Origin of the sequence: Halomonas sp. AOP13-D3-9 (genome assembly GCF_052379125.1) — a bacterium.
Lineage (GTDB): Bacteria > Pseudomonadota > Gammaproteobacteria > Pseudomonadales > Halomonadaceae > Vreelandella.
In genome coordinates, this window is sequence record NZ_JBQSYH010000010.1 from 111,479 (window position 1) to 166,688 (window position 55,210).

Annotated in this window: 59 protein-coding genes and 2 tRNA genes (2 of these 61 cut by a window edge); 29 read left to right on the plus strand and 32 right to left on the minus strand. The window is 54.8% G+C overall.

Annotated elements, in window-relative coordinates:
* Positions 1-914 carry the 3' portion of a M18 family aminopeptidase gene (locus ACT3UM_RS12710; RefSeq protein WP_498899285.1) on the plus strand. It extends 406 nt beyond the left edge of the window, so only the last 914 of its 1,320 coding nucleotides appear in the window; its start codon lies beyond the left edge, outside the window; it ends in the stop codon at positions 912-914.
* A gap of 103 nt (positions 915-1,017) precedes the next feature.
* On the opposite strand, the gene ACT3UM_RS12715 is transcribed toward ACT3UM_RS12710, so the two are convergent.
* The 10 genes from ACT3UM_RS12715 to ACT3UM_RS12760 all read right to left on the minus strand — a co-directional run bounded on the left by ACT3UM_RS12715 (position 1,018) and on the right by ACT3UM_RS12760 (position 9,873).
* Positions 1,018-1,094, minus strand: a tRNA-Met gene (locus tag ACT3UM_RS12715).
* Positions 1,095-1,168: 74 nt separating this feature from the next.
* Complete coding sequence (gene mltF, locus ACT3UM_RS12720; protein WP_498899287.1) at positions 1,169-2,551, minus strand: membrane-bound lytic murein transglycosylase MltF; 1,383 nt, start codon at positions 2,549-2,551, stop codon at positions 1,169-1,171.
* A 122-nt stretch (positions 2,552-2,673) separates the two neighbouring features.
* Positions 2,674-3,765 carry a redox-regulated ATPase YchF gene (gene ychF / locus ACT3UM_RS12725; protein WP_498899288.1) on the minus strand — a complete coding sequence of 364 codons (1,092 nt, stop codon included), beginning with the start codon at positions 3,763-3,765 and terminating at the stop codon, positions 2,674-2,676.
* A 103-nt stretch (positions 3,766-3,868) separates the two neighbouring features.
* On the minus strand, positions 3,869-4,456 hold the full coding sequence (gene pth / locus ACT3UM_RS12730; protein WP_498899290.1) for an aminoacyl-tRNA hydrolase: 588 nt from the start codon (positions 4,454-4,456) through the stop codon (positions 3,869-3,871).
* 173 nt (positions 4,457-4,629) lie between these two features.
* Positions 4,630-5,271, minus strand: a complete 642-nt coding sequence (locus ACT3UM_RS12735) for a 50S ribosomal protein L25/general stress protein Ctc (RefSeq protein ID WP_498899292.1) — start codon at positions 5,269-5,271, stop codon at positions 4,630-4,632.
* 96 nt (positions 5,272-5,367) lie between these two features.
* A complete protein-coding gene (locus ACT3UM_RS12740) occupies positions 5,368-6,309 on the minus strand; it encodes a ribose-phosphate pyrophosphokinase (RefSeq protein ID WP_009287569.1) in 942 nt (313 codons plus the stop codon).
* Positions 6,310-6,367: 58 nt separating this feature from the next.
* Positions 6,368-6,442, minus strand: a tRNA-Gln gene (locus ACT3UM_RS12745).
* A gap of 93 nt (positions 6,443-6,535) precedes the next feature.
* The gene (ispE, locus tag ACT3UM_RS12750) at positions 6,536-7,390 is read right to left on the minus strand and encodes a 4-(cytidine 5'-diphospho)-2-C-methyl-D-erythritol kinase (RefSeq protein WP_498899294.1); all 855 of its coding nucleotides are present in this window, start codon (positions 7,388-7,390) and stop codon (positions 6,536-6,538) included.
* A gap of 14 nt (positions 7,391-7,404) precedes the next feature.
* A complete protein-coding gene (gene lolB, locus ACT3UM_RS12755; protein ID WP_498899296.1) occupies positions 7,405-8,049 on the minus strand; it encodes a lipoprotein insertase outer membrane protein LolB in 645 nt (214 codons plus the stop codon).
* Positions 8,050-8,109: 60 nt separating this feature from the next.
* Positions 8,110-9,873, minus strand: a complete 1,764-nt coding sequence (locus ACT3UM_RS12760; protein ID WP_498899298.1) for a tetratricopeptide repeat protein — start codon at positions 9,871-9,873, stop codon at positions 8,110-8,112.
* 344 nt (positions 9,874-10,217) lie between these two features.
* Here ACT3UM_RS12760 and hemA point away from each other — a divergent pair, with 344 nt between their 5' ends.
* Genes hemA through ACT3UM_RS12785 form a run of 5 tightly spaced genes read left to right on the plus strand, consistent with a single transcriptional unit; the run spans position 10,218 to position 14,758 of the window.
* A complete protein-coding gene (gene hemA, locus ACT3UM_RS12765) occupies positions 10,218-11,531 on the plus strand; it encodes a glutamyl-tRNA reductase (RefSeq protein ID WP_498899300.1) in 1,314 nt (437 codons plus the stop codon).
* A complete protein-coding gene (prfA, locus tag ACT3UM_RS12770; protein ID WP_498899302.1) occupies positions 11,528-12,616 on the plus strand; it encodes a peptide chain release factor 1 in 1,089 nt (362 codons plus the stop codon). The genes hemA and prfA overlap by 4 nt, the downstream gene beginning before the upstream one ends.
* On the plus strand, positions 12,616-13,464 hold the full coding sequence (prmC, locus tag ACT3UM_RS12775; protein ID WP_498899304.1) for a peptide chain release factor N(5)-glutamine methyltransferase: 849 nt from the start codon (positions 12,616-12,618) through the stop codon (positions 13,462-13,464). Before prfA ends, prmC begins: the two co-directional genes overlap by 1 nt.
* A 33-nt stretch (positions 13,465-13,497) precedes the next feature.
* Complete coding sequence (locus ACT3UM_RS12780; protein WP_035584519.1) at positions 13,498-13,998, plus strand: Lrp/AsnC ligand binding domain-containing protein; 501 nt, start codon at positions 13,498-13,500, stop codon at positions 13,996-13,998.
* Positions 13,999-14,002: 4 nt separating this feature from the next.
* Positions 14,003-14,758, plus strand: a complete 756-nt coding sequence (locus tag ACT3UM_RS12785; RefSeq protein WP_498899306.1) for a HesA/MoeB/ThiF family protein — start codon at positions 14,003-14,005, stop codon at positions 14,756-14,758.
* A 4-nt stretch (positions 14,759-14,762) separates the two neighbouring features.
* Here ACT3UM_RS12785 and ACT3UM_RS12790 read toward each other — a convergent pair whose 3' ends face one another.
* Entirely contained in the window at positions 14,763-15,359 is a 597-nt protein-coding gene (locus ACT3UM_RS12790) for a bactofilin family protein (protein WP_498899308.1), read from the minus strand.
* Between the two features lie 195 nt (positions 15,360-15,554).
* On the opposite strand from ACT3UM_RS12790, the gene ACT3UM_RS12795 reads away from it, so the two are divergent.
* Positions 15,555-16,121, plus strand: a complete 567-nt coding sequence (locus tag ACT3UM_RS12795; RefSeq protein WP_498899310.1) for a bactofilin family protein — start codon at positions 15,555-15,557, stop codon at positions 16,119-16,121.
* A gap of 128 nt (positions 16,122-16,249) precedes the next feature.
* Complete coding sequence (locus tag ACT3UM_RS12800) at positions 16,250-17,929, plus strand: methyl-accepting chemotaxis protein (protein ID WP_498899312.1); 1,680 nt, start codon at positions 16,250-16,252, stop codon at positions 17,927-17,929.
* An 88-nt stretch (positions 17,930-18,017) separates the two neighbouring features.
* Here the strand turns inward: ACT3UM_RS12800 and ACT3UM_RS12805 are convergent, their stop codons facing one another.
* Positions 18,018-18,785 (minus strand): class I SAM-dependent methyltransferase, encoded by a 768-nt coding sequence (locus ACT3UM_RS12805; protein ID WP_498899314.1) that lies wholly within the window; start codon positions 18,783-18,785, stop codon positions 18,018-18,020.
* 310 nt (positions 18,786-19,095) lie between these two features.
* On the opposite strand from ACT3UM_RS12805, the gene nfsA reads away from it, so the two are divergent.
* From nfsA to ACT3UM_RS12820, 3 genes are all read left to right on the plus strand, one after another.
* The gene (gene nfsA / locus ACT3UM_RS12810) at positions 19,096-19,827 is read left to right on the plus strand and encodes an oxygen-insensitive NADPH nitroreductase (RefSeq protein ID WP_498899316.1); all 732 of its coding nucleotides are present in this window, start codon (positions 19,096-19,098) and stop codon (positions 19,825-19,827) included.
* Positions 19,828-19,953: 126 nt separating this feature from the next.
* Positions 19,954-20,919: a zinc-binding metallopeptidase family protein gene (locus tag ACT3UM_RS12815; RefSeq protein WP_498899318.1), complete on the plus strand. Its 966-nt coding sequence runs from the start codon at positions 19,954-19,956 to the stop codon at positions 20,917-20,919.
* Positions 20,920-21,230: 311 nt separating this feature from the next.
* Complete coding sequence (locus ACT3UM_RS12820; RefSeq protein ID WP_498899320.1) at positions 21,231-21,719, plus strand: hypothetical protein; 489 nt, start codon at positions 21,231-21,233, stop codon at positions 21,717-21,719.
* A 33-nt stretch (positions 21,720-21,752) separates the two neighbouring features.
* Here the strand turns inward: ACT3UM_RS12820 and ACT3UM_RS12825 are convergent, their stop codons facing one another.
* From ACT3UM_RS12825 to ACT3UM_RS12840, 4 genes are read right to left on the minus strand one after another with little or no spacing between them, the layout of a single operon-like run.
* Positions 21,753-22,553 (minus strand): PEP-CTERM/exosortase system-associated acyltransferase, encoded by an 801-nt coding sequence (locus ACT3UM_RS12825; RefSeq protein ID WP_498899322.1) that lies wholly within the window; start codon positions 22,551-22,553, stop codon positions 21,753-21,755.
* Between the two features lie 31 nt (positions 22,554-22,584).
* Positions 22,585-25,428, minus strand: a complete 2,844-nt coding sequence (locus ACT3UM_RS12830) for a bifunctional diguanylate cyclase/phosphodiesterase (RefSeq protein ID WP_498899324.1) — start codon at positions 25,426-25,428, stop codon at positions 22,585-22,587.
* Positions 25,429-25,462: 34 nt separating this feature from the next.
* Entirely contained in the window at positions 25,463-26,683 is a 1,221-nt protein-coding gene (locus ACT3UM_RS12835) for a hypothetical protein (protein WP_498899326.1), read from the minus strand.
* Positions 26,652-27,125 carry a hypothetical protein gene (locus tag ACT3UM_RS12840; protein ID WP_498899328.1) on the minus strand — a complete coding sequence of 158 codons (474 nt, stop codon included), beginning with the start codon at positions 27,123-27,125 and terminating at the stop codon, positions 26,652-26,654. The genes ACT3UM_RS12835 and ACT3UM_RS12840 overlap by 32 nt, the downstream gene beginning before the upstream one ends.
* Positions 27,126-27,478: 353 nt before the next feature.
* Between ACT3UM_RS12840 and ACT3UM_RS12845 the strand changes: the two genes are divergently transcribed.
* Positions 27,479-28,372: a dihydrodipicolinate synthase family protein gene (locus ACT3UM_RS12845; protein WP_498899330.1), complete on the plus strand. Its 894-nt coding sequence runs from the start codon at positions 27,479-27,481 to the stop codon at positions 28,370-28,372.
* Positions 28,373-28,431: 59 nt separating this feature from the next.
* Here the strand turns inward: ACT3UM_RS12845 and ACT3UM_RS12850 are convergent, their stop codons facing one another.
* On the minus strand, positions 28,432-29,367 hold the full coding sequence (locus tag ACT3UM_RS12850; protein WP_498899332.1) for a glycerophosphodiester phosphodiesterase family protein: 936 nt from the start codon (positions 29,365-29,367) through the stop codon (positions 28,432-28,434).
* Between the two features lie 160 nt (positions 29,368-29,527).
* Positions 29,528-30,085 carry a P-loop NTPase family protein gene (locus ACT3UM_RS12855; RefSeq protein ID WP_498899334.1) on the minus strand — a complete coding sequence of 186 codons (558 nt, stop codon included), beginning with the start codon at positions 30,083-30,085 and terminating at the stop codon, positions 29,528-29,530.
* 154 nt (positions 30,086-30,239) lie between these two features.
* On the opposite strand from ACT3UM_RS12855, the gene ACT3UM_RS12860 reads away from it, so the two are divergent.
* Together ACT3UM_RS12860 and ACT3UM_RS12865 are read left to right on the plus strand one after the other, a co-directional pair.
* The gene (locus ACT3UM_RS12860) at positions 30,240-30,929 is read left to right on the plus strand and encodes a VIT1/CCC1 transporter family protein (protein WP_498899335.1); all 690 of its coding nucleotides are present in this window, start codon (positions 30,240-30,242) and stop codon (positions 30,927-30,929) included.
* 95 nt (positions 30,930-31,024) lie between these two features.
* Entirely contained in the window at positions 31,025-31,654 is a 630-nt protein-coding gene (locus tag ACT3UM_RS12865) for an SDR family oxidoreductase (RefSeq protein WP_498899337.1), read from the plus strand.
* 27 nt (positions 31,655-31,681) lie between these two features.
* On the opposite strand, the gene ACT3UM_RS12870 is transcribed toward ACT3UM_RS12865, so the two are convergent.
* Positions 31,682-32,665 (minus strand): aldo/keto reductase, encoded by a 984-nt coding sequence (locus ACT3UM_RS12870; RefSeq protein ID WP_498899339.1) that lies wholly within the window; start codon positions 32,663-32,665, stop codon positions 31,682-31,684.
* 62 nt (positions 32,666-32,727) lie between these two features.
* On the opposite strand from ACT3UM_RS12870, the gene ACT3UM_RS12875 reads away from it, so the two are divergent.
* Positions 32,728-33,672, plus strand: a complete 945-nt coding sequence (locus tag ACT3UM_RS12875) for a LysR family transcriptional regulator (RefSeq protein ID WP_498899341.1) — start codon at positions 32,728-32,730, stop codon at positions 33,670-33,672.
* Between the two features lie 137 nt (positions 33,673-33,809).
* On the opposite strand, the gene ACT3UM_RS12880 is transcribed toward ACT3UM_RS12875, so the two are convergent.
* Positions 33,810-34,814 (minus strand): LysR family transcriptional regulator, encoded by a 1,005-nt coding sequence (locus ACT3UM_RS12880; RefSeq protein ID WP_498899343.1) that lies wholly within the window; start codon positions 34,812-34,814, stop codon positions 33,810-33,812.
* Between the two features lie 106 nt (positions 34,815-34,920).
* Between ACT3UM_RS12880 and trpB the strand changes: the two genes are divergently transcribed.
* The 6 genes from trpB (at position 34,921) to ACT3UM_RS12910 (ending at position 39,320) form a co-directional block, all read left to right on the plus strand.
* Positions 34,921-36,150, plus strand: coding sequence for a tryptophan synthase subunit beta (gene trpB, locus ACT3UM_RS12885; protein WP_498899345.1), 1,230 nt, complete (start codon positions 34,921-34,923; stop codon positions 36,148-36,150).
* 20 nt (positions 36,151-36,170) lie between these two features.
* Positions 36,171-37,010 carry a tryptophan synthase subunit alpha gene (gene trpA / locus ACT3UM_RS12890; RefSeq protein WP_498899347.1) on the plus strand — a complete coding sequence of 280 codons (840 nt, stop codon included), beginning with the start codon at positions 36,171-36,173 and terminating at the stop codon, positions 37,008-37,010.
* 157 nt (positions 37,011-37,167) lie between these two features.
* Positions 37,168-37,788: a LysE family translocator gene (locus tag ACT3UM_RS12895; RefSeq protein ID WP_498899348.1), complete on the plus strand. Its 621-nt coding sequence runs from the start codon at positions 37,168-37,170 to the stop codon at positions 37,786-37,788.
* 120 nt (positions 37,789-37,908) lie between these two features.
* Positions 37,909-38,133, plus strand: coding sequence for an addiction module protein (locus ACT3UM_RS12900; RefSeq protein ID WP_498899350.1), 225 nt, complete (start codon positions 37,909-37,911; stop codon positions 38,131-38,133).
* Positions 38,130-38,420 carry a type II toxin-antitoxin system RelE/ParE family toxin gene (locus ACT3UM_RS12905; protein ID WP_498899352.1) on the plus strand — a complete coding sequence of 97 codons (291 nt, stop codon included), beginning with the start codon at positions 38,130-38,132 and terminating at the stop codon, positions 38,418-38,420. Before ACT3UM_RS12900 ends, ACT3UM_RS12905 begins: the two co-directional genes overlap by 4 nt.
* A 108-nt stretch (positions 38,421-38,528) precedes the next feature.
* Positions 38,529-39,320, plus strand: coding sequence for a carbon-nitrogen hydrolase family protein (locus tag ACT3UM_RS12910; RefSeq protein ID WP_498899354.1), 792 nt, complete (start codon positions 38,529-38,531; stop codon positions 39,318-39,320).
* Positions 39,321-39,330: 10 nt separating this feature from the next.
* Here ACT3UM_RS12910 and ACT3UM_RS12915 read toward each other — a convergent pair whose 3' ends face one another.
* From ACT3UM_RS12915 to ACT3UM_RS12925, 3 genes are read right to left on the minus strand one after another with little or no spacing between them, the layout of a single operon-like run.
* Complete coding sequence (locus ACT3UM_RS12915; RefSeq protein WP_144810803.1) at positions 39,331-39,678, minus strand: antibiotic biosynthesis monooxygenase family protein; 348 nt, start codon at positions 39,676-39,678, stop codon at positions 39,331-39,333.
* A complete protein-coding gene (locus tag ACT3UM_RS12920) occupies positions 39,675-39,935 on the minus strand; it encodes an NIPSNAP family protein (RefSeq protein WP_498899466.1) in 261 nt (86 codons plus the stop codon). The genes ACT3UM_RS12915 and ACT3UM_RS12920 overlap by 4 nt, the downstream gene beginning before the upstream one ends.
* Entirely contained in the window at positions 39,860-40,021 is a 162-nt protein-coding gene (locus ACT3UM_RS12925; protein ID WP_498899357.1) for a hypothetical protein, read from the minus strand. Before ACT3UM_RS12925 ends, ACT3UM_RS12920 begins: the two co-directional genes overlap by 76 nt.
* 74 nt (positions 40,022-40,095) lie before the next feature.
* Here ACT3UM_RS12925 and ACT3UM_RS12930 point away from each other — a divergent pair, with 74 nt between their 5' ends.
* Complete coding sequence (locus ACT3UM_RS12930) at positions 40,096-40,821, plus strand: ArsR/SmtB family transcription factor (protein ID WP_498899359.1); 726 nt, start codon at positions 40,096-40,098, stop codon at positions 40,819-40,821.
* A gap of 24 nt (positions 40,822-40,845) precedes the next feature.
* Positions 40,846-41,166, plus strand: a complete 321-nt coding sequence (locus ACT3UM_RS12935) for a hypothetical protein (RefSeq protein WP_498899361.1) — start codon at positions 40,846-40,848, stop codon at positions 41,164-41,166.
* On the opposite strand, the gene ACT3UM_RS12940 is transcribed toward ACT3UM_RS12935, so the two are convergent.
* The 8 genes from ACT3UM_RS12940 to ACT3UM_RS12975 form a co-directional block, all read right to left on the minus strand.
* Positions 41,150-41,785: a LysE family translocator gene (locus ACT3UM_RS12940; RefSeq protein WP_498899363.1), complete on the minus strand. Its 636-nt coding sequence runs from the start codon at positions 41,783-41,785 to the stop codon at positions 41,150-41,152. The two genes, ACT3UM_RS12935 and ACT3UM_RS12940, sit on opposite strands and share 17 nt — an antisense overlap.
* A gap of 29 nt (positions 41,786-41,814) precedes the next feature.
* Positions 41,815-42,645 (minus strand): helix-turn-helix transcriptional regulator, encoded by an 831-nt coding sequence (locus ACT3UM_RS12945; protein WP_498899365.1) that lies wholly within the window; start codon positions 42,643-42,645, stop codon positions 41,815-41,817.
* Positions 42,646-42,748: 103 nt separating this feature from the next.
* Positions 42,749-43,537 carry an ABC transporter permease gene (locus ACT3UM_RS12950; protein WP_498899367.1) on the minus strand — a complete coding sequence of 263 codons (789 nt, stop codon included), beginning with the start codon at positions 43,535-43,537 and terminating at the stop codon, positions 42,749-42,751.
* Positions 43,534-44,433: an ABC transporter permease gene (locus ACT3UM_RS12955; RefSeq protein ID WP_498899369.1), complete on the minus strand. Its 900-nt coding sequence runs from the start codon at positions 44,431-44,433 to the stop codon at positions 43,534-43,536. The genes ACT3UM_RS12950 and ACT3UM_RS12955 overlap by 4 nt, the downstream gene beginning before the upstream one ends.
* Positions 44,434-44,502: 69 nt before the next feature.
* Positions 44,503-45,558 (minus strand): ABC transporter substrate-binding protein, encoded by a 1,056-nt coding sequence (locus ACT3UM_RS12960; protein ID WP_498899371.1) that lies wholly within the window; start codon positions 45,556-45,558, stop codon positions 44,503-44,505.
* Positions 45,559-45,597: 39 nt separating this feature from the next.
* Positions 45,598-46,905, minus strand: a complete 1,308-nt coding sequence (locus ACT3UM_RS12965; RefSeq protein WP_498899373.1) for an NAD(P)/FAD-dependent oxidoreductase — start codon at positions 46,903-46,905, stop codon at positions 45,598-45,600.
* Position 46,906: 1 nt separating this feature from the next.
* Entirely contained in the window at positions 46,907-47,605 is a 699-nt protein-coding gene (locus ACT3UM_RS12970; protein WP_498899375.1) for an HAD-IA family hydrolase, read from the minus strand.
* Between the two features lie 39 nt (positions 47,606-47,644).
* Positions 47,645-48,754 (minus strand): ABC transporter ATP-binding protein, encoded by a 1,110-nt coding sequence (locus tag ACT3UM_RS12975; RefSeq protein ID WP_498899377.1) that lies wholly within the window; start codon positions 48,752-48,754, stop codon positions 47,645-47,647.
* Between the two features lie 110 nt (positions 48,755-48,864).
* Here ACT3UM_RS12975 and ACT3UM_RS12980 point away from each other — a divergent pair, with 110 nt between their 5' ends.
* The gene (locus ACT3UM_RS12980) at positions 48,865-49,821 is read left to right on the plus strand and encodes a LysR family transcriptional regulator (RefSeq protein ID WP_498899379.1); all 957 of its coding nucleotides are present in this window, start codon (positions 48,865-48,867) and stop codon (positions 49,819-49,821) included.
* A gap of 82 nt (positions 49,822-49,903) precedes the next feature.
* Here the strand turns inward: ACT3UM_RS12980 and ACT3UM_RS12985 are convergent, their stop codons facing one another.
* Positions 49,904-50,737 carry an oxidoreductase gene (locus tag ACT3UM_RS12985; RefSeq protein ID WP_498899381.1) on the minus strand — a complete coding sequence of 278 codons (834 nt, stop codon included), beginning with the start codon at positions 50,735-50,737 and terminating at the stop codon, positions 49,904-49,906.
* A 158-nt stretch (positions 50,738-50,895) separates the two neighbouring features.
* Between ACT3UM_RS12985 and ACT3UM_RS12990 the strand changes: the two genes are divergently transcribed.
* From ACT3UM_RS12990 to ACT3UM_RS13010, 5 genes are all read left to right on the plus strand, one after another.
* A complete protein-coding gene (locus tag ACT3UM_RS12990; RefSeq protein WP_498899468.1) occupies positions 50,896-51,807 on the plus strand; it encodes an AraC family transcriptional regulator in 912 nt (303 codons plus the stop codon).
* 249 nt (positions 51,808-52,056) lie between these two features.
* Positions 52,057-52,491: an arsenic resistance N-acetyltransferase ArsN2 gene (gene arsN2, locus ACT3UM_RS12995; RefSeq protein ID WP_498899383.1), complete on the plus strand. Its 435-nt coding sequence runs from the start codon at positions 52,057-52,059 to the stop codon at positions 52,489-52,491.
* Between the two features lie 76 nt (positions 52,492-52,567).
* Positions 52,568-53,038: a nucleotidyltransferase gene (locus ACT3UM_RS13000; protein WP_498899385.1), complete on the plus strand. Its 471-nt coding sequence runs from the start codon at positions 52,568-52,570 to the stop codon at positions 53,036-53,038.
* A gap of 56 nt (positions 53,039-53,094) precedes the next feature.
* Complete coding sequence (locus tag ACT3UM_RS13005; protein WP_498899387.1) at positions 53,095-53,526, plus strand: GNAT family N-acetyltransferase; 432 nt, start codon at positions 53,095-53,097, stop codon at positions 53,524-53,526.
* 232 nt (positions 53,527-53,758) lie between these two features.
* A protein-coding gene (locus tag ACT3UM_RS13010; protein WP_498899389.1) for a methyl-accepting chemotaxis protein crosses the window boundary here: on the plus strand, positions 53,759-55,210 show its 5' portion. The gene runs 225 nt beyond the window's last position; the window shows 1,452 of its 1,677 coding nt (coding positions 1-1,452); it begins with the start codon at positions 53,759-53,761; its stop codon lies off the right edge, out of view.

Sequence of the window (55,210 nt, forward strand, 5' to 3'; positions counted from 1 at the left end):
ATGGTCGTTTGGAAAGCGTATTGCTGAATGTCGATCGGGCAATTGCCATGGTGCCGAGCCTGGCGATTCACCTGGATCGTGATGTCAACGCAGGTCGGCCGATTAACCCGCAGACGCAAATGGCGCCAGTGTTGATGCAGAGCGATACGGCTACGCTAGGCGAGCTGGTGGCGCAATGGTTAGAAGAGCAGCACGGCTTGCGTGCAGTGGAAGTAGTGGACTTTGAATTAGGTTTTTACGATGTTCAGCCGCCGTCTCTGGTCGGTGTTAAGCAAGAGCTGGTGGCCAGCGCCCGGTTGGATAACCTGCTCTCCTGCTTTATCGGTTTAGAAGCGCTGTTGGCTTGCGACGGTAGCCAAGGCGCATTGCTGGTCGCTAATGACCATGAGGAAGTCGGCAGTGCCAGCGCTTGTGGTGCCCAAGGCCCTTTCTTAGCGGATGTGCTGAAGCGCATAAATGCCCAAGTTGGGGGCAGTGGGAGCGGAAAAGGAAATGAAGAATCGCTCATTCAGCTGATTCAATCGTCGTTGATGATCTCTTGCGATAATGCCCACGCGCTGCATCCTAACTTTCTCGATAAGCACGATGAGCACCACGGTCCGGCAATTAACGGCGGCCCGGTGATCAAGGTAAATGCGAGCCAGCGCTACGCTACTAATAGTGCCACCGGAGCGCTGTTTCGCGATATTTGTCGTGAGGCGAATGTACCGGTGCAGTCGTTTGTTACCCGGGCGGATATGGGCTGTGGAAGCACGATTGGCCCGATTACCGCCACTGAATTGGGGGTGCCCACTATTGATGTCGGCGTGCCTCAATGGGCGATGCATTCGATTCGGGAAACCGCGGGCAGTCAAGATGTTGAGTATCTAACCCGCGCGCTAACGCTCTTTTTGAACCGCGCAACACTGGGTTGACGGGGCGCTATCAATAAAGCACTCAGCTAATAAAAGCCGCACCAAAACAAAAAGCCCGCTGATAAAACAATCAGCGGGCTTTTCAGTACTGCTTAAAATCGTTTGGTGGCTACGCCCTGATTTGAACAGGGGACCCCATCATTATGAGTGATGTGCTCTAACCAGCTGAGCTACGTAGCCTTTCAACGGGGGCGAATATTACTCAGCAAGACGCCGCCCGTCAAGCATTTATTGTGCCAGGAGGCGGGCGGTCGTCAGTCATCCTCTAGCGGTAACCACATGATCGCTGCACTGATCACATCCTGATAGTTGCGAATTCGCTGGACATAGTGCACCGGTTCATAGCCCCGCGCATAGCCATAGCGAGTCTGCGGGTAATAGCGCTTATCCGCCTTGAGGGGCAGTACTTCTTTCATGTCCGCCCAAGAGTCTGGGTTCTTGCCTAAATCGCGGGCCAGCTGTCGGGCGTCAAGCACATGGCCGCGGCCAATGTTGTAACTTGCCAAAGCCAGGTAGGTGCGATCCGGCTCGGGGAGAGTGTCCGGTAGGCGCTGATGACGGTCAGCGAGATAGCGTGCGCCAGCGTCGATGGCTTCGGCGGGGTTCAAGCGATTATCGACGCCGAGGGATTTAGCGGTACTCTGGGTTAGCATCATGATGCCGCGCACCCCCGTTGGGGAGACGGCCTGGGGATCCCAGTGCGACTCCTGGTAAGCCAGGGCGGCGAGTAGGTCAGCAGGTATTCCGGTTTCTTGCTCGGCCGCTAGGAAAAGATCAAGGAAGTTCGGCAGGCGCTCGTCGATGCGTCGGTTGAGCGCGCGTAGGTCGACGAAATCGAACTCGCTGACGTAGGCATAGTAACGCTGCTGTACTTCCGCGGTGTTTTCTTGGCCCTCGCGGCTCGCCATCCATTGAGTGGCCATTTCGGCGAGTGCCTGTTGGTCGGGTGGAAGATACCAGCCCAGCCGGTCACCGCTGGTGAGGTTCATGGCGACCTCCAGGTGCGGAAAGTGGCGCCGCACTAGCCGTACAATATTGGAGTCGGCCAGGGTACAGTCGATGCGTTTTTCGGCCACTGCGGTCAGCAGTATCTCGGTGGTACGAGGATCTTCTTCGAAGGCAATGCCGGTGTACTGGTTGACCAAGCTTTGGAGCTTTTCAGCGTAGCTGGAATCCGCCGTGACACGAATTTCGACTCCGGCCATTTCCTCTACCTGGCGTGGCAGGGGGCGCATGTCGCGGTGACACACCAATTGCTCGACGATATCGGTGTGGGTGGGGCCCTGGATAAAGTGCTCATCGCGGGAGGGAAGGTGGGTCAAGCCAGCGGCGGCGAGCTGTACATGGCCCTCTTTCAGGGCTTGAAGCACCTCGGTCGTTGATTCCAGCAACGTCCACTCAACCTGCCAGTCGTTAGCGGCGGCGAACGACTCGACTAAGTCGTGCTCAGGCCCGGCGGATGCGCCATCCCTATCAAGGTAGTAGGTGGTGGCGCTGTTCCGGGTGGCTACCTTGAGTGTTCCGCCAGGTTCCGGCGGCTCAAGCTGTGTCGCGGGTGGAGGTGCACTCGGTTCGCAGCCCAGTAGTATGAGCAGCGGTGAGGTAATGATCAGTAGGCGGGGACAAGAGAAAGGCATGCTTGAACCCTAGCAAGCTTTCTTATCGCCAGGAAGGTGGCGATTCAACGGTGTGTATGCGCATAGGCGGGGAAACACTGTGGCTGCCCGTATGAAGAGGGCAGCCAGCATGTAATGCTTAATTACACATTAAAACGGAAGTGCACCACATCGCCATCTTTGACAATGTACTCTTTGCCTTCAAGGCGCCACTTGCCGGCATCTTTAGCGCCCTGTTCACCGCCTAGCGAGACAAAGTCGTCGTAGGCGACCACTTCGGCGCGGATAAAGCCTTTTTGAAAGTCGGTGTGAATCACGCCAGCGGCTTCTGGGGCTGTAGCGCCCTCCTTCACTGTCCAGGCGCGGACTTCTTTAACTCCGGCTGTGAAGTAGGTTTGCAAACCCAATAATGAGTAGCCCGCGCGAATCACGCGGTCAAGGCCCGGCTCATCCATGCCCATCTCGCTTAAAAACATCGAGCGCTCTTCGTCATCCAGCTCGGCGATTTCCGCTTCCAGCTGGTTGCAGACGGGCACCACCAACGCGCCTTCTTCAGCGGCGATTTCATTGACAATATCCAGGTAGGGATTGTTCTCGAAACCGTCTTCATTGACGTTGGCAATATACATGGTCGGTTTCAGGGTCAAAAAACCGAAGCTTTTCACCTGGCGTTGCTCATCTTCGCTTAACCCAAAGCTGCGTAGCGGCAAGCCTTCCGCCACGTGGGGCTGGATACGATCCAGAATGGCCTTGGTGGCTATCGCGTCTTTGTCGCCGCCTTTTACTGAACGAACCAAGCGCTGGCTGGCTTTTTCGACAGTATCCAGATCGGCCAGTGCCAACTCTAGATTGATCGTTTCGATATCGGCGCGGGGGTCGACCTGGTTGGCTACGTGGATGACGTTGTCGTTATCAAAGCAGCGCACCACATGGGCAATTGCCTGGGTTTCGCGAATATTGGCCAGGAATTTATTGCCCAGACCTTCACCTTTGGAGGCCCCGGCAACCAAGCCAGCAATATCGACAAACTCCATAGTGGTCGGTAGTACTTTTTGCGGCTTGACGATTTCGGAGAGCTTATCAAGGCGTGGATCCGGCATCGGCACGATACCCACGTTCGGCTCAATGGTGCAGAAGGGGAAGTTTTCTGCATCGATGCCTGACTTGGTCAGTGCATTGAATAGTGTGGACTTGCCGACGTTCGGCAGACCGACGATGCCGCAATTGAAACCCATAAAATGTTCCTGAGAATAAGGTGGTAGGGCGTGAAATAACCGCCATTCTACGAGATGTGCTTGCCGTCAGCTACCAGCGTCACTAGCCAGTTATCGACGAACGCTATTCTGGCTTAAGGCTATGTAACTGGTTCATCGCTTTGGCCCAGTCGCCTGCTAGTGCTAATGGTAGCGTGGCGACGCACTCATCCAGGGCGCGAACGATGGCTTCGTGTTCGCTCTTGCCGGGCCGTCCCAGTACATAATTAGTCACCTGGCGTGCCTCTCCGGGGTGGCCAATGCCGATTCGTAGGCGGTGAAACTGTTTTTGATCGCCGAGTGCGCTAATTATATCGCGCAGACCGTTGTGGCCGCCGTGTCCGCCGCCGGTTTTATAGCGTGCCTGGCCGGGTGGCAGGTCGAGCTCGTCGTGGGCGACCAGCAGGTTTTCAGGGGCAAGCTTGAAGAACTGGTTTAAGGCTGCCACTGCGGCGCCGCTACGATTCATAAAGGTGGCGGGGTTGAGCAGGTGTAGCTCATGGTCGCCCAGGCGCACCTTTGCGTAGTGGCCAAAAAATTTCTTTTCCGGGCGCAGCTCTGCATGGGCGCTCTGCGCAATTGCCTCTACCAGCCAAAAACCGGCGTTATGACGCGTGGCGCTATACTCCGCACCTGGGTTACCTAAGCCAATAATGGCTGTTACCTGGCTCATCTCCCCACCTCATACAAAATATCCAGAAGACCAGCATGATCTGGACAACATAGTTGACGCTGCTCCAGCAACGGCCCTAAAAAAAATCAAGCGCCGAGGCGCTTGATTCTAACATCATCTTCGCATCACAAGGGCCATGCAGGCATGGCCCTATAGAATGCTTAACGGGGTGTTTACTCAGCGCTGGTGTCTTCTTCGCCTTCGCTTTCACCGTCTTCATCTTCTTCAGCACGCACTTTTACTTTAGTGACGCTGAGAACCGCATTATCGTGCTCTTCACCGTGGGACAGGTCAACTGAGGTGACGCCGGCCGGCAGGGTAAGGTCAGATAAGTGCAGCGTAGTGCCGAGTTCTAGTGCACTGATATCGACTTCCAGATAGTCAGGCAGGTCTTTCGGCAAGCAGCTGATGGCAACTTCGTTGGCCAGTACGTGCAGTTCACCACCTTGGTCTTTGATACCGACGCACGTTTCTTCGCCCGTCACATGCAGCGGCACGTTGATGGTGATTTCGTGAGTGGCATCGACGCGCATAAAGTCGGCGTGGGTCAGCAGCGGCTTGAAGGGGTGACGCTGCAGATCACGAACAACCACTTGCTCTTCTTTACCTTCAATCATCAGTTTGATGACTGAGGAGAAGAAGGACTCGTCTTCAATCGCTTTGTAGAAAGCGGTTTTTTCTACAGAGATAGACTGCGCGCCTTTCTCACCACCGTATACAACGGCCGGCACTTGCTGGTTCGCACGACGCAGGCGGCGGCTCGCACCTTTCCCCAGGTCGTTACGAACGCTGGCTTTCAGGATAAAATCAGACATGGAATTGCCTCTTAGTTAAAGTAAGGAATACGCTGCCGACCGCGACCAGACGACAGCGCTTCCGTGGCCCCAAAAGGGGGCTGTATCGTCAGGCGGTTAGTGGAACATCGCGCTGACAGATTCTTCATTGCTGACCCGGCGAATCGCTTCCGCGATCAGGCCCGCAACGCTCAACTGGCGAATTTTGCCGCTACGACGAGCAACGTCAGATAGCGGGATGGTGTCGGTCACCACCACTTCATCCAGTACGGAGTTGGTAATATTATCGACCGCTGGGCCGGACAAAATCGGGTGTGTCGCATAGGCCACTACGCGTTTGGCGCCGTGGTCTTTAAGCGCTTCACCGGCCTTGCACAGCGTGCCTGCGGTATCGATCATATCGTCGACCACAACACAGGTGCGGCCTTCAATCTCGCCGATGATATGCATCACCTGGGCCTGGTTAGCCTGGGGTCGACGCTTATCGATAATTGCGAGATCGGCATTCAGCTGTTTGGCAATAGCGCGGGCACGTACAACGCCGCCAACGTCAGGGGAAACGACGACAAGGTCGCTGTAATTCTGACGTTCGATATCATCCAGCAGGATGGGCGAGCCGTAGACGTTGTCAACCGGGACATCAAAGAAGCCTTGGATCTGATCAGCGTGTAGATCCATGGTCATCACGCGGTCAACGCCTGCTTTAACCATCATGTCCGCCACTACTTTGGCAGATATTGGCACCCGTGCGGAGCGCACACGGCGATCCTGGCGGGCATAGCCAAAGTAGGGCAGTACCGCTGTGATGCGAGTAGCCGAGGCACGACGCAGGGCGTCGACCATCAGAATCAACTCCATCAGATTATCGTTGGTCGGTGCACAGGTGGATTGCAGGATAAAGACATCCTTACCGCGCACGTTCTCATTGATCTCGACTGCGATTTCGCCGTCGCTGAATTGACCCACCGTCGCGTTACCCATACGGCTGTCTAAGCTCTCGGCAATTTTTTGAGCGAGTGCGGGATTAGCATTCCCGGCGAAAACCATCAATTTTGACACGCGCAGCCACCTTTGCAGTGTTGGGAATCAGGGGTAAAAACGCAGGCCATTGTCAGGTTGGCTGGGGTACCAGGATTCGAACCTGGGAATGCCGCTACCAAAAAGCGGTGCCTTACCACTTGGCGATACCCCAGCAATAACCTAACGCGCTGACCGGGCGCTTTTAACTGCCCAGAGCGGGACTGTAAATAGCCCAGAGCGGGACTGTAAACTGCCCAGAGCGGGATTATAAACAGCCCAGAGCATCATGTAGGGGGGAGGTATTGAGTCCGCGTGCTACCCATGTCGGCCAGCGTTGACCCGCTAATTGCGCGGTTGCTTGCGCCGCTTGCTGTGTTTCGAAAGCAGCAAACAGACAAGCCCCCGTGCCGGTCAACCGACTGGGTGCGTGCTGCTCGAGCCAGTGAAGGGCTTCCGCCACTGGCGGATAGCGTTCCTTTACGACGGCCTCACAGTCATTGCGCCACTCCGGCGCTCCCCCCTGCAGTGCGCGCGCCATAGTAATGGGGCGGCTGTCACGTGTCAATTGCGGGTCTTGGAACACCGCAGGTGTAGAGACGCTAATACCAGGATGAATAATCACAAACCATGGCGTATCCAGTGTTACCGCCGTGAGCTGCTCGCCAACCCCTTCGGCCCAGGCGCTATGGCCGTGAACAAACACCGGCACATCGGCCCCAAGCTCTAGCCCCAGATGGGCTAATTCGTCAAGCGGTAGATGGAGCTGCCAAAGGTGGTTAAGCCCCACTAATGTGGTGGCGGCGTTGGAGCTACCGCCACCCAAGCCACCTCCCATAGGCAGCTGCTTTTCAATCGTAAGTGAAGCCCCTAGTGGGGTGCCGCTATGGTGTTGCAATAATTGTGCTGCACGCACGACCAAATTGTCATCATGGCTAACGCCGCTCACCTCGCTGGTTAGCAGAATCTCCCCGTCATCGCGGGGGGTGAGCGTCAGGTGGTCGCAGAAATCGATAAACTGAAATAGCGTTTGCAGCGAGTGGTAGCCGTCTGAACGACGGCCCACAATATGCAGCATGCGGTTAAGCTTGGCCGGTGCGGGAAGCGTCAATGGGGCGTTCATTTAAACGATGACCCTTACTCGCTTGCTTGCCACTGATTAACCACCAGCGTAATGCGAACGTCGTCGTAGTTCATGATCATGCGGCGTGGTAGCCATAGATCATCGACTTTTTCCCAGTCGCGATAGTCAATTTCCCAACCGTCTTGTTCCAGGTGGCTGGGAAAGCCCAATTCATCAGTTTCTAGCTGGTAGCTACCGTGCTCGCCAGGCAGGCCGCGCACCCAATCGGGCATGGCGCTGACGGGCAGAGCCCAGCCAAGCTGCTCTTCCATTAGCGCTTCTGGCGTTTCTGCTTCAAAACGGCCATCGCTATTGGAGAGCGAGAAACGCCCTTCGCGGCCCTCCAGTACGTTGCGTCCGCCGCCAAACGGCCCGCTGATCAGCATGCGGAAATAGTAGGGGGTCTGATTCCAGTCTAGGTTGGCGCTGACGTTCTCTTGGGGTGTTCTCAACCCGGCTTTGCCGACCAGCGTCCAGGTATCGAATGCCTCTACCTCAGCCTGCTGGCGTTCCCACTGGCCCGCTTGACGACCACTTTCATCCATGGGGCCTTGGGAGGCACACCCTGCGAGTAAGAGTAGCGCGAAACCGGCAAGCCAGAGGCGCGAAGAGTGTCGTGTTAGTGGCCAGCGGCGGGAAGGGGACATCAGTGTCAACATTAACAGGCTCCATGTTAGGTAGTTACGGCGCAATGCGTTTAAAGAGTGTGGTTCGCAGAGTTAGGGTGTCTCTGGCGGCGTTAGTTCAGGGTAGCGTTCAAGTAGCTCGTCGATCAGCGGATGTGGGCGCGTTCGCTGCATGATTTGCTGGATCAGCTGGCGCGCCTCGTCATCACGCCCCAACGCTTTCAGCACTTCGGCGAGATGCGCGGCAACTTCCTGATCGGGTAGCTGTGAGTAAGCACTTTCAAGCCAGGGTAACGCTTCTTCAGGCTGTCCCATTCGGAAGTAAACCCAGCCCATGCTGTCAAGTACGGCGGGATTGTCTGGGTCGGCCTCGTAAGCGCGCTCAATCAGCTCAAAGGCTTCTTGTAAACGTCCTGGCAAGTTAAGGTCGGCCAATGTGTAGCCCAGCGCATTGAGCGCTTCAGCATTATTAGGTTCAGTGCTCAATATCTGGCGTAAATCCTGCTCCATTCCTGCAATATCGCCCGCTTCCCAGTGCCGCATGGCGCGCATATAAAGTAGCGATGCGTCATCAGGGGTACGGCTAATTTCACGGTCTAATAACGCATTAGCGTCCGCAGGCTGATTGATGTCGTCCAGCAATTGAACTTCGAGCATCACCAATTCGGTAAAGTAATTATCAAAGCGCATCCGCTCAATGCGCAGGAAGGCGCGAGCATCCAGCAGGCGGTCTTCCTCAATCAGCATTCGCGCCGCCGCCGCGCGAGCGGGCAAAAATTCTCTGCCCTCGCGGACTTGGCGAAAATAAAGCAGCGCATTATCGGTATCGCCTTGCACTTGAGTGATGGCACCAAGTAGGTAATAGGCTAAATCCGGTACCTCGGGTTGGCCGATTAGCGGCTGCAGCAAGCGTTGTGCTGGCTCGGGGTGGCCTTCTTCAAGATAGAGTTGGGCTAGCGATAAGCGCAGATCCTGATTGCCGCCGTGGCTTGCGAGTAGTGCATCGGTTTGAGTTTCAGCGGCACTAATATTGTTAAGGCGAATTTCCGCCTGGGCTAGCAGCAGGATAAAACGTACATCGTCAGGCGCGAGCTCTAGGCCTTGTTGGGCCGCATGCTGGGCGGTTGAGTAATCCTCAACCTCCAGTGCCAAGCGCGCTTTCACCAGCCATAACGCAGCGGATTCGGGATCGAGTAACTCGACTTGATCAAGTCGTCGCTGGGCAAGCGTGGTATCGCCCAGAGTGGCCTCGATCAAGGCGGTGCCCAGCAGCACATCGCTGTGGTGCGGCAGTTGGTCAGCATTGGGACGGGCTAAATGCTTGCGCAGCTGCTGAGCGATTAACGTTAGTGGCGCCTCTTCAGCCACGGCGATCTCGGCAAAGGCGGTGACATCGCCGTGGCCGCCAGCTTCAACAATATCGAGGCGCTGCTCAAGGCTGTCGAGCCAATCACCGCGCTGTAGTGAAAAAGCCGCCAGCAGGCGATTGGGCGCTTCTGCCTGGGGAGCAAGCTCTCGCCAGCGAAGTGCGGAAGCCTCTATCAGTGAGGCCTCATTGCCAAAGCGGGCCGCGAAGGTGGCGCGCTCGGCAAGCGCTGGCTCGCGGTAGCGCTTCGCCGCTTCCAGGTAGCCCTGGCTTGCGTAGCGATAGTCACCGCGCTGGCCAGCAAGCTCGGCGCCGAGTAGCGTGCTTAACCCAGCGGCATCCAGTCCACGGGTGATCGGCGGTGCATTGCGCATCGGGTCATCGGACCAGGTGCCGAGGGGGCCGTCCTGTGGGCTAGGCGTGGATTGGCAGCCGCTTAGCAGCAGAGCAGCAGAGGCGGCCACGGGTAGCAGCGCCGAATGCCGGAGCATAGCGCCCACTAGTGGGAAGCCCGAACAGTTAAAACCCTTGAATACAGGGCCTGATAATGTAAAGCGAGGTCGCATGCGTCTCTCGATTAAGTGGCCGAATGCCCAGCATAGCGGCTTGCCTGCCTGCGGCAAAGTGGTGTGGGCCAGATGATAGCCTGCTGTGATAGAATGTTCCTCCTTGAAAAGGTGGTCAGCAAACTTTATGCCTACTTACGACAGCTTATTGTGGGCTGTGCTGAAACCACACCAAAGACTTGTTTTAGCAAGCCCTAATTGACGGTGTAGCCACTTATCATAACGGTGGTTGCCGAAAAGTCCGACACACTAGCGAAGACGCATAACGCATGACGCTTCTTGCCCTGGGAATAAATCATCGTACCGCCAGCGTGGCCGTGCGTGAGCAGGTAGCTTTTACGCCAACGCAGCTTGAAACTGCGCTGGCTGAATTGCGCAACCTGCCACAAATCAGTGAAGCGGCGGTGCTGTCTACCTGCAACCGCACGGAGCTTTATTGTGTCACGGATGCGGCTGGCGAGCAGGCGGTACTCAACTGGCTCGGACGCTTTCATAACTTACGCGTCGATGAGCTGACGCGCTGTGCCTACCATTATTTAGACAACGATGCGGCGCGTCATTTAATGCGCGTGGCCGTTGGTTTGGACTCTATGGTACTGGGCGAGCCGCAGATTTTGGGCCAGTTGAAGGATGCCTATCAGCAGGCGCGCCAGTCCAAGGGCCTGGGCGGTGAGCTTGAGCGCCTGTTCCAGCACACCTTTGCGGTGGCCAAGCAAGTGCGTACTGAAACAGGGATCGGTAAAAACCCTGTGTCAGTGGCCTACGCTGCCGTTAGCATGGCCAGCCGAATTTTTGATGATTTCAGTCGCTCCCGGGCGCTGCTCATTGGTGCCGGCGAAACCATCGAACTGGTCGCTCGGCATTTGCACGAAGCGGGCGTTAGCCAACTGACCGTCGCCAACCGCACCCGTGAACGTGCCGAGCTGGTGGCAGGCCCCTTAGGGGGAACAGCGATCACCCTGCAAGAAATCCCCGATGCGCTTGAATATGCCGATATCGTCATCTCCTCAACGGCTGCACCGCTACCTATTTTAGGTAAAGGTATGGTCGAGCGCGCACTCAAAAAACGCCGCCACCGGCCAGTATTTATGGTTGATATTGCGGTGCCTCGGGATATTGAGCCGGAAGTGGGCGAGTTGGCGGATGTGTTTCTCTATACCGTGGACGACTTGGAGGAGGTCATCCAGGAAAATCGTCGTCACCGTCAGGTTGCCGCCGATCAAGCCGAATCGCTGATTGAGCACGGGGTGGGCAGTTGGCAGCACGAACGTCGTATCCGTAACGGCGGTGAGCTGATTCGTGACTACCGACAACATGGCGAAGCGTTGCGCGATCTCTCCCGCGATCAGGCTTTGGAGCGGCTGGCGCGGGGTGAAGACCCGGCTAAAGTGATTGAGCGCTTGGCGCACCAGTTGACCAATCGTTTGCTTCACCAGCCCACTCAGGCCATACGCGATGCGGCTTCAGAGGAGCACCATGACTTGCTGAATGCTGCACCGCGCCTGCTGTTGCCCACCAAGCCAGCCTTTGAAACCACGCCCGCGCCCACGGCTAACCGCCAGAAGGATGATACGCCCGCATGAAAGAGACCTTGCGCCAACGCTTAGACAGCTTTACCGAACGCTTTGAAGAGCTGGCGATGCTGCTGTCGGATCCTGAAGTAATCAATAACCAGCAACGCTTTCGCGACTACTCACGGGAGTATGCCGAGTTAGAAGAGCTGGTGGCGGCCTGGCAGCGCTATCGTGATATTGAAACCAATATGCACGAAGCCGAGCAGCTTAGCCGCGATAGCGACGCGGATATGCGCGAATTGGCGGAAATGGAGCTAAGCGAAGGACGGGAACGGTTAGCCGAGCTGGATATTGAGCTGAAGCGCCTGCTGGTGCCGAAAGACCCTGACGATGGCCGCGGGGTGTTTCTGGAAGTGCGTGCCGGTACCGGCGGCGACGAGGCGGCTATTTTTGCCGGCGACCTGTTTCGCATGTACTCGCGCTATGCCGAAAAACGCGGTTGGCGGGTCGAGGTGGTGAGCGCCAGCCATGGCGAGCAGGGCGGCTACAAAGAAATTATTTCCCGCGTCAAAGGCGATGGTGTTTACGCCCAGCTAAAGTTTGAATCCGGCGCCCACCGCGTGCAGCGTGTACCGGCGACCGAATCCCAGGGCCGCATTCACACCTCCGCCTGCACCGTGGCGGTGATGCCTGAAGTCGAAGATGTAGGCGACATCGATATCAATTCCTCGGACCTGCGCGTTGATACCTACCGTTCCAGTGGCGCTGGCGGTCAGCACGTGAATACCACAGATTCTGCCATCCGCATTACCCACCTGCCCACTGGCGTGGTGGTGGAGTGCCAGGAGGAGCGCAGCCAGCATAAAAACCGTGCCAAGGCGATGTCGCTGCTTGCCGCGAAGCTGAAGCGTAACGCCGTCGATAGTCAGCGCCAGACGCAAGCGGACGCACGCCGTTCGCTGGTGGGCTCGGGGGATCGCAGTGAGCGCATCCGCACCTATAACTTCCCCCAGGGGCGGATTACCGATCACCGCATCAATTTAACCCTTTATAAGCTTAACGAGGTGGTTAGCGGCGAGCAGTTGGATGACGTGATTAGCCCGCTGATTCACGAGTATCAAGCGGAACAGCTCTCAGCTCTTCAGGACGTTTAATGACCCTTGATGCGCTGTTACAACAGGCTGCCCAACGGTTGCTCGCAGCGGGTTCCTGCTCGCCGCGTGTTGACGCTGAAGTGCTGCTTTGCCATGTGCTTGGGCGCGACCGCACCTGGCTATACACCTGGGGCGATAAGGCATGCCCCTTATGGGAGCAGGCCCGTTTTGATGCGCTAATCGCTGCCCGTGCCCAAGGCACGCCGGTCGCCTACCTTACCGGGGAGCGCGAGTTTTGGGGACTACGCTTAGCGACTTCTCCCGACACCTTGATCCCCCGGCCCGATACCGAAATCCTCGTTGAGCGTGCGCTTGGCTGTGTGGCCCAGCCCACAGGCCGAATGCTCGACCTTGGCACGGGTACTGGCGCGATTGCCCTGGCGTTTGCCAGCGAGCAGCCCGATTGGCAAGTCGTTGGTGTAGATTTGCGCTTTGAAGCGGTGGCATTGGCCACCCGTAATGCGCAGGCGCTGGCGATCACCAATGCCCAGTTTTTGCAAAGCGATTGGTTCGGCGCTCTGGAAGCGTTTGAAGAGGCAGATAAGCGTTTCGATATTGTCGTCAGTAACCCGCCTTATATTGCCGCCAATGACCCCCATTTAAGCGCAGGCGATGTGCGTTTTGAACCTCGCTCAGCGCTGGTTGCTGACGCCGAAGGCATGGCCGATCTGTTGCACCTGGTGCACGCTGCGCAGCACTATTTAACCGCATCAGGCTGGTTGTTGCTTGAGCACGGCTACAACCAAGCTGATAAGGTGCGCAGTGCGCTTAAAAGCGCTGGCTATCAAAGCGTTGAAAGTATTCGTGACCTGGGGGGGCATGAACGGGTTACCCTGGGGCACCTTTAATAACTGCCTGATTCATCAGTATTGGATCCTGCCATGAAACCAAAAAATAGAACGCTGGACCGTATCGACCTCAAAATCCTGCGCTGCTTGCAGGAAAATGCGCGTATTTCTTACGTCGATTTAGCCTCCGAAGTGGGCTTATCCACAACCCCTTGCCTTGAGCGCGTTAAGCGCTTGGAGAAAGCAGGGATTATTCGTGGCTACCAAGCCATTCTTGATCCACGCGCTTTGAAAGCCAACTTGTTAGTGTTTGTCGAGATCAGCTTAGAGACACAGTCGCCTGCGGTCTTTGATGAGTTTCGCCGTGCCGTCGAGAAGCTGCCGCAGATCCAGGAGTGTCACCTTGTCTCGGGGCAGTTCGACTACATCTTAAAGTGCCGCATTCCCGAAATGGCTGCTTACCGCCAGCTATTGGGCGATGTGGTGTTAACCCTGCCGGGCGTAAAAGAGTCGAAAAGCTACGTGGTGATGGAAGAGGTGAAAGAGAGTTTCAATTTGCACATCCCCGCCTACGAGGAATTTGAGGATAAGTAAGCCGATGATGGATGACCAGGCACTGCTGCGCTATAGCCGCCAGATCATGCTGCCCGAAGTGGAAATCGAGGGCCAGGAGCGCCTGCAATCTGCCCATGCTGTGATTATTGGGGCCGGCGGTTTGGGCTCTCCAGCAGCGCTCTATTTAGCTGCCGCGGGGGTAGGGCGCATTACCATCGCTGATGCCGACCATGTCGAACTTTCCAATCTTCAGCGTCAAATTGCCCACCAGCACGCCAGTATTGGTTTAAATAAAGCGCACTCTGCCCAGGCCAGCATGCAGGCACTCAATCCGCACTGCCATGTGATCGCGTTAGCTCAACATGTAGAGGGCGAATCGCTTGAACGCTTGATCGCTTCGGCGGATGTAGTGCTCGACTGCACGGATCGTTTCTCAAGCCGCTATGCGGTGAATGCCGCCTCACAAAAGGCCGGAGTACCGCTGGTGTCTGGGGCGGCGATTCGCTTTTCAGGTCAACTGGCGGTATTTGATCCCCGCGACGGGGCTTGCCCCTGCTACGCCTGCCTCTATCCACCCGATGGCAGCGGCGACGAAGCACTGAGTTGCTCAGAAAGTGGGGTAATGGCGCCACTGGTTGGGTTAATCGGCTGCTTTCAGGCGGTAGAGGCCTTTAAACTGCTGAGTGGCGCAGGTTCTGCCCATCAGGGGCTGTCTACGTTTGATGGCTTAAGCGGCCAATGGCGGCGCTTTCAAGTGCCCCGCGATCCCGCTTGTCCCGTGTGCGCTCAGCGCCGCTAGCGCCTTAATCGTTAGCTTTTGCTTCTGTTTTGTCGTGCTCTGCGGCGTTTGCGCTAGCGGCTGCATGTTTATCGACGGTGGCTTTATGCGAGTTAGCCGTTGCGCCGCTGTTTATTGCTGACGTGTTAGTCGCGCTGCCGGTGGCATCGCTAAAGGCACTTTTTAGCACTTCGTTGTCGGGGTTCATATCAATACTGCCGTGGAAAACACTGCCATCTTCCAGCACCAGGCACGGAGCAACAATGGTGCCTGAGACTTGGGCGCCTTTGTGAATCGTCGCGCGGTGAAGCACTACTAAGTTACCTATTACCTCACCGGATACATGCAGCGTATGGGCAAATACATCGCCATTGATATAGCCATTGGCACCTAGGGTCACGGTGTGCTGTTTACAGGTGATAATGCCGCTTACGCGTCCCTCTACCGTCAAATCTTCATCGCTATTAATGTCTCCCTCCACTTGGGTATGGCCGCCGATAACGGAGAGGCTTGGTCGTGCACCGCTGGTTGGCGTGTTTGGCGTTGCCGGCGAGCGTGTATCAGGAGGGATGAGCGTCGCGGCCTTGCTTTCAGTTGGTGCATTTTTGGCTTTGTTAAACATGAGGGTGACTCCTAGTCAATGACGCCGGAGCGTCTTTGGAGAAAGTGTGAGAGAGCACTAAATACCTTAATCGGCTTGTGCGTGGCTCAAAGCCTGGAGTTAAGCCGAGTGAGTGGGCTTATTCACGCCGCTGCTATATAACAGAGCGAGTATAACGTTAACTGGGGTAACCACATCTAAAGCGGCAGGAAGGGTATGGGCATTCAAGTATGGTTTATTGTGCTGGGCGTTGGGGTAATGACGCTGATCGTATGGGATGGCAAGCGCCGTAAGCTAAAACAGCGCTCTTTAAGTGCTGCCAGGGCGCACCACGCGTCTGCTGCGGCTAGTGCCCCTGTACCAGACAAGCCGTTTGAGGCGATATCCCCCCCTGCAGCGGGCACCTCTACTGTGGCGCCTACCGACATAGGGCACATCCGTGGTGGCAGCCGAATCGGATCGGCCACCCATGTTTTAGGCAAAGTGATTGCCGATGAGCCTGTGTTGATTAAGGGGCGTTTAGAGGGAACGCTGATTGCACCCAATCATCCTGTCTCCGTGACTGCTACTGGCCATGTAACGTCGTATATTGAGGGAAGTAGTGTCGACATTGACGGACAGATTGTCGGCACTCTTAAAGCCAACACTAAGGCCACGCTGCTGGCTCGGGCGCGCATAGTGGGGGTGGTCGAGGCTCCTCGCTTAGAGTGCATGGCGGGCGCTTGGCTCCAAGCGGATGTGACTCAAAAAAACAGTCGCCAACCCATAGCCATGGTGTCTTAAAAGTTAAGAGTGGTCGTGTACCACACTAGGTGTTATGTCAAAGTCTAGATTCGCCTGTGGCCCTTTAGTTGGTTTTAGTTTGGCCGATATCCTATTGAATAAAATATAAATATTAAGGAATTAACAGAATGAAGCACCTCTCTATTAAATGGAGTCTGACTGCTGCGTTGGCGCTACTGGTGCTTATGATTGGTTTGATCAGTGGCCTCGGGTTTTATTCCAGTCATAATAGCTCTCAGGCGCTTGAAGAACTGGCGGCCACCAATGTACGGCTGGTTAACTTAGCCAACCGCACACAGGTGCACGCACTTAGAGCACAAACATTTTTAGACCGCTCGGCGAGTTTCAGCACTCAAGGTAACCCAGAGAAAGGTCAGGAAAGTCTTGCCATGGCAGCAGCGGCGGTAACCGAGGCAGAGGCGCGCTTTAATGAGTTTCGTGCCGTGCCAATCAATCCTGAAGGCACGCTGGCACCCCACCGTGATGCGATTATCAGCGCTTACAATGCCTTTGTGACGGAGGGCATAGCGCCACTGCTAGAGGCTGCTCCTTTTCAAATTCAGCGCAGGCAAGAAGAGCTGGGGGCATTAAGCGCCGAATTGGATCTGGCAATGAGCGGTTTTATTGCTTATACCGAAGAGCGTGGTGCTAGCGTCCTTCAACAGCTCAATCGGCTGGCGACTATTGTTGGTGCCATTGCCATTACCCTTTTAGTGATTTCATTGGTGGCAGTGGTCGTGATTCGGTGGGCCATGATGCGTAGTGTTGTCAGGCCCCTTCGACGTGCCAGTGAGCACTTTTCGCGGATTGCCGATGGCGATCTGACAGGCCAGATTGAAGACCGGGGCCGTAACGAAATTGGTCAGTTGTTCAGTGGGCTGTCGGCTATGCAGGAGAAGTTAAAACAACTGGTTATAGCGTTGAGAGGCAGCAGTGATCGGGTTTTCAGCGGGGCGGGGGATATCTCTGCGGGAAGTCAGGATCTCTCTTCGCGCACTGAACAGCAGGCCTCCGCGCTGCAGCAAACCGCCTCCAGCATGGAGGAGATGTCGACAACGGTGAGCAAAAACGCTGAAACGGCTCAAGAGGCAGATCAGCTTTCCGTTGCAGCGTCACAGTCAGCGGAGTCAGGCGGTGAGGAGGTAGAGCGCACGGTGCAACTTATGCGCGAGATTGCGGCCAGTGCAAGCCAAGTAAACGACATTATCGGCGTGATTGATTCCATTGCCTTCCAAACCAATATTCTGGCGCTCAATGCATCGGTCGAAGCCGCACGAGCAGGCGAGCAGGGTCGTGGCTTTGCCGTCGTGGCAAGTGAGGTGCGTACATTGGCAACGCGAAGTGCTGACTCCGCCAAAGAGATTCGTAGCCTGATTGAGCAGACCACCACGAAAATTAACGGTGGCGCTGAACAAGCGGAGCGTAGTGGGCGGACGATTCACCAAACGGTGGATGCGATCCGCCAAGTCACTACGCTAATGAGCGAAATATCGACTGCGACGCGGGAGCAGAACAGTGGGATTGAGCAGATTAATGCTGCTCTTACTGAAATGGACTCGGTGACTCAGCAAAACGCTGCACTTGTGCAACAAACCAGCACGGCCGCTAGTTCTTTAGAAGAGCAGGCCCGCGAATTGGCCGATTTGATGGCGACCTTCCGCATTGATGAGAGCGCTGCCAGCGCTACTGCGCTGACGCATAAGGGCAACACCCCAGGGCAAGCAGCTGACCCACGCATTAAGCCAGTGCCACACCAACAGGCAAAGCAAAGAAAACAAGAAACTGTCGATGAATGGGATGAGTTCTAGAATAACTAAAAGCTGCCGATGATAAGTGTACTTATCATCGGCAGCTGTGTGGCAACTATAACTTGGCAGTTAATGCGGCAATTTCCGCTTACGTACGGGCGAAAACGCGCAGCCGTACATAATCTGCCGTCCAGTTACCTTGCTCATCGCGTAGGCTGTGGCCCAGCAGCGTTAAGGTGTTTTCAAGCACAGCTTCGCGCACATCCTCGTCGAGCCCATGCAAGAAAGGGCTGGCAAAGGTTTCCAGCCATCCCATCATCCCGGTGGGCAGTGGAGTAGGGCGAGGAATCAGCTCAATGCTTTCCACCTTGAAGCCGACTGTTTCCAGCAAATGGCCGTACTCGTGAGTAGTCGGGAAGTACCAGGGGTGGCGGCCGCGGGCGCTAATGCCCCGGAACTGCAGAGCGGCAATCAGCGCCGTGCAAATAGCGGCGACATTGCCATGGCCTCCGAACTCGGCCACAAACCGGCCTCCCGGCTTCAACGAACGCTTAACGCCTGCCAATACCGCCTGTGGGTCAAGCATCCAGTGCAGCGCCGCATTGCTAAATACGGCATCAAATTCATGATCGAAAGGTAGCTGATGCCCGTCAACGACTCGGGCGGTAATCCCGCGTTGACGCGCGGCGTTCACCATCTCTTCTGAAGCGTCTACACCGAGAACATCAGCGCCCAGTTGCACAAGGCGCTCTGTCAACGAGCCGTCACCGCAACCAATATCCAAAATACGTTCGCCGGGTTGAGGCGCTAACAGCTTGACCACTTCGCTGCCTAGCTTAGGTACGAAATTAGCATTCTGGGCGTAGTCGCTGGCATTCCACTCTTGCCCGGGTGCATTTTGAGGGGTATTTATCATATCGGCTTCCTGGCGTCGTTATTATTCCATCAAGTGTCAGTTGTAAGCGTATAGCCTTAACAGTATAGCTTGCTGGCGGCTAACTTATTAGATAAACAATGAAAATCTAATGAATGATGCTGCGCATCTGTTATAGCTGACATATCAGCCTACCTTAATAACGGTACTTCTCACATTGGTGTAACAACCGAAGGGTGCTCGTGATTAGGCGCACTGGCAGGGCAGCCGCTAATCCTGTCATATTGTACAAATCTGTTACCCTATATTCAGTTGTTATTCTGTTAAGCGTTGCCCAGATAAGCGAGGTTCCATGAACGACGTTATTAAGTTATTGAAATCCCACCGTTCTATCCGTAAGTTTAGCGACCAGCCGATTCCAAAGGCGTTGCTGCTGGAGCTGATCCAAGCCGGGCAGGGAGCGGCAACGTCTAGCCATGTTCAGGCATATACCGTTATCCATGTGAAAAATCAGGCGAACCGCGAGCAGATAGCCGAGCTGGCCGGTGGCCAGGGTTACATTGCTACCTGTGCCGATTTTCTGGTTTTCTGTGCTGATATGAAGCGGCCAACGGAGGCCTCTGAGCGCACCGGCGCGAACGTCGTGCGGGGAATGACCGAGCAGCTTTTGGTAGCGACCGTAGATACCGCGCTAATGGCGCAAAACGTGGCGGTGGCAGCTGAATCCGAAGGGTTGGGGATCTGCTATATCGGTGGTATCCGCAATAATCCCCAAGAGGTTAGCGACCTGTTGCGCCTCCCCAAGCACGTGTACCCGGTGTTTGGTATGTGCCTTGGCTATCCGGATCAAGAACCTGAAGTGAAGCCGCGCTTACCCGTGGAGGCGGTGCTTAAAGAAGACTACTACACTGAAGACGGTGAGCTGGTTGAGGCCTTCGACACTACCATGCAGGCTTACTATCAGGCGCGCAGTAGCGCTAATAAAGACACCGACTGGTCTCACAATCTTAAGCCGTTGTTCGACAACAAGCTGCGTCCTCATATGCGTGATTTTTTAATCAAGCGCGGCTTTGAAATGAGCTAGTTGTGAGATGAGATGATCTAGAATTGAGAAAGGGTGCGTTGCACACTTTTTAATAGGATTTTTGGAAAAGAGAACGCTCAATCGGTTAATAGAGGTTCTCTTTTCCGCTTTCAGGAGCTTTACCGTATGCGCGTATTTTCAAATCCCGTCGGTTCCGGCTCTCTATGGTTCGACAATCTCGCCACCGCCGACGGTACTCCCGTCGCTTATGACCCCCAGGCCCGGGCTTTTGTGCCGATGCCGCCTTTCTGTATTAATCGCGATGTTATCGGCTGCAACTGGATTGCCCCCAAAGAGGGGGCTTTCTGTCGTGCTTGCGCTATGACAGCGCTGGCGCCCGATCCAAGCCTTCCCAATGCAATTCCCAACTGGGCACAAACGGAAGCGGCTAAACGCTGGGTGTTGGATAATCTAGGCCGTTGGCACTGGTTTCGCCCCGAGGACCCAGGTGCGCCGCCGGTTTTTCATCTACTCGCCGAAGGCCCCACGCCTGTGCCCATGGGGCATATTGAGGGTGTGGTGACCATCAGCGTGGCCGAGGTAGACCCCGTACTCGTCACCACTCGCCGAGAAGCGTTAGAGGAGCCTTATCGCACGATGATTGGCCATATGCGCCACGAAATATCGCATATGCTCTGGTGGCGGCTTAGCCTGCGCGAGGATTTTCTTGATGCTTTTCGCGAGATGTTCGGCGACGAGCGCCAGGATTATCAGGCCGCACTGCAGCGTCACTATATCAATGGACCACCGCCCGATTGGAAAGATCGCTATTTAACCACCTACGCCTCTGCGCATCCCCACGAAGATTGGGCCGAAACTGCCGCCCATCTGCTGCATTTAACCGATATTGCCGATAGCTTTGCAGCATCAGACCTCTCTTCGCCGGAGCTACCTAGCCCGCAGTGGGATCCTTATGCGGAGCCCGATGCAGAGCGTTTGATCTACGTGGCTGCAGCGCTTACCGTCGGTGTTAACCATGTCAATCGTTCAATGGGCTTGCCGGATCTTTACCCTTTTGTACTTTCAGAGACGGCCCGCCGTAAACTTGCCTTTGTTCACGACTGGCTGCGCCGGGGCGCGCAGGGGCTTTAACCTGCAACACCGATTGCCACGGCAATAGTGAAGAATTGCCGTGATCATCTATACTGCAGTTCAAGGCTTTATTCGCAAATCAATAACAATAAAAACCGATGGCGCCGCAAGCCATCGGTTACCCTGCACGGAGACTGCATATGACCCTTAACCGCGCTTACTACCTGTTAGCTGCTTTCTACAGTTTAATAGTAATTATAGGGGTAATTGCCATATTGGCTGGAGGAGGGACACTCCTCGCACCCATTTACTTGCTGCTAGGAGCCTTAGCAGTGGCTGGGCTTTGGGGCTATATACTTAAGCGCAGGTTTATGAATCCACGCATGTGGCGGCCGTTGGCCTATGTGCTGGCAGTGGGCATTGTGGTTCAGCTATTTATTATGCTCACAACATCCCTGTCGAGCGTTTTATTAACCTGGATGCTGACCAGTAGCATATTTTCCGTCTTGCTGGTAATTATGCTTTACCGTTATGGTGATCGGGATCAGCCTCTCTGGGCATCTGATGAGGAGCGCGCTGCCGCTCGACAGCTAGACGTGTTGCTAAGCGAGCACTCCCCAATCACGGCGATTAAACGTGACGGAACCCGTGAGAATAACGTGAAGGTGTCTAAGTCGAATAAAGGATATAAAGCAAGCGTGACGCGGAGCTCGCAAGAGGGCCAAGAGCGCTTTGAAGAGCGTTTCCAATATCCCGAAACGCTAGTGTTTTTCTTGGAAAAATTCACTAGCGTAACGGTTAATGATTTTAGGCGTTCAACGTCGTTGGATCAACGCGGAGGAGCCACAGTAGAAATGTAAAGACAATGTTCAAGTTATGAGAGAGGTGATAGCTTATTTAGTTGGCACTGCTCTTAATTGGAGAGTTAGTGTTTGTTGTATATGTAGATATAGTGGTAAAAGTGTTTTTTTTAATCCATTTTCTGCTTGTTGCTTATTGATGTAGTAGGCGCTCCTTCGACCATGGAAGTTGATGGTTTCGCCTACCTTGGTGAACTGAAAACCAGTAAAGGCGAGAAGTCTAGGTAAACTAGGTTCCATCATTGCAAAAGCCTGATTTTTCCCTAGTTGTCTGCCTAAAACATAGCCGGTAATAAATAGGCCGGTTGCTAGTAAAGGGAAAAGCTTCCTCTCTTCGGTAGAAAAAGAAGGAGTATTGCGCTTCTCAAGTGAAGCATTAGAAATAATAAGTTCCTTAGTCCTTGTTCTGAAGAGACGGTTTACAGCTAGTCGAGAAATTTCATAGAAGCTGTCTTGATCTAGCCTTTCGGGATGAAGTTCAGCGTGTGTCAGGCTTTGGCGACCATAAGACTGTAAGGGGAGCTGATTAAGTGGATATGGGCTAGAGGGGGTTGGAACAACAACCCGCACACAGCCTGCTACTAACCCGGTTCTGCGATGTTCAATCAAACAGTGGATAGAGTTCTGGTCATAGACGTCAAATTCGAGTTTTTTTATGGGGTCGCTGGCTTTTTCATATTGGAGTTCTTCGCAGTAAACATCATGCCTAAGGCGATAAACCAGTTCTTTCTCATGTTCGGCTATGCAAAGCTTAAATCTGAATTCTTTTATAAATCTTTCAATTAATGTCTCTGGTGTTTCCCTGTTATTCACTTTCTGTGTGAAAGGCTTCATGCTCTATCCCTATTTGAATCCAGAGTGAAATTTAAGACCGATTGCTGATTTTACTAAACGCTGCGGTAAGTTTTATTGGCCTGCCTAGATGAAACCCTTGACCATAAGTTATCCCGTAGGACTTTAGTATTGGCAATAGCGCTTCTTGATCGACGAATTCAGCAATGGTCTGCTTGCCAAAACCTTTAGCGATGTCGGCAATGGCACGAACAATGACTCGGCTGTCTGGGCTAATGAGCAAGCTGCGTATAAAGGAACCATCAATCTTAATATAATCGACGGGCAATTGGCCTAGGTAGTGGAAACTGCTGAAGCCTACCCCAAAATCATCCAGTGCCGTGCGGCAACCCAGGTCGCGTACTGCTTGTAGTACGCCGCGCGCAGTAGAAAAATCAGTAACCGCCGCTGTTTCTGTCACTTCCAATATTAGGTGGTGAGGATCAGCGCCGCTGGCAGTCAGCTCGTCTGCCAAATACTGCTTTAAACCTCCATCGTGAAGGGATTGCCCGGAAAGATTCACTGCTAGGGTGATACCTCGATCCTGTAATTGGCTAAGTGCTTTTAAGCTGTGCCGCAATACCCAGCGGTCTATTAAGATGATTTGTCCGCTCTGTTCAGCAATAGGAATAAAGTGGGCGGGAGAAATGAGGCCACCATCTGCGTCGCGCATCCGCAGCAGCACCTCGTGGTGTTTTACGTCTTGGTCTTCCAGGCGCATGATGGGCTGCACCATTAGCTCGAAGTTATCCTCTTCAAGCGCATTGCGTATACGGTCAACCCAGTAAACTCGCTCTTGTAGTTCGTCTTTGGCATTCTCTGACTTGGAAAGTAGATGCCAGTGATGAAGACCGCTCTCCTTAGCTTTATACATAGCCACATCAGCACTAGCCATAAGATCCGCAGGTGTATTGCCATGGGTTGGAAACAGCGCAATGCCAATACTAGCCGTTACACGATGTCGCCGATCACCGACAACGAAGCCGATACCATCTAGCAACTGGACGATATATTGAGCAACACTGACTGCTTGATCGGCGTTGGTATCTTCTAATAGCAGGGAAAACTCGTCGCCACCAAGGCGGGCAATAACGCCACGGCGGCCAAGATTATGGAGGAGTGTGTCGGCCACTTCGCTTAATAATTTGTCGCCCACATGGTGACCACTCAGCTCGTTAACCTCTTTGAATTGGTCTAAATCCAGTAGCAGTACCGCTCCATTTCTTTTCGAAAGGTGGTCAAGGGCTATTTGCAGCGCATGCTGGAAATAGCGCCGATTGTAAAGCTCCGTCAGTGGGTCACGTTCGGCCAACCAAGTTAACCGTGCTTCTGCAGCCTTGCGCTCGGTAATATCGAGCCCTACTGATATGCGTGATACCTTCCCCTCACTACCTGTTTGTAACGGTGCATGGTACCAAGCAATAGTATGGAGTCGATGATCGGGCGTACGAAGCGTTTTTTCCTCTTGCTGGGGATGGGAAAACGTATGCACAGTGGTAGGGACACCCGCCTCGAAGACATCAACAAAATGCCTTCCAAGTAACGAGGCTTCACTTAGTCCCAACATCAACTGCGCATACTCATTGGCTAGGCTGATCCGTCCAGTGCAGTCTTGGGCAATGATAAACACCTGGGCTGTGTCCAGCAGACCACTGATGAAATCACGCTCTTCAGCTAACTCTTCAATACGCTCGGCTAGTTGATGGCCGCGTTCCTGAACCTCTCCTTCTAACAATTCAAGTTGGCGCGCTAGTTCAAGCGTGCTGCTCTCAAGCACATCTATTTCATCGGGAATGCGATGGTGGTGGCTGGGTATGGCGGAGTGTATGTCGCTAAACTTCCCATCGGCCAGGGCAGGAAGCAATCCGGCGACTCTTCGTAGCCTGGCCATCGGGCCTAGCAATATGACTAATAGCAGTAGCTCGGCGGCAATCCAGCCGAGCACACCAACGAACAGTAGCGTGCGGGTATCCTGATTAATAGCCTTAATTTGCTCGGTAATGTCGGATATCAACAGGAAGTACCCGATATTGCTATGTTCGTTATCCTCTTCCATGCGCACTGCGCTGAGTTCTAAATGCCTGTCTCCGTACTCAAGACTGAGAGGGGCTTCCATCAAGCGGCGCACAGGGGCAGTGTCTGCCGCTCTTTGTAAAGGTATTAAGCTCTGTTCTTCGCTGGTGAGTGCCAGTAATTGGCCATTCCACGCTTTCAGCTGTCGTGTTGCTGTTACCTGGTTTTCTTTAGCGGGTCCGGTGACGAGTAGCGCGACTTCACTGCCAGACACCTCCTTGGCTTGCCGTGTGACATCGGCTAGCGAGCGGGATAGTACAACCATACCGACACTTTCTCCCGCCACCAACACCGGCACGGCAGCGAACTGCTGGCAACTGGCAGAGCAGCGGAGCGCTGCAAGGGGTTGTTCAGTGTTCATAACACGCCTTACCCAGCTCAGTATGGGAAGCTGTGCTTGCGAATTGCCGGTTCCCCAACTGCCCAAGACTTGTCCACGGGTGTTAATGATTAGAATCTCATCAATCCCCGCCTCGAGCTGCAGCGCGGGCCACTGGGAGTCCAGCGCTTGCTCCACATCGGCTGTATTACCCGCTTGTAAGGGCAGTCCTAAGCTCGCAGAGGCGGCAGTTAAGCCGGCTAACTGGCGTAAATTCTCCGATGAGCGAAGTAGCGCTAAGCGGATTTCTCGCTGCTGGCGTTCGTGGTGCTGAGTTCGACTTTCTTGAAACTGACGCGTTAAGTTATCGTGGCCTAGCCAGGTAAAAAGCGATACCAGTGCTAAAAGCAGCAGGCTGCTTAATGCGATGACCCGCCAGGTTAGGCTAAGTCGCTGAGGCGCTCGCAAAAGGGTAGGTGTTTTCATTGCGGTAACGTCCTATCCAGGATTGAGGGGAGCCTTAAAAGCGCAACGATAGCTGGAATAACCACATATTCCATCTTCGGCTGGTCGCTGATGAATCTGGATTATCCTGTATGGGCAGCCAGCCAGTGCCGTCAACATGGTGATATTCACCTGCCAGCATTATTTGGGGGTGCGGTGTCCACTGCAGGCCAAAGGTTATGTCATCTGCAAATTGGGTATGTGCTGGTCCCTGACCATTAGCCTCAAACGCTTTCCCTGAGGCATCATTACGATTACTGATTAAACTGTCATATCGTATTAGCCACTGCCAATCGTCATAAAAGCGTCTTGTATATTGTAAATACCAGCTTTCACCTGTCGTATCAAAATTTAAAGAGGGCTGATTGAAGTTTTTCAAACCTGAGCGCCGTAGCGCGTATTCAGCCGTTAAACTCCAAAGCTCTTGATTGTATTGGAGTGAAAATATCCAAGGTGTAAAGTAAAAATCTCCGTCGCTTACTCCCGGGTGATGCGACTCTATTCGGGATTTCACTTTGGCATTGCTCACTGCTGCAACAACGCGTCCCCCGTTATGCTCATAGCGAACCTGCGCAATGGCGGATTGCTGAGGATCGAAAGTGCCCGCAATACGATCCAGCTGAAGTGTTTGGTTTAAGTCATCGCCAGCCTGAGGTTCACCTAAGCCAAGCTGTCCTCGTAGGACTCCGTTGTTCAATCGCTCTTCCAAATAAAATGTTACTCCGTCGCCTGTGAGAGCCATTGAGCGTGTTCGGTCAAAATAGATAGACTGAGGTAGCAAGATGGTGGGACGTGTAAAGGCCACATCACGTGTTTGGTTATAAAACCCAAAAGGATTTTTAATCCGGCCTAGTTGTACACCAAAGTTACGTTGTTGATTAGAAATCATTTGGTAATCAATCAGTCCGTAATCCAATTTCGGTTCTAATTCACTGCTTTCTCCTCCTGCCCGACGGCTTAACATCTGAGCCGCAATAAGAACATCCTGATGAGGTCTTAAGGATACGTTGAGGCCGACTTCGGTGAATTCGAAGCTGCCTTCATCTTGGCTGCTCTGACCAAAGAAATTGTTATCGTCAGTCACCACCAGCGCCTGACTAAGAAAGCCGTGCACCTGCAGAGTGTCCAGAACGTTTTCATCGCTTTGGGCATAAGCAGATAAACTCATTACAGCGCTGCTGACCAAAGCGGCAATGGCTCGACATTCATTCCATCGAAATGACTTGGACACTATCATCCAGATACTCCCTTTCAAGATACCCAATAGCACCCGGCGTCGAGGCAACGCGCTCACGCATCTCTTCCTGATCGTTTACTCGGTCAGGGGCTTGCCCAGTTCCTGAAAAGACCATGCGATCCCAGGCTAATTGAAGTTGGTGCGGGTAAACAGCCAACTGCTCTTTGGTAAAGCGAGCATGCACGGGGTTGTTGTTGCTTAAAACGAATACCCTAACCGCTTGGCCATCCGGCCATGTGCGTTGGCGCATGGCGAAAATTGCGCGGGTGGTATCCCGATTGAGCCAGCGGGTGGCGACATCAGGATGAGCCACTAAATAAAGTGGTGCCTCCCGAGCGATGGCATTCGTTGCTGCGAAAGTGAGTCCCACCAGCAAAATAAGGGTGGTCGCTGCCAGTAAGGCCAGTCGCAATGGAGAGCCGCTTATAACGGGTGATGGCATTGATGGTGGCTTACTGGTTGATTGATGAACGCCAGTTTCACGCACGATGCAGTTCTGCTCTGCACATTAACGGTGTATGAATTGATGACGTGTTCTCCCTCGCAGCAATAACGGGACTGTTTTTATATTCAGCTCTAATGGTATGACTGAAAGATACGCATCCAAAAACAACTGTGCCGTATCGATACGGCGTATACGCAAACACTACATCAATTCAAGAAAAATAACAGGAAGTTATGTCAACGAACAGCGAGGATAAGTTGTGGCTATTCCATTCCTGTCCATTTGTACATAATAGCTAATCGTCTATGCGGCATTGCGACTGCCACTCATCTTAAAAAGGATCATCCACCATGTTCACCGGCCTCAGCGCTTTTCCGCTAACCCCCATGAACGAGCAGAGCATTAATGAGCGTGAGTTTACCCGCTTAGTTAAGCATTTAGCTGTGGCTGAGGTGGACTCCATCGGCGTGCTGGGCTCAACGGGTAACTACGCCTATTTAAGCCACGCTGAGCGTGCCCGCGTTGTGAAGCTTAGCGTTGAAAATGCAGCTGGCTTACCTGTTGTCGCGGGCATTGGCGCATTACGTACCCGTGATGTGCTGGCCAATGCAGAAAACGCCCAGCAAGCGGGCGCCAGCGGGGTGTTGCTAGCGCCGGTGTCCTACCAAAAACTCACTGATGACGAAGTTTTCGATCTATACGCTACGGTCTGCCAATCGCTGAGTGTGCCGCTATGTGTTTACGACAACCCCGGCACTACCCATTTTGAATTCAGCGATGCGTTGCATGGTCGAATCGCCCAGCTGCCCCAGGTTCGCTCTATCAAGATTCCGCCGGTGAAGGACGATATTGCGTGCGCAATTGAGCGGGTTGCACGGCTGCGTAAGTTAATTCCCGGTGATGTCACCATCGGCATCAGCGGCGACTCAGCAGCAGCCACCGGTCTAAACGCAGGTTGCGATGCCTGGTACTCGGTTATCGGCGGGCTATACCCGAAAGCAGCGCTGGCGTTAACCCGGGCTGCTCAAGCGGGGGATGCTCAAACGGCTCAGCAGCTTTCCGAGCAGCTTGAACCGCTGTGGTCGCTATACCGTGAATACGGGGGTAGCTTGCGAGTGGCGGCTACTATTGCAGAGGTCACCGGTAGAGTGAGTCAGCCCTGCTTGCCTCAGCCGCTGCAAACGCTGCAAGGGGATGGTCGGAAAAGAGTGGAGCAGGCACTGGAACAGCTTGGGCTCGATTAACGCTTTGCAATAAAAACGCCCAGCCAAGGCCGGGCGTTTTTATTGCTTATTAAAGGTGCTTACTCAACGAGCTTAAGCAAACGATCAGGGTAATTGGTGAACAGGCCGTTGGCGCCCATTTCTATCAAACGCTCCATCTCATCGGTCTCATTAATGGTATAAACGTGTACTGGCAGGCCGTTTTCATTCGCTTGGCGGATGAAGTCGGCATCAATGACTTCGCGGCCATCGTAGATGAAGTTGGTGCCCATACCGACCGCGTAATCCGATACCGCTTGGAAATCCTCTTCGGTAATTTCTTCTGGCCCTGGGGTTACACCTGTCCACTCCACTAAGCGTGATGCGTCCTCTTCACTGGGGGAGTACCAAACCAGTTGAATCAGCGGAATATCGTCATTGAGTGCCTGCACTTTTAACAGGCTGTCCTGCTCGAAAGACTGCACTAATACGTGGCCATTCTCGACCATCTTGTACTCTTCCAGTTTTTCTACCAGGGCTTCTTCCAAACCTGGGTTTAGCTGTGGTGACTTGGTTTCAATATAGTAGCGGGCATCGTGACCGAAGCGTTCGAATAGCTCATCCAGGGTGAGAATTTTTGCCCCTGCAAAGTCAGCATCTGCTTTATCCGCGTTGGCTTCGTTGAACCAAGTACCGCTGTCCAGTGTTTTGAGCTCTTCCAAGGTGTAGTCATTAATCTTGCCTTCACCGTCGCTTGTGCGCTCAATGGCGTCATCATGAAACACCACCAACTCACCATCAGCGGTGAGTTGGGCGTCCAGCTCTAAGTAATCGACCCCCCACTCGTGGGCCAGTTCATAAGCTGCCATGGTGCTTTCCGGCGCACGACCGCTGGCCCCGCGGTGGGCGATTACTTGAAATGACTCAAGATCTTTTAACTGCTGTTCCAGTGGTGACATATCTGCAAGAGCAGTCGTGGTGGTTGCACCAGCGAAAAGACCCAGTGATAGTGCGGTGAATAATGAATGACGTTGCATGAAAGCACCTTAATTGAATGTTCGTTCAATAAGCGTACATGCCCTGGAGCGTTAAAGCCAAATGGCAGAAACTTTCGTTGAGATTGTCGGAGAGCCAGAGAGCGGAATAGGGCAGCCATTAAGCGAACACATTGATTAAGTTAATACATAGCGCGGCCATCTAGTCCTGCAGAAGTTCAGCGCCGACCTTGAAACTCTCCACCAAAGCTTGGGCTTCTTTTATGGAAGTCAAACGTACAAACTGAATATGCGCATAGCGGGGATTCACCATATCGGCAAAGTAGCGTTTTCGGTTTTGCCACCAGGTGCTTAGTGACCAAAGCAGAACCGAATCACGACTTAAAAAAGTTTTGCGGAAGCTCTCGCGATTATCTGTACCAGGCCAGAGCTCCTCTTGGCTGATAATACGTTTAACAGCACGGGCGAGGGCTTGGCTAAAGACCCGCCAAAAGGGGTAGTCGATCCACACGACCATATCCACTTGGCGCCACTTTATATGCCGAGTACGGTCAAAGTTACCGTCCAACACCCAGCCTTCGGGTGAAGCGGCTAACGCCTCTGCCAGGGCGACAAAAAACTCGTCATCCGGTGTGCCCTGCCAGTTAGCGCGCCAGAATAATTGATCAAGCTGAACGCACGGGGCATTCAAGGCGTCTGCCAGCTGCCTTGCAAGAGTACTCTTGCCACTGCCACTAGTGCCGACCACATTTATTTTCATGGTGGGTCCTCTTTAGATGGCGAAGCATTTTATAAACTGATCAGTCAATGGGCAACTGACTCCCATCATCAATGCCAGAGATCTACTAGGCTTGTAAGGTGCTAAGCGTATTTAAACGTCAATGCTGAGGTGAAACCACCAGGGTAATCAACCTATGATCCACTCAGAGCACCACCGATCTCACCGTAACGGCTGGCTGCGTGCCGCGGTACTGGGTGCCAATGACGGCATTGTGTCTACCAGCAGCCTGATACTGGGCGTTGCGGCAGCGAGTACCACGCAGAGCGATATTATGCTGGCGGGTATTGCGGGCCTGGTAGCCGGTGCGATGTCGATGGCCGCAGGAGAGTACGTTTCGGTAAGCTCGCAAGCCGACACCGAAAACGCCGATCTAGATATCGAACGTAAAGCATTGATGGAACACTACGAACTAGAGCAAGAAGAGCTCGCGGCAATCTATGAAACCCGTGGGGTTGATCCAGAGCTGGCACGCCAAGTCGCGGTGCAACTGATGACCAACGACGCCTTAGGCGCGCATGCGCGAGATGAGATCGGCATCACCGACACTGGCCAAGCGCGTCCGCTCCAGGCGGCACTCTCGTCCGCGGCTACGTTTACCATCGGCGCACTTCTGCCATTACTGATCGCTTGGTGGGCGCCATCTTCACTTCTGACTCCACTGGTAGCGCTTTTCTCACTGCTTTTTTTGGCTTTGTTGGGCGCTACAGCCGCCCGAGTGGGGGGAGCGCCAATGCTAAAAGCTGCGGCAAGAGTGATGTTCTGGGGCGCGCTCGCCATGGTTTTAACATCGGCGATCGGGCACGTATTTGGCGTGATAGCGTAAATGCCAGATAGGTTATAAGGGCAACTTACGACAGGGTTGAATTCCAGCTAAGTGCCTGCATTCATAGAAGGGTAAGCAATTCACAAGGAGGCGTTATGACAACGTTAGTGATTGGCGCAAACGGACAGATTGGCAAGCAGTTTTGTGAACTGGCCCAAAAAGCGGACACTCCCCTCAAGGCGATGATCCGCAGTGAGGAGCAGGCAGCTTGGTTTAGCGAGCGCGGCATAGAGACCGTCATTGCCGATCTCGAAGGCGAATTTGAGCACGCCTTTGAAGGTTGTGATCAAGTGGTCTTTACGGCGGGTTCAGGCCCCCACACCGGGCCGGACAAAACGCTGATGATTGACCTGTTTGGTGCCATTCGGACTGCCGATATCGCCAAGCAGAAAGGCCTATCTCGCTATATTATGATTAGCGCCATGCGGGCAGAGCAACCGCTGGAAGCACCCGAGAAAATGCGCCCCTACATGGCCGCCAAATTCGCCGCCGATGCCCACCTGCGCAGCAGCGGCGTGCCCTATGTCATCCTTAAACCTGGGCGGTTAACCGACGACGCTGCCAGCCAGCAGTTCTCTAGCTCGTTTGAGGAAGCAGGCGATAATCAAATCTCGCGGGCTAATGTTGCCCATGCACTGTTACACGCGGTGCAAAGCCTGAACGTAACTAATCAGGAGTACTTGCTGCTGGATGGCAAGCGCTCGATTGACGAGATTATTCAGTAATACTCCCTCAAAGATAGCCGCGATAATTTATGCATTAACCCCCTTCATGCCTTCCAGCGTATAGCGCTCACCCATAACCGGAAGGCATGCAGTGGCCGCTTCAAGCTGTTGCTGTTCCTCGGTAGTCAGGGGGATGGACGCCGCAGCCGCATTCTCATCAAGGTAGCGCACCCGCTTAGTGCCGGGAATCGGCACAATGTTCTCCCCTTTAGAGAGTAGCCAAGCCAGCGACAGCTGCGCTGGGGTGCAGCCTTTATGAATGGCCATTTCACCAATCACGTCGGCGATTCGGCGGTTGGCATGCATCGCCTGTTCAGAAAAGCGCGGCAGGTTAGGGCGAAAATCACCTTCGCCAAAGTCGGCATTCTCCTGAAGTTTCCCCGTCAAAAAGCCACGGCCCAGCGGCGAATAAGGCACAAAGCCGATGCCGAGTTCCTTGCAGGTGGGCAGCACAGCCTGCTCAACGTCCCGCGTCCAAAGTGAATACTCGGTTTGCACGGCGGTTACCGGGTGCACCGCGTGAGCACGGCGCAGTGTGTCAGCGCTAACCTCGCAGAGGCCAATGTGGGCAATTTTTCCCTCTTTCACCAACTGCGCTAGGCCCATCATCGTCTCCTCAATTGGCGTGTCCGGGTTAACGCGGTGGACGTAGTAGAGATCGATCTGCTCGACATTCAACCGCCGCAGAGATGCCTCGCAGGCTTGTTGGGCATAGTGGGCGCTGCTGTCCAGGCGGCGTTGATATTCTCCAGGGTTGCGCACAATGCCAAACTTGGTGGCGATACGGACCTTCGGCTTGTGACTGGCGAGAAAGCGGCCAATCAACTCTTCGTTATGGTGCGGGCCGTACATATCCGCTGTATCGAAAAAGTCGATGCCCAGTTCCACCGCTCGGGCCAATACCCGCAGCGACTCGCTGTCATCCCGAGGGCCGTAAAACTCGCTCATCCCCATGCAGCCTAAGCCGATAGCGGAAACGGTTAGATCGCTGCCTAGCGTTCGTTTTTGCATGATGTTCCTCCAGAAGTGACTCGTTCTTGAGTGGCGCAGTAACAGCGTGGCACTATCCGATAATGAAAAAAATTAACGAGTTCGGTAATCCGGTTTCCGATTATGAAAAGCAAATGCCGCGTGGGTGGGTATGGGACGACACGCGCACCTTTCTGGCAGTGGCGCGACACGGCACGCTGAGTGGTGCCGCCGCCGAGCTGAACCTGGGCATCGCCACGCTCTCCCGGCGTATCGAACGGCTGGAAAACGCTTTAAAGCTGCCGCTGTTTGTACGCCAGCAATCGGGCTATCAGCTTACCGAGGAGGGGGCGGGGCTCATCGAGAAAGCCGAAGCGTTGGAGGCTGCAGCGGCGGCGTTTACCAGCGGGGTTTCCAATGCTGCGCAACTGAGTGGCAGAGTGCGTTTAGCTACTGCTGAAAACCTGGCCACGGCGCTGATTCTGCCTGCATTACCGCAATTGTATGCGCAGTACCCTGGCATCACGCTTGAGCTGGTGACCGATATCACCACCGTCAACCTGCACCGCCGCGACGCCGATTTAGCCCTTAGAATGGTCAAGCCAGAGCGAGGCAACGTCACCCTTCGACGCTTGGGCACGCTGGGTTTTGGGCTTTACGCGAGCCCCAGCTATGCAGCGCAGCGCAAGGCTCATCATGATGCGGGCGATTACGACACGGATGCCTTTATCACCTGGGGCGACACGCAGGCGCATTTGCCCGCCGCCCAGTGGGTTGAACGGATGCTACGAGGTCGCGAACCGGCGCTGACCACCACATCATTGGCGACCCAGCTAGCGGCGGCCAAAGCGGGGCTGGGGATCGCGGTACTGCCGCACTTTCTGGCGCTGGAGGCGGAGCTCGTCTGCATTGAATCCGACATCGGGGTGGATCAGCCTATCTATCTCGTCATCCAGACGGATCTCACCCAATCAGCCCGTATCCGGGCCGTGGCGGATTTTCTTGCTGAGCTGGTAGCCACTAACTGCGAGCGCTTGAGTGGCCGATAGCCACTAGGGTTTCATGATGCTCTTCATCAAATAAAAAGGATCAGGACTGATCGTAGTGCCCGCCGATGGCAAGAATATAAAAAGCGTGGTCGTCAACCGGTAGATCCGCCTGTCTGGTGGTCAATAAATTGGCAGCCTTAACTCCGGTTGTGCGTATCCAAGGAGACCGCGATTTGTTGCATCAGATCCTGGTTTTGAAGAACTTGTAGCGTATCTTTGTCACTGGCTTTTGCGTTGAGCATCCCCAACTCCCCCTTAAGCCATTCCGCCAGGGGCTCGCTTCGGCGAGAGTGGGTGAGTGAGTCGGTTTGGCTGGGCAGCCACAGGCAGAGCCGGGCGGATGTTTCGATGCTGCCCCAAGGCGCCACCAGCCGCCCGCTCTTCAGGTCGTCTTCCACCAATAGCTTGGGTGCAATCGCTACGCCCAACCCCGCCACGGCCGCCTCCATCAAGTAGTAAAGGTGTTCAAACCCCTGGCCTTCGCTGAGCGCCGCTTCAAGCTGAGCCAGTTCAAGCCCTTGGGCGTTGGCCCAATGCGGCCATGCCTGAGGGCGCGAGGCGGTGTATAGCAGCGTGTTGTCGAATAGTGTTGCCGGGTTGGCCGGGTCGCACTGCGCAGCCAGTTGAGGGCTAACCACTGCGCAGATCTGCTCCGGTATAAGCTCGACGACTTCCCCATCCGCGGGCCAGGGCGGCTCGGAAAACGCCAGGGTGGCGCTGGCGTCCGTTTGCTTGCCGGGCTGTTCGGTTTCACTCACCACCACTTTCAGCCTTAATTCAGGCAGATCACGGTGAAGGCGGTCCAGCCTGGGAATCAACCAGCGGGCCAACAGGCTGCCAGGGCAGGCAAGGGTGAAGGGCGCTTCCTCCACATCACGCTTGAGCGCGGCGCAACTATCGCGAAGTTGGGAAAATGCCTCGCTTAGGCCGCTTTGCAGCCGCTCACCGTGCGGTGTCAGCACAATGCCACGGCCCGCTTTGGTAAACAGCGCCACGCCAAAATGCTCATCTAAGCTCTTTAGCTGGCGGCTAACAGCGCCGTGGGTAACGCTTAGCTCCTCGGAAGCCGCGGTCACGCTGCCCAGCCGGGCAGTGGCTTCAAAGGCGCGCAAGGCGCTAAGCGGTGGCATGCTGTTTTGCATTAATACGTGACTCCAGCTCACATGTTGATGACATCTTATCGATTTTTATCCCGGCCTGCTTGCGCTACTTTCATTGCATTGTTTGATAACGCATTCAGAGGTCGTGATGAATCAACCTGTAGACGTATCCCAAAGCCTGCCCGATGACAACGGTTTGTTTGGCAACTTTGGCGGCCGCTTTGTCGCCGAAACCCTGATGCCGCTGATTCTGGAGCTGCAAGACGAATACACCACCGCCAAGAACGATCCGGAATTTCAGCGTCAGTTAGCCTACTTTCAGGGCGATTACGTGGGTCGGCCAAGCCCGCTCTACTTCGCCGAACGGCTGACCGAACACTTTGGTGGGGCGAGCATTTATCTCAAACGCGAAGAGCTCAACCACACCGGCGCGCACAAGATCAATAACTGCATCGGCCAAGTGCTGCTAGCCAAGCAGATGGGCAAGAAGCGCATTATCGCCGAAACGGGAGCCGGGATGCACGGCGTCGCCACCGCTACGGTGGCGGCGCGCTTTGGTCTGCCGTGTGTGATCTATATGGGCACAACGGACATCGAACGCCAGCAGACCAACGTGTTTCGCATGAAGCTGCTGGGCGCGGAGATCATCCCCGTCACCTCTGGTACCGGCACGCTCAAGGACGCCATGAACGAGGCGCTGCGCGACTGGGTCACCAACGTCGACGACACCTTCTACATCATTGGCACCGTGGCTGGGCCGCATCCGTACCCCGCTATGGTGCGAGACTTCCAGGCCGTCATCGGCCACGAAACCCGTGCGCAGATGCTGGAAAAGAAAGGCCGCCTGCCGGACTCGCTGGTGGCCTGTGTGGGCGGCGGCTCCAATGCCATTGGGCTGTTCTACCCGTTCCTGGATGACCCGGACGTTCACATGATCGGTGTGGAAGCAGGCGGCAAGGGCGTCAAAAGCGGCCTGCACGCCGCCAGCCTGAACGGCGGTACTCCTGGGGTACTGCACGGCAACCGCACCTACCTGCTGCAAGACGAAGACGGCCAGATTACCGACGCCCACTCGATTTCCGCCGGGCTGGATTACCCTGGTATCGGGCCAGAGCACGCATGGTTGCACGAGCAGGGGCGGGTCGAGTACGTCTCTGCCACCGACGACGAAGCGCTGGAAGCCTTCCAGGTCTGCTGCCGTCAGGAGGGCATTATTCCTGCCTTGGAGACCGCCCATGCCCTGGCCGAAGTGGGCAAGCGTGCCCCCAGCCTGCCCCGCGAGCACTTAATGGTGGTGAACCTCAGCGGCCGGGGTGACAAGGACATGATGAGCGTAGCCCATCACCTTGGTGAAAAATTCGGGGTTAAACAGCTATGAGCGCGACACAGGAGAACGTCATGACCCATACCTCTCGTCTTGAACACTGCTTTGCTTCCCTCAAGCAGCAAAACCGCCCGGCGCTGGTCAGCTACCTTACCGCTGGCGACCCGGACGCCGAGACCTCCCGACGACTACTGCACGGGCTACCCGCGGCTGGGGTAGATATTATTGAACTTGGCATGCCGTTTAGCGACCCCATGGCCGATGGTCCCGCTATTCAAAAAGCCGCGTTGCGAGCCCTGCACAGCGGCCAAACCCAGGCCAAAACATTAGAGATGGTGCGCCGCTTTCGCGAACAGAACAGCACCACACCGATTGTGCTGATGGGCTACTACAATCCCATTTTCTGCTACGGCGTCGAGCGCTTCTTGTCTGATGCCGCCAGCGCTGGAGTCGATGGTCTGATCGTAGTGGATCTCCCACCCGAACATGACGAAGAGCTCTGCCAACCAGCAGCCCAGCACGGCATTGATTTTATCCGCCTAGCGACACCGACCACCGATGCCAAACGCCTGCCGAAAGTGCTGGCTAATACCTCTGGATTTATTTACTACGTTTCAGTAGCTGGGGTCACCGGCGGTAACGCCCCTACACCGGAACGACTGGAAAGCGCCGTTAACCAGCTGCGCGAACATACTGAGCTGCCTATTGCGGTGGGCTTCGGTATTCGCACCGCCGAGCAAGCGGCCACCATCGGCCGGTATAGCGATGCCGTCGTCGTTGGCTCCGCGTTAGTCGACTGTATCGAACATGCCAATACGCCTGATGAAGCCGTTGAACAGGTACATAGCCTGGTCAGCGAACTGGCAGAAAGTATCAGGGCGTGTCGCACCGCAAGCGAGCCACAAGCCTGTTAAGAAAAGCGCAGCAAAAAGAAAGATACGCTAAGAGAGCAGGCCAACAGCGCCTGCTCTTTTTTTAAGGTTGAGCAGAATCTTAATTAAAGGCTAATCTTAGTAGATTGGTAGTGAAATAACTGTGAATACTCATGCGAGCAGATAGGAACTGGCTTTTATGAACCTAACTACGTTACTGATATTTATCCCTGCCTGCTTCGCCCTCAATATGGCGCCGGGCCCTAACAACCTGCTTTCATTAACCAATGCGAAACGCTATGGCATTCGGATAGCTTGTTTAGCGGGTATTGGGCGGCTGGTCGCCTTCGTAGGCATGATTACTCTGGCTGCAACCGGTTTGGCAACGCTTCTTTACACCTCTGAAAAGATCTTCCTGGTCATTAAGGTCGTTGGCGGCCTTTATCTACTATGGTTGGCGTATCAACTCTGGGGTGCCGATACCGCTGAACATGATGATGCTGACGCTAAGCCCCGAAACCTTCTTGAGCTGGCGCGACAGGAGTTTCTGCTTGCCGCAGGTAATCCCAAAGCCATCCTGATTTTCACCGCCTTCTTACCCCAGTTTGTGGAACCAAGTGGCAACGTAGGGCGGCAATTTTTAGTGTTAGGCGCGCTGTTTCTGCTGCTGGAGTGGGTCGCGATTGGCGGTTACGCCTACGCAGGCAGTTTTTTAAACCAGTGGTTTTCGCGCCCCGCTATGCGGCGCTTATTCAACCGCGGCTGCGCAAGCCTGTTAGCCAGTGCAGGGGTGGGGCTATTGCTGGCAAAAAAAGAGTGATCAAACTTTAGCGTGGGAGGCAGTTAGCTCGCGACCTTTTCAGGCTGTCTATAGACGTTGGGATAGCGAAAAGATAATAGGTGATATACCTTCAATCTGATGCATTAATAAGGTAACGCTATGAACATCCAAGAGCTTGTTAGTGAAGCAGAGTCATTACCCGTTGAAGAGCGCGCGAGAGTAGTCGATGCGCTGTTGCGTAGCCTCAATTCTCCAGAATCAACTATCGACAAGCAATGGGTCGATGCTGCCCAAAGTCGTTTAGGCGATATCCGGGCGGGTAGAGTGGCTACAGTTTCAAGTGAGCAAGTGTTCGCTAATCTGCGCGCAAGGCTTGAAAGATGAGTGTTCGCTTTCACCCAGAGGCGGAAGCAGAACTAGCAGAAAGCACAGAATACTATGAAACCATTGAACCTGGCCTGGGGTGGGACTTTGCACTTGAGGTGCACTCAGCCATCGAACGTGCAAACAGTCACCCAGAAGCATGGACAGTATTAGAGGGGGATATACGCCGTTCGTTGGTACGCCGCTTTCCTTTCGGTGTTCTTTATGCTTTTGAGAATGAAGATATTTTTGTTCTCGCTGTCATGCATTTACATCGTGAGCCAAATTACTGGAAAAATCGACTATAAGCTAGGTTACTAATTTCTCAACTTCAGATTTAAAAAAACACCTTTTGCCGCTAACTGAATATTTTGTGGCTGAAGTGAACAAAATATTTAAAGGCGAGGCGTGTTGAAATGAAACCCAGAGGCACACGCGGCACCACTATCGCACTCGCTCAACTACCCGTAGTAAAAGGTGCAGTGGCCGAAAATCTTGAAACGCACCTTACCTATATTCAGCAAGCTGCCGTGCGAGGGGCTGATCTAGTGGTGTTCCCTGAGCTTTCGCTGACTGGCTATGAGCTTGAGCTACTAGAACAGCTAGCGTTGCCGAAAGATTCAGCGGTGTTCGACACACTTTCCACAGCCGCCGTTGCCCATAATATCGTCGTGATAGCAGGCTGTCCGCTCGTTAGTGAAGGCAAAAAACCGCAGATAGGGGCGGTTATCTGCTTCCCCAACTGCGAGCGAGCATTCTACGCAAAGCAGTACCTGCACGAAGGGGAAGCGGTTTACTGTTCGACTGGCAACGAAAGTTATCTATGTACGGTTAACTGTACTCGAATAGCCTTGGCCATTTGTGCAGACTTCGCCAATCCCTCCCATGCAGAAGCAGCCGTCGCCCAGCAAGCGGATGTGTATATCGCCAGCGCGCTGATATCTGAAGCAGGGTACGAGGTCGATGCGCAGCTACTTGCCTCTATGGCGAAACGCCACCAGATCCCGGTGCTACTTGCTAACCACATTTCCAACACAGGTGGCTGGCAAACCTGCGGTAAAAGCGGCGGCTGGAATGCGGATGGTGAACTCGCGATCACGGCTGATGGCACTGAAGCCTGCATTGTGATTTGCGCTATAAACGGAGGCGCACTCGACGCCTCGCTAGTGACCAATTTACCTATCAAGGACAGCTGTTCAGTGGGCTAGCCCGCCCGCTCTATGATGGGTGCGCGTCAAGCGAATCCTTCGGTGCCTCGCGGCGGTCGTTCATTCCGTAGTCCCGGATGACGGAAGCGACGCGGAGTCGGTAGTCGGCAAAGATATCCTGCCGGCCTGCTTTCTGGACGGAGCGGTGAGGTCCGAACGTTCGCCACTGCTTCACGGCTTCTTCGTCCCGCCAGAAGGAGAGCGACAGGATCTTTCCAGGATGCGTGAGGCTTTCGAACCGCTCTATCGATATAAAACCGTCGATATCTTCTAAATGTTGACGCAGTGCGCTGGCAGCGTCCAGGTAGTCTTGTTTCCGATCCGAATGCGGTAGCACTTCAAATATCACGGCGATCATAAAACACTCCAAGGATAGATAGATTCAACGCCCAGTGTGCCGTCCACCACCTCAACGAAGCTACGCTCCTCCTTGAGAATAAACTTCTTCTCTTGAGCCATGGTAAAGTTCGCGTGCCCGCCTTCGTCAGACTTTAGCCGGGCGCGGTAGGCCTCATAGGTAGCCAGGCTATCGAATGCGATTAGCCCCCAGGCAACATTGTTAGTGCCCTCGTGGGGAAGAAAATAACCGATAAGGTGGCCACCGCACCGCGGGATGATTTGCCCCCAGTTCTCGGGTACGCCTTGAAGGTGTCGCGTTGGAAGGGATCAATCTCGTAGCGGATAAAGCAGGTAATGCTCATGGGGGCTCTCCTTTGAACGGTAGCTAGGACGATACCGCGTTGTCGGCCCCAGGTGGTTCGACTAGAATCGAACCATGAGTGAAGGCCCTAACATTGTGCGCGTTGCAGCGCTTATCGGCGATAACGCTCGGGCGGAGGTCCTCTCCGCCCTGATGTCTGGTCGTGCGCTGACGGCGACCGAACTGGCGGACACGGCCGGTGTTACCAAGCAGACCATCAGTTTTCATCTTGGCAAGCTGCTAGACGCAGGGCTGATCACGGTGGAGCAGCAGGGCCGACACCGCTACTTCAGGCTTGCGGGGCCGGATATTGCTCACCTCCTGGAGTCGCTGATGGGCCTCGCTTGCCGCAGAGAGGGGAACCGCCTGGTTACCGGGCCACGCGATCCCGCCCTGCGCAAGGCCCGTATCTGTTATGACCATCTTGCCGGGGAGTTGGGTGTTTCAGTGTATGAACATATGCTGCGGACGAACATCCTTCATCAACACCCGGGAGGGCTAGAGCTCACTGAGCAGGGAAGGGTGTGGTTTAATCAATTTGGCATCGATACAGACGCGCTTGCTTCTTCAAAACGCTCATTTTGTAGGGAGTGTCTCGACTGGAGCGAGCGCAGGCATCATCTAGCGGGCGCGCTTGGCAGTGCGCTGCTTACCCGAATTCAGGAGCTTGGCTGGGCGAAGCGAGAGGAGAATTCTCGCGTTATCGCATTCAGCACCCAAGGGGAAAAGTTGCTGTGGGCAATGCTCGCACCGCAGAGCGCGCCAACGGTTTCAGCCCAACAAGCCGCTGTCACCTTTTAAGATTCTATAAAACTGAGAGAAATAATGGGAAAGCTCTTTTCACTGGTGGTATTGGTAGCGCTTGGCTATGCAGGTATCTACTTCTATTATGGCGTTGTCGTTGAACGGGAAGTTCAGCAGCAGTTGGATGACCGCGGCCTCACCGCAGTTAGCGTGGATAACATTGAGTATGGTGTGCTGGCGCCCATTAACACGGCTGCGAATATTGAAGTAATCGTCACCTATCGCGGCTCTCAGGCAACGCTAGATTTGATAGTGCAGGGCCATCCCTTATTCTCTGATGAAGTAAGTGTCGAATTCGACGGCTTACAAGCCCTGCGACTGGGGATCAATTTCGGGCAGTAAGTGGTACCCACACATGCTCAACACCAATCGAAAGCGCCACGGCCACCAGCAAAGTTGCCATCAGCCAATTAAAGCCCTTAACGATAGCAGGGCTTTTAATACGGCTGCCTACGGCGCTGCCGATCACGATATAACTGCCAGGCGCGCCAGCGGCCAACATCGACAGCCCTAACGCCCAAACCACTAAGCTAGCCCCCTCAATACCCGCCGCAGGAAATTGCAGTGTGGTAATGGGCAAAGTGGCCACAATGGCCTTGGGGTTAAGCAACTGCATCACCAGCCCATCTCGAAAGCTTACTAGCCGAGGGGCATGATTGGGCCTGTATACATCGGTGTTTGAATGGGGGCTTAAATCAACGCTAGAGCGGGCAATTTTCGTCGCTAGATAAATAATATAGCCACAGCCCAATGCGCTCACGACGATCAGTGCTTCATCATCGATCCATGCAGCACCCGCCCAACCCAATACGACTAAGTACGCCAACATCGAGGTACCTACGCCAAGGCAAAACCCAACCGACTGCCTAGCTTGCCCATTGATGCCAATATTCAAACCAAGCAGATTCACAGGCCCAGGCGAATACATAGCGCCTAGGGCATAGGCGACAATTCCTAACATGATTAAACCTCTATTTAGGTTTTTAGGTGTTAGCGCGCAATATCACGCTGGTACTGGTGGGGCGTCATGCCATAAATGCGCTTAAAGCGGCGATTGAAATGGCTGAGATCGGCAAACCCATAGCGCAAAGCGACCTCCGTTAGAGAAGCGCCTAGGTCTAGCGCCGAACGGGCCGCATTGATTCGGCAATTAATCACATATTGATGCGGCGTGATGCCGTAATGCTGACGAAACAAGCGTAAGAAATGATACTTGGAGATATGCGCCGCTTGGCTGATGTCATCCAGGGAGATATCCGTATCCAAGTGGGCGTGAATATACTCTTTCGCCAAGCCCAGCAGCGCATCGGGGCGGGTGAGCACCTGGTTGGGCTGAGAAATCCCGCCGAGTTGCACGGTTCGCTCGATTACCTGATAAAGCGCATTCTCCTGATCGATACAGCTTCCAGAGTGAGAAGTGACTAAGCGCGCCAGTTCCAAAATGGCATTGCGTAGCTGAACGTCCTGAACAAGGGTGTTATTTGAGCGAAAGTCAGCCGTGTGCTCGTGCCCAAGAGCATCAGCAAACAGGTCATTAACCTGCTCGGGATGCGCATATACCATCAGGTAATCCAGTGAGCGCTCTCCGCCCGGTTGGCCGTCGTGAACTTCTTCTGGGTTGAACAAAATAACGTTGCCCGGTGGGCTACGATGAAACTGCCCGCCGCTGAAGAAATCCTGACGCCCCGCCAGCGTGACGCCGAAGGCATACTCCTCGTGGGCGTGGCGGTCATAGCTGAAATCCTCAATAGCTGCATGAAGCACAGTCAGCGTTGGCACGTGCTGGCTCTTGATGAATTGAAATCGGCTCGCGTTACTCATGCCGCCCCCTCCTGATTAGTCACACTACAAGCTTATGCCAGCACTGCACCCTAATGCTTGTACATAATTGCTAATCAGCAGCGACAACGAACGGGATAGCGTTTTACATCGGTGCCTGCTTACGTGCCAGCACCAGCAGTAATACCAGCGCGAAGGAAGCGGCCGTTAATAAGGTGCTGATGGCGGCAATGGTTGGGTCGATCTCGTCGCGCAGCGCAGTGAACATGCGAACGGTCAAAGGCTGGTTCTGCCCCCCCGAAATGAAGAGCGCCACCATGGTTTCGTCCAGCGCCTGAATGAACGCAAAGATCGCCCCGGTGACCACACTCGGCATGATCTGCGGCAGGGTGACGCTCATGAAGCTACGGAAACGATTCATACCCAGGCTTCTAGCGACCATCTCCTGGGTCTGGTCGAAACCGTGCAGGCCTGCCGTTACCGCGGTGATCACATAGGGTAGCGCCAGCATCACGTCGGCCATGATCAGGCCGGGAATGGTGTACAGCATTCCCGACAGGGCATAAATGAAGAACACCCCGGTGGCGACAATGATGATCGGCACGATCAAGGGCAGCAGAAGTACGATCTTCAGATAGCGCATCAGCCAGTGTGTCGAACTATTGATGGCATAGGCCGCCGCTACGCCGATCGGTGTCGCGATCAATGCCGTGGAGAACGCCACGATCAGGCTGGTTTTCGCGGCAGACATCCACCCCGGATTATTGAAGAAGGTGTTATACCAGCGAAATGAGAAACTGCTGGGCGGAAAGGAGAGGAAACGGCTGTCCGAGAACGACATGGGCACAACGATTAGCAGTGGCAGGATCAAGAAGATCAGCACCACGACCACATAGCCAATAAAACTTATTCGACTCAAGGATAATTTATTCATTTGGCACCCAGTATCTTCTCAAGGGGAACGAGGCGGCTCACCACATAGAAAATGACCAGCACACAGAGCAGCAGCACGACACTAACCGCACTGGCGGCTCCCCAGTCGCTGTACAGTTGGATGTTGCGACTTACCAGCATGGATGCCATGACCGTGCGTCCTCCCCCTACCAGTTCCGGGGTGATATAGAAGCCGAGACACAGTACAAACACCAGGGTCATGCCCGCCAACACGCCGCTGAGCGAAAGAGGGAAGAACACGCGCCTGAAAACGTGCAGGGGAGTGCCACCCAGGCTCGCGCCAGCCTGTATTAAGTCGTTGGGAATTTTCTGCATGGTGGCGTAAAGCGGCAAGACCATAAACGGCAGCAGGATATGTACTGTGGCGATAATTGTGCCCAGCTCGTTATGCACCAGCGCCAGCGGTGCATCGATAAGGCCGACGCCCATCAGCGATTCATTCACCACCCCTGAGCGTTGTAGCAGAATCAGCCAGGCGTAGGCTCGCACCAGAACGCTGGTCCAGAACGGCAGAATCACCAGCGCCAGCACCACCATCGACCAGCGCCTAGGCAATATAGAAGCGGCATAGGCGATGGGGTAGCCCATCAATAGGGCCAGTAGCGTAACGATAAAGCTGATGCGAAACGTGACCCAGAAGGTATTCCAGTAGATGCCTTCGGTTAGGATTCGTTGGTAGTGCTCCAGTGTGAAGCCATCGGCATAGAAGGACTGGCCGATCAACCAACCGAGCGGAATGAGCAGCAGCACAAACACAACGAGCACGGCGGGCGACATCAACAGCAGCATGAGCGCATGTTCGCGGCGCCGATGGCCCCGTGACGCATCCTGGTGGCTAACGTGAGGATAATGATTGTTGATGGCGGTCGCTTTCAAAGGATGTCTCCTATCGGGAAATCGACAAGCGTTGCCGTAACCCGCAGGAGGGGCACGGCAACGATGCACTTATCGTTGCATAAACTCCAGCCAACGACGTTCCGCTTCTTCACCCGCTGAGGAGGCCCACCACTCGTACGACATCAACACTTGGCGCTCGGCGTTTTCAGGGAAGCTTGGTAGCTCCTGGGCACGCTCATCGGGAATCTTGCCAGTGTCGAAGGCGGCCGGATTGCCGGGGCCGTAGTCAATATGTAGCGGCAGGTTAGCTTGATACTCAGGGTCGATAGCCGCGTTGATGAATTCGACGGCCGTTTCCTGATTGGTCGCACCTTCAATAATGCACAGATGCGTGTTTTGCAACACACCATCGTTATAGGTGAACTCAGCGCTGGCGCCTTCATTGATGATCGCGCTGACACGTCCATTCCACATCATCAGCATGTCCACCTCGCCATCGTAGAGCAGCTGCGCCGACTGACCGCCGGAGGTCCACCAAGTGGTGATATGCGGTTTGATCTCCTCGAGCTTGGCGAAGGCCCGGTCAACATCCAGCGGATAGAGCTCTTCTCGTGCAACACCATCAGCCATCAAGGCGGCTTCAAGCGTTCCCAGCGGGTGGTTGCGCAGAGCACGGTTACCGGGATACTCCTCCACATCCCAGAAGTCCTCCCAGCTTTGGGGCGGATTACCATCGAAGGCTTCGGGGTTGTAGGCCAGTACGCTGGAATAAAACTCATAGGCCACGGAGTAGGGTGTTTTGTACGCCTCGGGCATTGAATCGGCGTTGGGAATCTGGCTGAAATCGAGTTCCGCAATCAGCCCCTGGTTGCCGCCCCGCACACAGTTCAATGGTGGCGTATCGACCACGTCCCATACCGCCTGGCCGGTGGTGCCTTGCGTCTTAATCATCGGCCAAGCGTCGGGGGCGCTCTCCTGGCGAATGGTGATGCCGAGCGCTTCGGCAACCGGGTCGAGTATGGCAACCGTCTGTGCTTCCTGATAAGCGCCACCCTGAGAGACGAAGGTAATTTCGCCATCTGCCAGGCTTTGCCCGGCGCCAAGCGCACCCACGACCATTACCGAGGAACCAAGCAAGTATTTGAAGCAGTTAGTATCTTTCATCTTGCGACCTCCAACTGAGTAAATGCTTCCGGCGCCGAGTCAGCGCCCGATTGCATCAAGGAACTGGTAATAACCGGCTACCAGTCGAATACCGACTTCACGTAAGGGGTAAAACGGAACGGCCTTGAGCCGCTCCGCAGCCAGCAGCGCCACATCAGGGCTTTCACCCATGGCGTAGTCTGCCGCCAACCGCCCGAGCAACGTCGACATGGCCACTCCCGCGCCGTTATAACCGGCGGCGTAGCACACGCGGTCGTCGAATCTGCCCACATGGGGGAGGGCATCGAGCGTCATGCCCACATGCCCCGACCAGCGATAGGCAATGCCGATATCCACGAGCGCTGGAAAGAGCGAAACCATGGCGCTCTGCAGGGAATCGAACGCCGCCTGAGAGTCACGCTTCCCAAACGCCCCGCGTCCTCCGAATACGATCCGTCCGTCGACCTTGCGAAACCAGCGCATCATCCGGCGAGTTTCGCCATAGCTTCTATCCTTGACCAACAGGTAGTTCTGCAGCGCCTCCGGGAGTGGGTTAGTGGCGATAATCGAACTTCTAAACGGCACCAAGCGCGTCTTGATCGCGGCACTGACAGGCGTAATATCCGAATAGGCATTAGTGGCCAGGATTACCTGTCGCGCCTTGATCTCTCCGCCTGGCGTCGTAATATGGACGCCATCATCCAGGCGGCGAATGCTGGTGGCCGGTGTACGCTCGAAAACCAGCTCGCCATGGCGCCGATTGAGGCCTTCGGCTAGACCCCGCACATAGTCGAGGGGATGCAAGGTACCCACGCCAAGCCCCAGAACCCCACCCTTAAACGCCTGCGACCCGGTCTCTTCAGCTACCTCGCCAGCGGAAAGGCAGCGCAGCGAATCATCGCCCATTTCCCGCCGCATCCAGTTGGCTTCCTCGGTAATGGCATTCAGGGCCTTCGCCGTATGGGCGCAGCGCAGGTTGCCGCAGCGGGTGAAGCGGGCACTCTCAAGACCATAGTCCTGAATCAGGGCTTCCACCTCATCCACCGCATCATGGCAGAGCCGATGCATGGCGGTGGCAACCGGCATGCCGTGGGCTTGTGCAATGCTGGGAAACGATAGCCGGAACTTGGCGGATACCACCCCGCCATTGCGTCCGCTTGCTCCCCAGCCGATAGGGTTGGCATCCACCACGATGGCGTGAACGCCCCGTTCTGCCAAGCGGTGGGCCGCGGTTAATCCTGTGTAGCCACCTCCGATGATGGCAACATCAACGCTCTTATCGCTGGAAAGCGGTGCGAAATCCGAGACAGTGCTCGCCGTGTCACACCAAAGCGATGCAATGGGGGATCCAGGCTGCGGCCCACTCATATCACACCTTCTCTACGGCGTCGGCCAACGCCTTAAGGGTGGGAAAATGAAAGTCCGGCGTCGTGAGCTGTTTTGGCTCCGGCGTGCCGCCGAATCCCGTTTGCCCTTGGCGACGCTCTATCCAGCAGGTGGTGTAACCCAGCTCCTTGGCAATGCCGATGTCGTGGTGCTGACTCTGGGCAACGTGCAATATTTCCGAAAACTTATAGCCGTGAGCCGCCTGGCGGCCACGGTTGTAGGCGAAGAATTGAGGATTGGGTTTAGCCACGCCGGTCTCATCGCAGGTCACGCTATCGTCGAAGGGGTCATCAAGGGTATGTGAGTAGCAGGTGAATGCCGTGCGATCGGCATTGGTCATCGCGACCAGCCGATAGTGCTTGCGCAGGCGCTTCAGCGCCGCCACCGAATCCTCAAACGCGGGCCAGCGCAGCACCGCTAACTGGAAGGCGTCGGCTGAGGTCGTGTCGGTAGGCAGTTGCAACTCCTCCGCCAGCGAGCGGTAGACATCCGCCATGGCGCTGCTCGAACGCCCCGGGTAACGATCCCGACCGCGCTTATAGGCCTCGAAAATGGTGTTGTCGTCCAGATCCTGAGCCGCAGCCCCACCTAGTCGCCGGACCGCGTCCAGTACCCCTTTCTCAAAATCAATCAGCGTGCCCACGACATCAAATGTCAGAACTTTAAAGTTGGAAAGTTCCATGATCGGCTATGACTCCTGTTTTTTTACTGCGCAGTTATGTCAGGCAACGTGTGTCGCCGGAGTGGGGCATCCCGCACGAGGCACGATGATGGTGTCCTCTGGATGCAGTACCACGCTCAAGCGCTCGCCGAGCGGTGGAATCTGTAGTCTTGCAGCATGGTGGCTGGGTTGACGCAGACTGATGGAGGTGCCGTCTTCCAGTTCGAGGAACAATCGCAGGCTATCGCCTTGGTAGACGGCCTCGATGACCCGGCATGGCAGGCGATTGACGCCGGGCTCATGGTTGCCATCATCAATCAGCAGTTTTTCGGTTTGAATGGCCAGCAGTAGCTCAGCATGGGGAGCGATGGGCTTGGCCGAACGCAGCGTGTGAGCGCCGAGGCGGACAGTGTGCTCATCAATGCGGGTCACTGGGAGCAGGGTAGAGTCACCTATAAAGCTGGCTACAAAAGAGTCTTTAGGGTTGTTGTGCAGCGTTTCCGGGGCACCGATCTGTACCAGTTCACCATCCTTAAGGATCGCCACTCGGTCACTCATGGTCAGCGCCTCACGCTGGTCGTGGGTCACATAAACAACGGTGGCCCCCAGCTTGCGGTGTAAGCGGCGCAGTTCAATCTGCATCGTCTCGCGTAACTGTTTATCCAGCGCCGACAGGGGTTCGTCCATCAGAATTAGCCGTGGCTCGAACACAATCGCCCTGGCCAGAGCGACCCGTTGTCGTTGGCCACCCGACAGTTGAGACACCCCACGGTCCTGATAGCCATCCAACTCGACCATGGCCAGCGCCTGTTTCACCCGCTCTGGCCATGTTGATTTAGGTAGGCGACGAGCGCGAAGGGGAAAGGCGACGTTTTCGCCAACACTCATGTGCGGAAAGAGCGCGTAACTCTGAAAGACGATGCCGATGTTGCGCTTGTGCGGCGGCATGTAGGTCATGTCTTGATCGCCGACCCACACCGACCCTGAAGAAGGCATCACGAACCCACCTAAGGCGCCAAGCAGGGTTGTTTTTCCAGAGCCCGAAGGACCCAGTAATGATACGAATTCACCCGGCTCAATATTTAAGGTTATGTCTTTCAGGGCTACCGTGCTGCCATACCGCTTACTGATGGAGCGTATGGCAACCCCCACACTGTCTCGCTCATCCATAGGATTTATCACCTTTCATTGCTGTGATGCCTATCGGTTGTCATTGAGTACAGCAGATAAGGGGGGCGCGGACAATTGCGAAATTCTTGGTGGTGGCATAACCTGAAATCATGCCTACATTGCGCCGACAACTACCCAGTGCCAACGCCCTGTTTGTTTTTGAGTCAGCGGCCCGCTGCGGTAACTTCACCAAAGCCGCCGCCGAGCTGGGGGTTACCCAGCCTGCGGTCAGCCGCATGCTGGCGCTTCTGGAAGAGTATCTGGAGGTTAAACTGTTCTTGCGCACGCCCGGAAAAACCGAACTGACCGAGAGTGGCGAGATACTTTATCAAGGCGTTGTTGATGGCTTCCACAATATCGAAGCGGCGATTCAGGAAATCCGGGCGCGTAGCACTGGGCTTGAAACCGTCACGTTGTCGGTATCAACCGCCTTCACCACCCATTGGCTGATGCCGCGCATGCACAGGCTGCAGGCGCAGCTACCCCATATCGATCTGCGCTTTCAACTGATATCGGGATCGGTCAGCGGCTCGGTCGAGGATGTTGACCTGGGGATTCGCTTTGTTACTGGGGAGGACATCCTGCATGATGCCTCGTTGATACTGCCGGAGATACTGGTGCCGGTCTGCAGCCCCGCCTATCGAAAGCAGCAGCTCGAATCGTCCGGCAACGATGTCTCCACCACCCTGATTAGCCTCAGCGATAGCCGCATAGACTGGTTTGAGCTTTTGCCCAATTTCCATCTGCAGGCTTATGGAACCACTCACTCACTGGTATTTTCGGACTATGCCGTCGTGATCCAGGCGGCCCTGCTGGGCCAGGGTATCGCCATCGGCTGGCTAAACATCGCATCCCACTGGCTGGAAACGGGCTCGCTGGTGCCCGCCACCCCGACGGCGATTGCCACCGAGCGGCTATGCCACCTGGTTCACTCACGCAAAAAGCCGCTAAGCGAGTCAGCTAAGCAGGTGAGGGAGTGGATCATCGCAGAAACCCGCAATGATGTTGCTAATGTGGCGAAGCAGTATCCAGAGTTGAAGCTGGAGTCCCTGCTAAAGAGGCACTAACACTTCATTACGACGAAACGACTGACGATACTCTACCACCCGACGATTCAGACCCATGGGAAGGGATTTAGCAGTTGAACCTTCAGCCATCGGTCGAGCGCGTGAGTGTCTCCCATTCACTGATTTCGTCGGCAAGCGCCGACAACTTGCTGCGCACCAGCGCTAGTGCATCGCTTCCCAGCAGCAGATGCTCCGGCGGCGTGTCGCTGGCTATTGCGTCCAGCATTGCGCGAGCTGCCTTTGCCGGATCGCCAAGTTGCTGACCGCTTTTCTCGACGCGGGCATTACGAATCGGATCAAACAGCGCATCGTATTCGGGGATCGAGCGTGGCGAGCGGGACATCGAACGACCAGCCCAATCGGTGCGAAACGAGCCGGGCGCCACGGCGGTGACGTGAATGTTGAAGGGTTTAACTTCTTTGCCAAGCACCTCGGAAATACCTTCCAGAGCAAATTTACTACCACAGTAATAAGCGATGCCTGGCATCGTGATGAAACCACCCATAGATGTGATGTTGAGGATATGTCCGCGCCGACGTGAGCGCATGTATGGCAACACAGCCTTTGTGACGGCAACAGCTCCGAATACGTTCACGTCAAACTGCCGACGCATTTCGGCCAATGAGGACTCCTCCAGGATACCTTCATGGCCATAACCGGCGTTGTTGACGAAAACATCGATTTCTCCGACGTTTGCCTCTATCTCGGCCACTACCCCATCGATGGCATCGAAGTCGGTCACATCGAGCACACGGCCCACCGCTTTCGCCGGATCAAGTGCTTCAAATGCCTGCCTGGCCCGTTCACTGCGTACCGTGCCGACCACCTGATGGCCGGTAGCAAGTGCTTCCTGAGCCAGCGCCCGGCCAAAGCCGCTACTGACGCCCGTGATGAGTAAAAGTTTGCTGGTAGACATGCAAATATCTCCTGTGTATCAGTGGAAGATGCACATTACCTCTTTGCATTGCCTGCTTTCAGGCATAATATTCTTATATTATTGCCTATTCTGATAATTCCAGTTGGTATCGCGTGAAAAAAGCACTCTCCACTCCGCAGACGGCAGAAAAGCGGCACATGGTGGCGCTGCTTCAGGCGCTGGCGCCGGAAGAAGGATACAACCTCACGGCCCTGCCCGGCGTGCGCATCCTGCGTTCGGATCGTCCCTTGTCTCGTACCCCCGTGCTGTACGACCCCGGTATCGTGATTGTTTGCCAGGGGCGAAAGCGTGGTTATTTCGGCCATCAGGTTTATCTTTACGACGAGCAGCACTATCTGGCGGTCGCGGTGCCAGTACCCTTCACGATGGAAACCGAAGCGACGCCAGAACACCCACTGCTAGCCATATATATGCATCTGGACTTTCAGCTCGCTGCGGAATTGATGATCCAGATCGACCGCCATCAGTCTCCTGCCCAGGAAAACGTGGCCCAAAGCCTAATGTCCAGCCCCATGGATGCTGCGTTGCGGGTGTCCGTGACACGTTTTCTCGAAACGATGAGTCAGCCGCTTGAGGCGGAGATTCTTGGCCCCGTGCTGGTGAGAGAGCTGTATTTTCGCGTGCTCACCGGTGCACAGGGCAATGCCATGCGTGCGGCGCTGGCAATGCAGGGGCAGTTCGGGAAAATCGGTAAGGCGTTACGCCATATCCACGCGACCTACGCTCAGCCGCTTAACCTGTCGCAACTGGCCAGCGAGGCCGGTATGAGCGTTCCGACGTTTCTTAATCACTTCAAAGCCATTACGCACACTTCACCCATGCAGTACGTTAAATCCACGCGACTGCATCAAGCACGGCTGCTGATGGTTCGTCAGAGCATGACGGCAGAGGCCGCTTGCCACGCCGTCGGCTACCTGAGTGCTTCGCAATTCAATCGGGAGTTCAAACGGCTTTTCGGATTGACGCCAGCTGCCGAAACGAAGCGAATGCGGGAGAACTTCGCGCTACCGCCTGCTTTCACCAAGTCGGATTATGTCTCGTCGCATTGAGGCTGACCTGAGTTTAGTCACAACACCGCCATGCGCAGGCTAATGAGCTGAGCTACCAAGGCGGATAGCACCGTCTTGATAAATTGAAACCGGCCTGCGTTGGTTATGCCGCCCCTCCTGATTGGTCACAACCCGAATGCTTGTACATAATTGATAATCGACTGTGGGACAATAAGCGTTCAAGGTCTGGGTAGTGGTCGGGTTGATTGTGTCGGGTGATAGCTAGCTTTAGCACTTTAGGAGAGAGTCATGGAGCACATTGCCTATAACCAAGAAGTCACTGCGCTCTTGGCTGCTTGTGATTTACCCGTTGTTGACCTGCGGGTGAATGGCGACGTCTGTTTCTTCGGATTGCGCCAAGAAAGCGATCTTTTAGGCGTAATAGGGGTTGAGGTGCACGGTGACATCGGGCTTCTTCGTTCGCTCGCGATTCCCGTAGCCTATCGAGGGAAGGGGCTCGGCCAACAGCTTGTCGCCTACGCTGAAGAGTGGGCCGTTCGCAGTGGCCTAAAAGCGCTATATCTTCTCACCACCACTGCCGGTGAATTGTTTAAACGGCTAGGGTATGCGGAGTTATCTCGCTTGCAGGCACCGAAAGCTATCACTGAAACACCACAGTTCGCGGGGCTATGCCCGGCCTCATCGAACTTTATGTATAAAGAGTTAAGCGCAAGCAATAGCTAGCCTCGGCGAGCTTTTGAGTGGCAATTCCAGGCCTGCGCAATAATTTTGGCGCTATATGAGAAAAGAAGGAGAAGACGTGCATCAGTTAGCGGCTCAATGGATAGTGGGGGTACTGAGAGATAGAAATATCCCTTTTCAAATCTGCGGAGGGGTCGCAGCAAAGGGATATGGCTCTGAACGAGCGTTGAACGATATTGACCTGTTCGTACCCGGCGAGCACTTTTTCACGGTGGTGCAGGCTGGCCAAGCGAACATATCCAAGCCCGCTACGCACTATTGCGAAGAGGGCTGGGATTTAACCTATGTCCAGTTCAAGTATGAAGGCATCAAGGTGGAGGTTGGCAACGCCGACGGCGCGCAAATTTTTGATGCAGCCAGCCAGGCCTGGGTGCCGCTAAATATAGCGTTTGACCGCTATGAAACTGTCAGTGTACTGGGCCTGGAACTCCCCTTGATGTTGAAGGAAGACTTGATTCGTTATAAGTCTGTGCTCTCAAGGCCCGTCGATATCGACGATATTCGCGCCATGCGTGAACGCTCAAAATGATGAACCGCGAGAAGACCCAGTTTTTAACCTAATCGTTATCTAGTGAGAACCCATTAATGCACTACCGCACCATGACCATCAACGATTACGAAGCCGCCATTGCCCTGTGGAGCGAAAGTGAAGGCGTGCGGCTGCGCGATGCGGATTCCCGAGCGGGCATTGAGAAGTACCTGCTGCGAAATCCCGGCCTGAGCTTTGTGGCAGAAGTAGAAGGGCAACTGGTGGGCACGATCATGGCGGGCCACGATGGCAAGCGCGGCTATGTTCAGCACTTGTCGGTGGCGGATTCCCAGCGCCGCAAAGGCATCGCGACAAAGCTGGTCAGTCTTTGCCTGGAAGCACTCAAAAACGAAGGCATCCTGAAATCGCACCTGATGATCCTTCCCGAGAACGAAGCGGCCAAAAAATTCTGGACCAATCAGGGCTGGGCGTGCCGATCAGATATTCTGCTTTATTCGTTTATTAATGGGAGTGATCAAAACGTTTAATCGCGATTCCGTCCTATCGCGAAAGCCTGAGACAGCGAGAGTGAAGGGCGCATGTACTTGTAAGACAATGGCTATTTTTCCGCTAAAACATTCAACTTCTCGGTGTGGAAGCCGATATTACAAAATGGTTGGTAGCAAAATGTGCTCTGCCTGAGCGCATACCGCCAAAGAGAGTGCTTCCTCCTACCCTAGCCCATGCCCTGTGCAGCGGGCTTCTACGAGATTTCCCCCCATGTCACTTCTGAATCGAAGCGTCAAACTGCGGCTTGCTGTGAGTTTAGGCGCCTGTATCTTGATGCTGATTGTCGTCGGTACTATCGGTCTTTTCAGTCTCGGCAAGACCAACGACGCGCTCAACAGAACCTACGAAGGCAACGTGCTCACACTGGGTACTCTTACTCAGATCAACCAAGCGTTGCTCGGCAACCGGGTGAAAGTGACGGCCGAACAGCGCGATCGGAATCCGGCATCTGCCATTACCACGAAGCAGGAGGTCGCTGAGAACGACGCTATTATCGATGCTGCCTGGAATGATTACTTTCCTGATCGTGTCTCCGATGATCAAGAACGTGCCATCGCTAATGAGTTTATTGCGTCGCTGAGCAGTCTTCGCGCCGGTATTGACGACATTAACGCGGCAATGATCGGCAATGATTTCGATGCTGCAAGAGAGATTGCCACCACCACGCTACGCGCAGAATATCCAAAGGTGCTAACGGCGATCCAGGGGCTCATCGACCGTAACAGCACTCAAGCCGCTGCAAATAACCAACAGTCCTCAAGTGACTATGTTTGGACGCGCAATTTCGTTATTGGGGTGATGGCGGCGGCTGTCATCTTCGGAATTCTGCTCGCTATATGGTTGATCCGCGGCATCATGACGCCGCTGGGCAAGGCACAAGCACTCGCCAACGCCATGGCTGAAGGAAGGCTTGATAACGACATCGACGTTACATGCAAAGATGAGTTTGGTGTGATGCTTCGGGCGTTAAAGAGCATGGAAACCAAGTTCTCGCAGGTGGTTATGTCCGTTCGTCATAACGCCGAGTCTGTGAATGTGGCCGCTGACGAAATCGTGCTAGGCACCGACGATCTTAGCCGCCGTACTCAGGAGCAGGCCTCAAACATCGAAGAGACCGCGGCCTCGATGGATGAAATTACCTCGACCGTGCGTCAGAACGCAGACAATGCTGCCGAAGCCGATAAACTCGTATATGACGTCAGCCAGCAAGCCAACGCCGGGGGAGAGATCGCCGAGCAAGCCGTCAAAGCGATGGAAGACATCAACATCTCAAGCCGTAAGATCTCTGGTATCGTCGGGTTGATCGATCAAATTGCCTTCCAGACCAATTTGCTGGCGCTGAATGCATCGGTGGAAGCCGCTCGCGCGGGCGAGCAAGGCCGTGGGTTTGCCGTGGTGGCCAATGAAGTACGCAACCTGGCCGGACGCAGTGCCGATGCCGCTAAAGACATCAAAAAGCTCGTGGAAGAAAGTATCAGCCAAGTTGACACCGGCTCAAACTTAGTCAACCGGGCGGGAAAATCGCTTGAAGAGATTGTCAATGGCGTGCAGCGCGTCACGGTGCTGATGGCTGAAATCGCCACCGCGAGCCGAGAACAGTCCCAAGGCATCGAGCAAGTCAACACGGCCGTCTCGCAGATGGACAGTGTCACCCAGCAGAAT

Bases quoted from the DNA above. Each gene is read 5' to 3' on its own strand.
- ACT3UM_RS12895 (WP_498899348.1), top strand. From the start codon at position 37,168: ATGAACCTAACTACGTTACTGATATTTATCCCTGCCTGCTTCGCCCTC.
- ACT3UM_RS12800 (WP_498899312.1), top strand. From the start codon at position 16,250: ATGAAGCACCTCTCTATTAAATGGAGTCTGACTGCTGCGTTGGCGCTA.
- ACT3UM_RS12925 (WP_498899357.1), bottom strand. From the start codon at position 40,021: ATGAGCATTACCTGCTTTATCCGCTACGAGATTGATCCCTTCCAACGC.
- ACT3UM_RS12940 (WP_498899363.1), bottom strand. From the start codon at position 41,785: ATGTTAGGAATTGTCGCCTATGCCCTAGGCGCTATGTATTCGCCTGGG.
- hemA (WP_498899300.1), top strand. From the start codon at position 10,218: ATGACGCTTCTTGCCCTGGGAATAAATCATCGTACCGCCAGCGTGGCC.
- ACT3UM_RS12975 (WP_498899377.1), bottom strand. From the start codon at position 48,754: ATGGATGAGCGAGACAGTGTGGGGGTTGCCATACGCTCCATCAGTAAG.
- ACT3UM_RS12950 (WP_498899367.1), bottom strand. From the start codon at position 43,537: ATGAATAAATTATCCTTGAGTCGAATAAGTTTTATTGGCTATGTGGTC.
- pth (WP_498899290.1), bottom strand. From the start codon at position 4,456: ATGAGCCAGGTAACAGCCATTATTGGCTTAGGTAACCCAGGTGCGGAG.
- ACT3UM_RS12875 (WP_498899341.1), top strand. From the start codon at position 32,728: ATGAAAAAAATTAACGAGTTCGGTAATCCGGTTTCCGATTATGAAAAG.
- ACT3UM_RS12985 (WP_498899381.1), bottom strand. From the start codon at position 50,737: ATGTCTACCAGCAAACTTTTACTCATCACGGGCGTCAGTAGCGGCTTT.
- ACT3UM_RS12965 (WP_498899373.1), bottom strand. From the start codon at position 46,905: ATGAGTGGGCCGCAGCCTGGATCCCCCATTGCATCGCTTTGGTGTGAC.
- ACT3UM_RS12820 (WP_498899320.1), top strand. From the start codon at position 21,231: ATGAATCCACGCATGTGGCGGCCGTTGGCCTATGTGCTGGCAGTGGGC.
- ACT3UM_RS12805 (WP_498899314.1), bottom strand. From the start codon at position 18,785: ATGATAAATACCCCTCAAAATGCACCCGGGCAAGAGTGGAATGCCAGC.
- ACT3UM_RS12915 (WP_144810803.1), bottom strand. From the start codon at position 39,678: ATGATCGCCGTGATATTTGAAGTGCTACCGCATTCGGATCGGAAACAA.
- ispE (WP_498899294.1), bottom strand. From the start codon at position 7,390: ATGAACGCCCCATTGACGCTTCCCGCACCGGCCAAGCTTAACCGCATG.
- ACT3UM_RS12840 (WP_498899328.1), bottom strand. From the start codon at position 27,125: ATGCCATCACCCGTTATAAGCGGCTCTCCATTGCGACTGGCCTTACTG.
- ACT3UM_RS12845 (WP_498899330.1), top strand. From the start codon at position 27,479: ATGTTCACCGGCCTCAGCGCTTTTCCGCTAACCCCCATGAACGAGCAG.
- mltF (WP_498899287.1), bottom strand. From the start codon at position 2,551: ATGCCTTTCTCTTGTCCCCGCCTACTGATCATTACCTCACCGCTGCTC.
- ACT3UM_RS12760 (WP_498899298.1), bottom strand. From the start codon at position 9,873: ATGCTCCGGCATTCGGCGCTGCTACCCGTGGCCGCCTCTGCTGCTCTG.
- nfsA (WP_498899316.1), top strand. From the start codon at position 19,096: ATGAACGACGTTATTAAGTTATTGAAATCCCACCGTTCTATCCGTAAG.
- arsN2 (WP_498899383.1), top strand. From the start codon at position 52,057: ATGGAGCACATTGCCTATAACCAAGAAGTCACTGCGCTCTTGGCTGCT.
- ACT3UM_RS12825 (WP_498899322.1), bottom strand. From the start codon at position 22,553: ATGAAGCCTTTCACACAGAAAGTGAATAACAGGGAAACACCAGAGACA.
- ACT3UM_RS12795 (WP_498899310.1), top strand. From the start codon at position 15,555: ATGGGCATTCAAGTATGGTTTATTGTGCTGGGCGTTGGGGTAATGACG.
- prmC (WP_498899304.1), top strand. From the start codon at position 12,616: ATGACCCTTGATGCGCTGTTACAACAGGCTGCCCAACGGTTGCTCGCA.
- ACT3UM_RS12930 (WP_498899359.1), top strand. From the start codon at position 40,096: ATGAGTGAAGGCCCTAACATTGTGCGCGTTGCAGCGCTTATCGGCGAT.
- ACT3UM_RS12865 (WP_498899337.1), top strand. From the start codon at position 31,025: ATGACAACGTTAGTGATTGGCGCAAACGGACAGATTGGCAAGCAGTTT.
- ACT3UM_RS12945 (WP_498899365.1), bottom strand. From the start codon at position 42,645: ATGAGTAACGCGAGCCGATTTCAATTCATCAAGAGCCAGCACGTGCCA.
- ACT3UM_RS12735 (WP_498899292.1), bottom strand. From the start codon at position 5,271: ATGTCTGATTTTATCCTGAAAGCCAGCGTTCGTAACGACCTGGGGAAA.
- ACT3UM_RS12870 (WP_498899339.1), bottom strand. From the start codon at position 32,665: ATGCAAAAACGAACGCTAGGCAGCGATCTAACCGTTTCCGCTATCGGC.
- ACT3UM_RS12780 (WP_035584519.1), top strand. From the start codon at position 13,498: ATGAAACCAAAAAATAGAACGCTGGACCGTATCGACCTCAAAATCCTG.
- ACT3UM_RS12905 (WP_498899352.1), top strand. From the start codon at position 38,130: ATGAGTGTTCGCTTTCACCCAGAGGCGGAAGCAGAACTAGCAGAAAGC.
- ACT3UM_RS12835 (WP_498899326.1), bottom strand. From the start codon at position 26,683: ATGATAGTGTCCAAGTCATTTCGATGGAATGAATGTCGAGCCATTGCC.
- ACT3UM_RS12910 (WP_498899354.1), top strand. From the start codon at position 38,529: ATGAAACCCAGAGGCACACGCGGCACCACTATCGCACTCGCTCAACTA.
- trpA (WP_498899347.1), top strand. From the start codon at position 36,171: ATGACCCATACCTCTCGTCTTGAACACTGCTTTGCTTCCCTCAAGCAG.
- ACT3UM_RS12960 (WP_498899371.1), bottom strand. From the start codon at position 45,558: ATGAAAGATACTAACTGCTTCAAATACTTGCTTGGTTCCTCGGTAATG.
- ACT3UM_RS12970 (WP_498899375.1), bottom strand. From the start codon at position 47,605: ATGGAACTTTCCAACTTTAAAGTTCTGACATTTGATGTCGTGGGCACG.
- ACT3UM_RS12935 (WP_498899361.1), top strand. From the start codon at position 40,846: ATGGGAAAGCTCTTTTCACTGGTGGTATTGGTAGCGCTTGGCTATGCA.
- ACT3UM_RS12815 (WP_498899318.1), top strand. From the start codon at position 19,954: ATGCGCGTATTTTCAAATCCCGTCGGTTCCGGCTCTCTATGGTTCGAC.
- ychF (WP_498899288.1), bottom strand. From the start codon at position 3,765: ATGGGTTTCAATTGCGGCATCGTCGGTCTGCCGAACGTCGGCAAGTCC.
- ACT3UM_RS12785 (WP_498899306.1), top strand. From the start codon at position 14,003: ATGATGGATGACCAGGCACTGCTGCGCTATAGCCGCCAGATCATGCTG.
- lolB (WP_498899296.1), bottom strand. From the start codon at position 8,049: ATGTTGACACTGATGTCCCCTTCCCGCCGCTGGCCACTAACACGACAC.
- ACT3UM_RS12900 (WP_498899350.1), top strand. From the start codon at position 37,909: ATGAACATCCAAGAGCTTGTTAGTGAAGCAGAGTCATTACCCGTTGAA.
- ACT3UM_RS12790 (WP_498899308.1), bottom strand. From the start codon at position 15,359: ATGTTTAACAAAGCCAAAAATGCACCAACTGAAAGCAAGGCCGCGACG.
- ACT3UM_RS12830 (WP_498899324.1), bottom strand. From the start codon at position 25,428: ATGAAAACACCTACCCTTTTGCGAGCGCCTCAGCGACTTAGCCTAACC.
- ACT3UM_RS12880 (WP_498899343.1), bottom strand. From the start codon at position 34,814: ATGCAAAACAGCATGCCACCGCTTAGCGCCTTGCGCGCCTTTGAAGCC.
- ACT3UM_RS13005 (WP_498899387.1), top strand. From the start codon at position 53,095: ATGCACTACCGCACCATGACCATCAACGATTACGAAGCCGCCATTGCC.
- ACT3UM_RS12855 (WP_498899334.1), bottom strand. From the start codon at position 30,085: ATGAAAATAAATGTGGTCGGCACTAGTGGCAGTGGCAAGAGTACTCTT.
- ACT3UM_RS12850 (WP_498899332.1), bottom strand. From the start codon at position 29,367: ATGCAACGTCATTCATTATTCACCGCACTATCACTGGGTCTTTTCGCT.
- ACT3UM_RS12980 (WP_498899379.1), top strand. From the start codon at position 48,865: ATGCCTACATTGCGCCGACAACTACCCAGTGCCAACGCCCTGTTTGTT.
- trpB (WP_498899345.1), top strand. From the start codon at position 34,921: ATGAATCAACCTGTAGACGTATCCCAAAGCCTGCCCGATGACAACGGT.
- ACT3UM_RS12990 (WP_498899468.1), top strand. From the start codon at position 50,896: ATGGTGGCGCTGCTTCAGGCGCTGGCGCCGGAAGAAGGATACAACCTC.
- ACT3UM_RS12860 (WP_498899335.1), top strand. From the start codon at position 30,240: ATGATCCACTCAGAGCACCACCGATCTCACCGTAACGGCTGGCTGCGT.
- prfA (WP_498899302.1), top strand. From the start codon at position 11,528: ATGAAAGAGACCTTGCGCCAACGCTTAGACAGCTTTACCGAACGCTTT.